This window comes from Mucilaginibacter gynuensis, from assembly GCF_039541195.1.
GTDB classification, from domain to species: domain Bacteria; phylum Bacteroidota; class Bacteroidia; order Sphingobacteriales; family Sphingobacteriaceae; genus Mucilaginibacter; species Mucilaginibacter gynuensis.
The window spans coordinates 1-57671 of the sequence record NZ_BAABFT010000005.1 but is presented as its reverse complement, the minus strand read 5'-3'; the positions used below and the strand labels follow the sequence as shown (position 1 = coordinate 57671).

General features: G+C 45.0%; 43 protein-coding genes (1 of these 43 running past the window's edge). 24 read left to right on the top strand and 19 right to left on the bottom strand.

Features of this window, described 5'->3' with window-relative positions; all coding sequences use genetic code 11:
- The 3 genes from ABD894_RS11385 to ABD894_RS11375 form a co-directional block, all read left to right on the top strand.
- On the top strand, positions 1-6 hold the end of the coding sequence (locus tag ABD894_RS11385; protein ID WP_345211153.1) for a L,D-transpeptidase family protein. 1626 nt of this gene lie to the left of the window's left edge; 6 of the gene's 1632 nt are visible here — the last part of the coding sequence; its start codon lies beyond the left edge, outside the window; its stop codon occupies positions 4-6.
- Between the two features lie 222 nt (positions 7-228).
- Complete coding sequence (locus ABD894_RS11380; protein WP_345211152.1) at positions 229-579, top strand: hypothetical protein; 351 nt, start codon at positions 229-231, stop codon at positions 577-579.
- 68 nt (positions 580-647) lie between these two features.
- Positions 648-2429: a hypothetical protein gene (locus ABD894_RS11375; RefSeq protein WP_345211151.1), complete on the top strand. Its 1782-nt coding sequence runs from the start codon at positions 648-650 to the stop codon at positions 2427-2429.
- Between the two features lie 80 nt (positions 2430-2509).
- Here ABD894_RS11375 and hemN read toward each other — a convergent pair whose 3' ends face one another.
- The 4 genes from hemN to ABD894_RS11355 all read right to left on the bottom strand — a co-directional run bounded on the left by hemN (position 2510) and on the right by ABD894_RS11355 (position 7244).
- On the bottom strand, positions 2510-3883 hold the full coding sequence (gene hemN, locus ABD894_RS11370; RefSeq protein ID WP_345211150.1) for an oxygen-independent coproporphyrinogen III oxidase: 1374 nt from the start codon (positions 3881-3883) through the stop codon (positions 2510-2512).
- Between the two features lie 11 nt (positions 3884-3894).
- Positions 3895-4923: a 2-hydroxyacid dehydrogenase gene (locus ABD894_RS11365; RefSeq protein ID WP_345211149.1), complete on the bottom strand. Its 1029-nt coding sequence runs from the start codon at positions 4921-4923 to the stop codon at positions 3895-3897.
- A gap of 87 nt (positions 4924-5010) precedes the next feature.
- Complete coding sequence (locus ABD894_RS11360; protein ID WP_345211148.1) at positions 5011-6060, bottom strand: response regulator; 1050 nt, start codon at positions 6058-6060, stop codon at positions 5011-5013.
- The gene (locus ABD894_RS11355; RefSeq protein ID WP_345211147.1) at positions 6057-7244 is read right to left on the bottom strand and encodes a PAS domain-containing sensor histidine kinase; all 1188 of its coding nucleotides are present in this window, start codon (positions 7242-7244) and stop codon (positions 6057-6059) included. Before ABD894_RS11355 ends, ABD894_RS11360 begins: the two co-directional genes overlap by 4 nt.
- Before the next feature lie 194 nt (positions 7245-7438).
- Between ABD894_RS11355 and ABD894_RS11350 the strand changes: the two genes are divergently transcribed.
- Entirely contained in the window at positions 7439-8176 is a 738-nt protein-coding gene (locus ABD894_RS11350; protein WP_345211146.1) for a DUF481 domain-containing protein, read from the top strand.
- Positions 8177-8331: 155 nt separating this feature from the next.
- Here ABD894_RS11350 and ABD894_RS11345 read toward each other — a convergent pair whose 3' ends face one another.
- On the bottom strand, positions 8332-8658 hold the full coding sequence (locus ABD894_RS11345; protein WP_345211145.1) for a hypothetical protein: 327 nt from the start codon (positions 8656-8658) through the stop codon (positions 8332-8334).
- 67 nt (positions 8659-8725) lie between these two features.
- On the bottom strand, positions 8726-10549 hold the full coding sequence (locus ABD894_RS11340) for a DNA topoisomerase 3 (RefSeq protein ID WP_345211144.1): 1824 nt from the start codon (positions 10547-10549) through the stop codon (positions 8726-8728).
- Positions 10550-10907: 358 nt separating this feature from the next.
- Here ABD894_RS11340 and ABD894_RS11335 point away from each other — a divergent pair, with 358 nt between their 5' ends.
- The 9 genes from ABD894_RS11335 (at position 10908) to pgl (ending at position 21794) form a co-directional block, all read left to right on the top strand.
- A complete protein-coding gene (locus ABD894_RS11335) occupies positions 10908-11717 on the top strand; it encodes an SDR family oxidoreductase (RefSeq protein ID WP_345211143.1) in 810 nt (269 codons plus the stop codon).
- A 251-nt stretch (positions 11718-11968) separates the two neighbouring features.
- On the top strand, positions 11969-13282 hold the full coding sequence (locus ABD894_RS11330; RefSeq protein WP_345211142.1) for an MFS transporter: 1314 nt from the start codon (positions 11969-11971) through the stop codon (positions 13280-13282).
- A 541-nt stretch (positions 13283-13823) separates the two neighbouring features.
- Positions 13824-15833 (top strand): transketolase, encoded by a 2010-nt coding sequence (tkt, locus tag ABD894_RS11325; protein ID WP_345211141.1) that lies wholly within the window; start codon positions 13824-13826, stop codon positions 15831-15833.
- Between the two features lie 4 nt (positions 15834-15837).
- On the top strand, positions 15838-16287 hold the full coding sequence (locus tag ABD894_RS11320; protein WP_345211140.1) for an RpiB/LacA/LacB family sugar-phosphate isomerase: 450 nt from the start codon (positions 15838-15840) through the stop codon (positions 16285-16287).
- 11 nt (positions 16288-16298) lie between these two features.
- Positions 16299-17426 carry a transaldolase gene (gene tal, locus ABD894_RS11315; protein WP_345211139.1) on the top strand — a complete coding sequence of 376 codons (1128 nt, stop codon included), beginning with the start codon at positions 16299-16301 and terminating at the stop codon, positions 17424-17426.
- Positions 17426-18085: an HAD family hydrolase gene (locus ABD894_RS11310; protein WP_345211138.1), complete on the top strand. Its 660-nt coding sequence runs from the start codon at positions 17426-17428 to the stop codon at positions 18083-18085. The genes tal and ABD894_RS11310 overlap by 1 nt, the downstream gene beginning before the upstream one ends.
- Positions 18086-18095: 10 nt before the next feature.
- Positions 18096-19505, top strand: a complete 1410-nt coding sequence (gene gndA / locus ABD894_RS11305; protein ID WP_345211137.1) for an NADP-dependent phosphogluconate dehydrogenase — start codon at positions 18096-18098, stop codon at positions 19503-19505.
- Positions 19506-19544: 39 nt separating this feature from the next.
- Positions 19545-21065 (top strand): glucose-6-phosphate dehydrogenase, encoded by a 1521-nt coding sequence (gene zwf, locus ABD894_RS11300; protein WP_345211136.1) that lies wholly within the window; start codon positions 19545-19547, stop codon positions 21063-21065.
- A 3-nt stretch (positions 21066-21068) separates the two neighbouring features.
- On the top strand, positions 21069-21794 hold the full coding sequence (gene pgl, locus ABD894_RS11295; protein ID WP_345211135.1) for a 6-phosphogluconolactonase: 726 nt from the start codon (positions 21069-21071) through the stop codon (positions 21792-21794).
- A 518-nt stretch (positions 21795-22312) separates the two neighbouring features.
- Here pgl and ABD894_RS11290 read toward each other — a convergent pair.
- Both ABD894_RS11290 and ABD894_RS11285 read right to left on the bottom strand, forming a co-directional pair.
- Complete coding sequence (locus tag ABD894_RS11290; protein WP_345211134.1) at positions 22313-22717, bottom strand: hypothetical protein; 405 nt, start codon at positions 22715-22717, stop codon at positions 22313-22315.
- Between the two features lie 77 nt (positions 22718-22794).
- A complete protein-coding gene (locus ABD894_RS11285; RefSeq protein ID WP_345211133.1) occupies positions 22795-25935 on the bottom strand; it encodes an AsmA family protein in 3141 nt (1046 codons plus the stop codon).
- Between the two features lie 431 nt (positions 25936-26366).
- Here ABD894_RS11285 and pta point away from each other — a divergent pair, with 431 nt between their 5' ends.
- The gene (pta, locus tag ABD894_RS11280; protein WP_345211132.1) at positions 26367-28457 is read left to right on the top strand and encodes a phosphate acetyltransferase; all 2091 of its coding nucleotides are present in this window, start codon (positions 26367-26369) and stop codon (positions 28455-28457) included.
- A gap of 28 nt (positions 28458-28485) precedes the next feature.
- On the top strand, positions 28486-29685 hold the full coding sequence (locus ABD894_RS11275) for an acetate/propionate family kinase (RefSeq protein WP_345211131.1): 1200 nt from the start codon (positions 28486-28488) through the stop codon (positions 29683-29685).
- A gap of 261 nt (positions 29686-29946) precedes the next feature.
- Here the strand turns inward: ABD894_RS11275 and ABD894_RS11270 are convergent, their stop codons facing one another.
- From ABD894_RS11270 to ABD894_RS11240, 7 genes are all read right to left on the bottom strand, one after another.
- The gene (locus tag ABD894_RS11270; RefSeq protein WP_345211130.1) at positions 29947-30228 is read right to left on the bottom strand and encodes a CHC2 zinc finger domain-containing protein; all 282 of its coding nucleotides are present in this window, start codon (positions 30226-30228) and stop codon (positions 29947-29949) included.
- A gap of 232 nt (positions 30229-30460) precedes the next feature.
- Entirely contained in the window at positions 30461-31567 is a 1107-nt protein-coding gene (locus ABD894_RS11265) for an efflux RND transporter periplasmic adaptor subunit (protein WP_345211129.1), read from the bottom strand.
- A gap of 9 nt (positions 31568-31576) precedes the next feature.
- Positions 31577-34855, bottom strand: a complete 3279-nt coding sequence (locus tag ABD894_RS11260) for an efflux RND transporter permease subunit (RefSeq protein WP_345211128.1) — start codon at positions 34853-34855, stop codon at positions 31577-31579.
- A 9-nt stretch (positions 34856-34864) separates the two neighbouring features.
- Positions 34865-36259 carry a TolC family protein gene (locus tag ABD894_RS11255; RefSeq protein WP_345211127.1) on the bottom strand — a complete coding sequence of 465 codons (1395 nt, stop codon included), beginning with the start codon at positions 36257-36259 and terminating at the stop codon, positions 34865-34867.
- 126 nt (positions 36260-36385) lie between these two features.
- Complete coding sequence (locus ABD894_RS11250; RefSeq protein ID WP_345211126.1) at positions 36386-37711, bottom strand: sensor histidine kinase; 1326 nt, start codon at positions 37709-37711, stop codon at positions 36386-36388.
- Positions 37708-38403 (bottom strand): response regulator transcription factor, encoded by a 696-nt coding sequence (locus tag ABD894_RS11245; protein ID WP_345211125.1) that lies wholly within the window; start codon positions 38401-38403, stop codon positions 37708-37710. The genes ABD894_RS11250 and ABD894_RS11245 overlap by 4 nt, the downstream gene beginning before the upstream one ends.
- A gap of 91 nt (positions 38404-38494) precedes the next feature.
- On the bottom strand, positions 38495-41107 hold the full coding sequence (locus ABD894_RS11240) for an MGH1-like glycoside hydrolase domain-containing protein (RefSeq protein WP_345211124.1): 2613 nt from the start codon (positions 41105-41107) through the stop codon (positions 38495-38497).
- Positions 41108-41359: 252 nt separating this feature from the next.
- Between ABD894_RS11240 and ABD894_RS11235 the strand changes: the two genes are divergently transcribed.
- Positions 41360-42115 carry an SDR family oxidoreductase gene (locus ABD894_RS11235; protein WP_345211123.1) on the top strand — a complete coding sequence of 252 codons (756 nt, stop codon included), beginning with the start codon at positions 41360-41362 and terminating at the stop codon, positions 42113-42115.
- A gap of 138 nt (positions 42116-42253) precedes the next feature.
- Positions 42254-42835, top strand: a complete 582-nt coding sequence (locus ABD894_RS11230) for a TetR/AcrR family transcriptional regulator (protein ID WP_345211122.1) — start codon at positions 42254-42256, stop codon at positions 42833-42835.
- A gap of 377 nt (positions 42836-43212) precedes the next feature.
- On the opposite strand, the gene ABD894_RS11225 is transcribed toward ABD894_RS11230, so the two are convergent.
- Entirely contained in the window at positions 43213-44484 is a 1272-nt protein-coding gene (locus ABD894_RS11225; protein WP_345211121.1) for an NAD(P)/FAD-dependent oxidoreductase, read from the bottom strand.
- Positions 44485-44835: 351 nt separating this feature from the next.
- Here ABD894_RS11225 and ABD894_RS11220 point away from each other — a divergent pair, with 351 nt between their 5' ends.
- The 7 genes from ABD894_RS11220 (at position 44836) to msrB (ending at position 53505) form a co-directional block, all read left to right on the top strand.
- Positions 44836-45870 carry an aldo/keto reductase gene (locus ABD894_RS11220; RefSeq protein WP_345211120.1) on the top strand — a complete coding sequence of 345 codons (1035 nt, stop codon included), beginning with the start codon at positions 44836-44838 and terminating at the stop codon, positions 45868-45870.
- A gap of 126 nt (positions 45871-45996) precedes the next feature.
- Positions 45997-46851: a sterol desaturase family protein gene (locus ABD894_RS11215; RefSeq protein ID WP_345211119.1), complete on the top strand. Its 855-nt coding sequence runs from the start codon at positions 45997-45999 to the stop codon at positions 46849-46851.
- A 31-nt stretch (positions 46852-46882) separates the two neighbouring features.
- A complete protein-coding gene (locus ABD894_RS11210) occupies positions 46883-47485 on the top strand; it encodes a trimeric intracellular cation channel family protein (RefSeq protein WP_345211118.1) in 603 nt (200 codons plus the stop codon).
- Positions 47486-47675: 190 nt separating this feature from the next.
- Complete coding sequence (locus ABD894_RS11205) at positions 47676-50054, top strand: ABC transporter permease (protein ID WP_345211117.1); 2379 nt, start codon at positions 47676-47678, stop codon at positions 50052-50054.
- A gap of 193 nt (positions 50055-50247) precedes the next feature.
- On the top strand, positions 50248-52101 hold the full coding sequence (locus ABD894_RS11200; RefSeq protein WP_345211116.1) for an ATP-binding protein: 1854 nt from the start codon (positions 50248-50250) through the stop codon (positions 52099-52101).
- A gap of 127 nt (positions 52102-52228) precedes the next feature.
- Entirely contained in the window at positions 52229-52867 is a 639-nt protein-coding gene (gene msrA, locus ABD894_RS11195) for a peptide-methionine (S)-S-oxide reductase MsrA (protein ID WP_345211115.1), read from the top strand.
- 116 nt (positions 52868-52983) lie between these two features.
- Positions 52984-53505, top strand: coding sequence for a peptide-methionine (R)-S-oxide reductase MsrB (gene msrB, locus ABD894_RS11190; RefSeq protein ID WP_345211114.1), 522 nt, complete (start codon positions 52984-52986; stop codon positions 53503-53505).
- A gap of 48 nt (positions 53506-53553) precedes the next feature.
- Here the strand turns inward: msrB and ABD894_RS11185 are convergent, their stop codons facing one another.
- The 3 genes from ABD894_RS11185 to ABD894_RS11175 form a co-directional block, all read right to left on the bottom strand.
- Positions 53554-56034: a hybrid sensor histidine kinase/response regulator gene (locus ABD894_RS11185; protein WP_345211113.1), complete on the bottom strand. Its 2481-nt coding sequence runs from the start codon at positions 56032-56034 to the stop codon at positions 53554-53556.
- Between the two features lie 4 nt (positions 56035-56038).
- Positions 56039-56845 (bottom strand): alpha/beta fold hydrolase, encoded by an 807-nt coding sequence (locus tag ABD894_RS11180; protein ID WP_345211112.1) that lies wholly within the window; start codon positions 56843-56845, stop codon positions 56039-56041.
- A 224-nt stretch (positions 56846-57069) separates the two neighbouring features.
- Positions 57070-57369 (bottom strand): hypothetical protein, encoded by a 300-nt coding sequence (locus ABD894_RS11175; protein WP_345211111.1) that lies wholly within the window; start codon positions 57367-57369, stop codon positions 57070-57072.
- Between the last annotated feature and the right edge of the window lie 302 nt (positions 57370-57671).

Genomic DNA, 57671 nt, shown 5'->3' with positions numbered 1-57671 from the left:
TATTAATAGATTAGCTGCTTAGTTAAATCTTCCTGATCCTTCTTAATAGATTGACGTATTTAATGGCGAATGGCTTAGCTATGGCTATTTTTTTATATCGGCGATCAATCAATTTATACCTAATTTCAAAAAGTGCCGAACATCACATTTTACCCTGACGCCCATCATCCCGCAGGCCGTAAAACCATGCCATATTTGTACAACAAAACAATTAAAGGATTTTCAATCATGGCAACTTTAAAAACTATAGCACCCGCAACATTTAATACTGAGCATACTATTGAAATTGGTCATCTTAATTTATGGGCCAGGTTTATGAACTATGCCGATACACAAAAGCCAAACCATACACTTTGGTTCTTTATTACCCTTATGGTACACGGCGTTTTAATACTGCCTATACCTGCTGTTTTAATGTATTACTTTAATGCCCCGGTATGGGTACTCGCCATCACCATGACCTGTTTCTTTACCAATATCATCGCCAATATGGGCGGCGCGGGTATCCGTGCAACATTAAGCTTCTTTGTGGCCAGTGTGTTCATCCACGCGGTATTATTACTGGCTTTTATTTTATAATACCCAATTAATGTTTAACAAGGGAAAGCGGTTAACAGCCGCTTTTTTTATGCAAAATTATTTTCACTATGTTACATACTTTCCATATCCCGGTTTTAGGCCTTGCTTACTCTATTGATACCCCTTTAAAGGTTGCCCGTTATGGCATATCGTCGGTAGTATCTATTGTTGATGACGAACTGGTTGAGCGTATGCGCCAGTACCATTCCCTGCAAAATAACGAACCCTATACACCCATCATCAAAAATGAACCCGACCATCGCGCGCGCCGCATTACCGCTTATTTAAACTTGCTGCATAAGCTGGTGAACGCGCAGTTTGAGGTGATCCGCCATGAGGCGTTTACACCGGGGAGCGATATTTGCCGGTATTTTGAACTACTACCGCCTGCATCGGCAGTAAAAAAACTGTATAACCGCATGCTGCAAATACAGGATGATATAGTGCGCACCTCTCTGCAAAATGTATTGCGCGGGCGTATGCGGGCAGGTGCCATCGATGTAAATATTATGGCCAAGGTAGATAAGATGAATTACAACGCCGCCGGCGAACCTGACGGTGAGCAAAATACCGACGCGCTGGCTGCTTTGCGTGGTTTTGCCATGAGCGATCTTAGCTCGGCGGTAACATTATCTGCCGGCATGAACCCAAGATTGTACAGCTACCTTGAAAGTTTTAACGAATTCTTTCCGGATGAGGCGGCCCGTTTGCATAAGCGGGTGATATTGAAAGTGAGCGATTTCAGGTCGGCATTGATACAGGCTAAGTTTTTGGCCAAAAAGGGGGTATGGGTATCCGAGTTCAGGATAGAATCTGGCTTAAACTGCGGCGGGCACGCTTTTGCTACCGACGGTTTATTGTTAGGCCCCATACTGGAAGACTTTAAACAAAAACGCCAGGAAATGCAGGCCGAACTATGGGCTATGTGCAGCACTGCTTTAAAAAATAAAGGATACCATTTACCCGATGTGCCGCTTTTGCAAAGGGTAAGTGTACAGGGCGGGATAGGTACTGCCGGTGAAAATGATTTTTTGCTGAATTATTACCGCCTTGATGCAACAGGCTGGGGCAGTCCGTTCTTACTGGTGCCCGAAGCCACTAACGTTGATGACGATACACTACAAAGTATCGCCAAGGCAAGTAACGAGGATTATTATGTAAGTGACGCCTCGCCATTAGGGATCTTGTTTAACAATTTCAGGGGGAGTACCGCCGAGGTGCAACGTTTAGAGCGGATAGCCCACAATCGCCCCGGAAGCCCCTGCACCAAAAAGTTTTTGGTAACCAATACCGAATTTACCGAACAGCCTATCTGCACGGCATCGCGCGAGTATCAGCACCTCAAATTGAAGCAATTGCAGGCAGCCAATCTTACAAACGAAGCCTATCAGGAACAGTTTGACCAGGTAACGGCGAAAATATGCCTGTGCGAAGGGCTTTGCACATCGGCCTATATTAAGAACGATATGCTGCGCCCGCGCGAAAACAGGGCGGTAGCTATTTGCCCGGGACCAAACCTGGCTTATTTTTCAAAAGTGTACTCGCTGGATGAGATGGTGAAGCACATTTATGGCAAGCTTGATCTGCTGGAGGGCATCAGCAGGCCCAATATGTTTATTAATGAGCTGAATTTGTATATCGACCACCTTAAAAAAGACATCGGCCAGCAACTCAAAAACTTTACCGATAAGAAAGAAAAATACCTGGTTAAGTTTAAAGACCAACTGCTACAGGGCATCATCTACTACAAACAACTGATCCCTCAAATTAGCGGGCAAACCGAAGATAAGCTGAAAGAAATGCAGCACATGTTACTGGGCTGCGAAGCCAAACTGAACGCCTTGATCTAAACCTTTATACATTATCACTTGCAGCAAAAAGGGAGCGGTTATTTACAACCGCTCCCTTTTGCATAACAAACACTAAAAAATTAACCGGCCATGCTGAAGAGCTGCGCTGCCGGTTGGGCTACCCATAAGCGGGCATCAAGCGCCATGCATATGTTGCGCAGGTAACGTTTGCCCAGCGGCGTTACCTTAAGGCTCCATGAGTTGAGTTCAACCAGTTCATCATCGGCCAAAGCCTGCATGCGCTCTAAGCCGGATAGAAAGGCTTCGCAGCGATGGGTGTGGTGGTTCCAGCTGGTTTCGCCTTTACACATAATATTGAGGATGTGACGACGGATCACCAGATCTTCCTGCGTAAGTAAATGACCTTTAAAAGCCGGGAAATGGTTTTCATTGAGCAGGGTGATATAAGCCTCCACACTCTTTACATTTTGAGCATAAGCGTACCATGTATCGCTAATGGCAGATACGCCAAGCCCGATAAGTAATTGTGTATACTGATGGGTATAGCCCATAAAGTTGCGGTGCAGCAATCCTGCTTGTTCTGCCTTGTAAAGACTGTCGGTTACCAGCGCGAAGTGGTCCATGCCGATCTCCTGGTAGCCGTATTGGGTGAACAGGCTGTAACCCACCTCGTAAAGTTTACGCTTGTTGTGGGCATCGGGCAGGTCGTGCTCGGTAAACATACGCTGACCGGGTTTTATCCAGGGTACATGGGCATAGCTGTAAAAAGCGATACGGTCAGGTGCCAGTTCAGATACCTTTTGAATGGTAGCGGCCAGTCCTTCCAGCGTTTGCAGCGGTAAACCGTATATCAAATCGTAGTTAATAGATGTATAGCCAATGGCGCGGGCATCTTCGGTCACTTTTTTTACCTGCTCAAAGCTTTGCCTGCGGTTAATGATGCGCTGTACTTCAGGGTCGAAATCCTGAATGCCTAAACTAAGCCGGCGAAAGCCCAGATCGTACAGGGCATGTAAATGGGCAGTGCTGGTATTATCCGGATGCGCCTCAAAGCTGAACTCTGCCTGCGGATGTATCACCGATCCCCACAGGAGGCCGTTGATAAGCAATTGCAAATTACCCGGGTTAAAGAACGTGGGCGTACCACCACCTAAATGGATCTCACGAATGATGGGTTTGTCATTAAAAAGCTCGCGGTATAGAGTCCATTCTTTTAATACGGCCTTTATGTAGGGTTGTTCAACATTATGGTTTTTGGTGATGCGGGTATTGCAGCCGCAGTAAGTACATAGGCTTTCGCAATAGGGCAGGTGTATGTACAGGCTGATACCATCTTTATTATTGCTTTGCTTAAACGAAAACTTAACCGATTCTTTCCATCCCTCTATATCAAAATCAAACTTGTTATTATCCCAGTAGGGCACGGTGGGGTAGCTGGTGTACCTTGGCGCGGCGGTGTGGTATTTTTCTACCAAACTTACATGAGCACTCATGATGCGGAAATTTATAAATTAACAATTTTCTTTTCGGCAGTTACACGGCAACTGTTGGCGCAGGCGCAGGCATCACCCACGCATTTGTTCTGCTGCCACATATCAATGTTTTTGATAGTTTGATCGGCAATTTGCTGTATGGCCTCGTGCGTTAAAAATGCCTGGTGCGGCGTAATAATTACGTTAGGGTAGGCCAGCAATTCTTCCAGCAGATGGTCTTTTTTAATATCCTTAGAATGATCGCTGAAGAACAAGCCTTTTTCATATTCATAAACATCTAACCCGAGGTAGCCTATTTTGCCATTACCTAATGCTTCAAGCATGTCTTCGGTATTAATTAAAGCCCCGCGCGAGGTATTGAGCAGCATTACACCGGTCTTCATTTCGGCAATGGTTTGCTTGTTGATGAGGTGCATGGTGTTGGGTGTTAAAGGCGCGTGCAGCGAAATAACATCGGCGGTGCGCAGCAATTCGGCTAATGATACGCTTTCAATACCATCGGCATCGCTAAACGTAACTACGTCATAGGCTATTATCCGGCAGCCCAAACCTTTAAATATGGCGGCTGTAGCCTTGCCAATATGGCCTAAACCTATTAAGCCTACGGTTTTGCCGTAAAAGTTAAAACCTATCAGGTCGTCAAGTTTAAAATCAAAATCGTGGCTGTGCTTGTTGGCTGTGGTAATGCGTCGGCTCAAAGCCAGTGCCAGCGTAACGGTATGTTCGGCAATGGCTTGTGGTGAATATAGCGGAACGTTGGCCAGTTTGATGCCTCTTTTTCCGGCGGCATCCCTGTCTATATGATCGGTACCAACCGAGCGTGTGGCGATGTACCTGATACCCATATCGGCCAGGCGGTTTACTACCGGCGCCGATACATCATCATTGGTAAAAACCACCACCGCGTCTTTCCCTTCGGCGTAACTAACGGTTTCGAGGCTTAGCGGATTTGATATAAGGGTTATATCGTGTTTTTTTTGGTTGGCCTTGGCCAATGATTCTTTTTCGAAGTTTTTTATGCTGTACGCTACCACTTTCATCTTCAGGATGTTTTTGATTCAGTGTCAAAGCTATCCTTAAAAAGTGGCAGCGGGCATGCGTGCGGTCATGCCAAAAAGTGATGCTCGTCAGTTCTTCATTTTTATCAGGCGGTTTATGTCCAGTATGCGGATGTGGCTGCCCTTTTTTTCTATCAGGTTTTCCTCTTTAAAATCGGTTAATGTACGGCTTACGGTTTCGGTGGCCATGCCCGCCATGGCAGCCAGTTCATCGCGCGATATTTTGAACGATTCCGGGTCGGTTAACTGTTTACTCAGGCGTACCAACACCTGCGCCAGCCTTTTGCGTACCGAATGGTAAGCCAGCTCCAGTAACTGCTCTTCTTTTTCGCGAATATTGTCAGACAGTATCCTGATGAATTGACGGCTCACCGAAGGATATTTGTTGATGAGGTTAACGATCATGTCTTTCGGCAAAATACACACTGCCGAATCATCTGCCGCTTCGGCGGTTTCGCTGTAAACATCGTCGGTAAGTACGGCGTTTATGCCCAGGTAATCTTCCGCCTTAAACAAACCGGTCATCAGTTCGCGGCCATCTTCTGCTTGTTTAATGGTGCGGATATTGCCTTCCAGCACAAGGTACAGGCCCTGCGGCTGATCACCCTCGTAATAAAGGATTTGTTTCTTTTTAATTTGACGTACGCGTCTGCTGGCGATCAGGTTCTTTAGTTCTTCTATACCCTGCGCGTTGCCTGCTGCGAGGTCTTCCAAACTGGCCAGCGATTTACTGTAATATGCCTCCTGCTTTTCTTTTTTTTTCAGACGACTTTCAATAGCATTGAGCAGCTCAATTTCGTCAAATGGTTTGGTAAGATAATCGTCGGCACCCATTTCCATCCCTTTCCTGAAATCAACCCGCTCAGCCTTTGCCGTTAAAAATATAAAGGGGATAGAGGCCGTATCATTTACCTTACCCAGCATGTACAACACGCCGTAGCCATCCAGTTCGGGCATCATAATATCACATAGTATCAGGTCGGGCTTGTGTTCCATTGCGGTGTGCACGCCTGCTTTGCCGTTATCGGCCTGTAGTACGGTATAGCCCGAAAGTTCGAGTATTTCGGCGGTGCTTTCGCGGATGTCGTTATTATCTTCAATGATGAGGATGGTGGTCATACAATAGGAAATGTAATAGTAAATGATGTGCCCTGGTTCACCTGGCTTTCAAATTCAATTTTGCCGTTCATTAGCTCTACATAGCGGGTTACAATGTTTAGGCCCAGGCCCGTTCCGGGTATGTTGCCCGTATTATGAGCTCTGAAAAACGCCTCGAACAAGTGCTTCTGATCGCTTTCGGGGATACCGATGCCGTTGTCTTTTATTACTACGATAAGGCTGTCAGCGGTTATTTCGGAGTTGAACTCGATAAAGCTGTCTTCGCCCGAATATTTGATAGCGTTACCGATCAGGTTGATGATGCAATTTTTCAGCAGTACCTGATCCAGCGTAACCATGCTGCCCGTGCCGGTGTGCTGGTAAATAATATTTTGGTTTTGCTTGGCCACCAGTTGCATTTCTTCGGTAATCTCTTCGGCAAATTTTACAATATCAAAGGCGGTATGCTGCGGTTCTACCTTGCCGGCCTCCAAACGTTCGAGCGATAAAAAGTCATTTAAAATAGAAGTAAGGTTATTTACCGAACTCTTGATCTTGCTTACATGTTTAGTAATATTCGGGTTGTTGAACTGCTCGGCATACCGTTCTATCAATATAGCCGATAGCTGTATGGAACTCAATGGTGTACGAAACTCATGCGAGGCCATAGATACGAAACGGCTTTTCAGCTGCCCAAGTTCTTTCTCTTTTTCGAGCGACTGGCTAACCTCTTCCTTGGCTTTTTGCAGGGCGAGTACCGTATCTTTTAACGATTGCGTACGCTCTTCTACCTGGAATTCCAAATTTGCTGCGTAATCTTTCAGGCGTTCTTCGGCTTCTTTTTCGCGGCTCAGGTCATGAATAAAACCGGTATAGATCTTTCGCCCCGAAAATTGCACCTCACTCACACCCAAACGGAACGGAAAGCGTGAACCATCTTTACGTAAACCGGTAACCTCGCGACCTATGCCTATAATGTGGGCGTGCCCGGTGCGTTGGTAGCGGTGTATGTATTCGTCGTGCTGTTCGCGATCGGGTGGGGGCATCAGCATGGCAATATTGTTACCTATTACCTCTTCAGGCTCGTATTGAAAAAGTTTGCAAGCCGATGGGTTGATAGATTCCACCCGGCCGCGTTCGTCAATGGTGATAATACCATCAATGGCGTTTTCAATAATTGCTTTTAATAAGGCAGCGCTTTCCATGCATGAAATATAGAGAAAATGATGATGATCACAAATATCGTAAACCGCATTTTTATCCCGGCTGACTAACATCAGGGCATAAAATGATAAAGATCATTTTTTTTACTACGCTATGTACAAATACGCATTTATATAAACAGGATACCCCAAATGATGTTAATTAAAGAACGTTTACAGCCATTACACCCTCGCTTATGCTTAAATACCGTTACGTTAAATATACTTTTACTACGCTGCTGTTATGTGTAAGCTGCCTGATAGCCAGAGCACAGTTTACAGATTCAACCCATTACCATGCCGTGCTTTCATCATCGGGCGCTATCAATAAAACAAACGACGGACGATCATACCTCCTCAATAATTCACTCAACTTCGGCGTAAAAAAGAAGAGTATCACTTTTAATACCAGCAATACCTGGATCTACGGTAAGCAAAATAAAGAACTTACCAATAACGATTTTTCATCGTCGGTTTATGTGAACCTGTATAAAACGTTCAACCATTTTTATTACTGGGGACTGGTGAATTACAATACCAGTTACTCGTTAAAGGTGAATAACCAGTTACTGGCGGGCGCGGGAGTAGCCTACAGCTTTTTTGATAAGCCGAATGTGTATGTAAATGTAAGCGATGGCGTGTTGTACGATCAGAGCAATTTACTGGTTAACGAAATTTACAATACCTACCGGAACTCATTCAGGCTGCAATTCCATTTTTTAATAAAGGATATGATCACGCTTGATGGCAGCCATTTTCTGCAAAGTTCGTTCTCAAACGGAAACGATTACATCATCCGCTCCAATACCACGCTTGGCATCAGGCTGCGTAAATGGATAAGCCTTACTACCGCGCTCAACTATAACCGCATGAACATTACACGAAGCGACAACCTCAACTTTACGTATGGATTGTCGCTTGATAAGCATTTTTAGGAAGAGGAGCTTGCAGCTAAGTGAGGACTTTTCCAAATCCCTCCTTGGGGAGGGGCGCGCCGGGAATTGCGATGGCAGGGAGGGGTTTATGCATCAAACCCAATGGATACCTACTAAACAACAAAGCCACCGTTTTATCAGTGGCTTTGTTTATTTTATGATGCTTTCGCTATAAAGCGAAGTTTGCTTTGTTCGTTTTCTTCTGGCTTCAGCTCCCTTTCAACAGCCGGTGTGCCGGTGTAACCGTATTTCTCTTTCATCTTTCTGAATATCTCAAAACTGAACGCATCAGCCATTGGTAAATGGTATCTGCCTACTGTTTTGGCATGCAGTTCCAATGAATCGGACGGCACTTTCAAATTGAAATGGTTAATGTGGGTAAGGCCTGTGGCCAAATCAGTGTCGAATACCACAAAGGTATCGATCATCTGCCCCTCCGGACTGGTGTATATTACGGTTTGATTTTCATGGAAGCGTTTCATATAATATCAACAAGGTACAGTGAATAAATGTTTTACAAAAAGTTGAAATAATTAATAAATTATCTTTTTACTTAACCGCGGTGGCAATCCCGGTCTTCAGTAACTCAACTGTGATCTCTCTGGTGTACGATTTTATTTCGCCCAAAAACGCTTCTATCGATGCCCCTCCGCGAATTTCTTCCAATCGCTTTTCCCAGGTCCCGGTAAGTTCGGCCTGTGCTATCTGGCGGTGTTTTACCACCTCGTAAACAGCCAAACCGGTAGTAGTAGGCACCAGGTTTTTCTTCTCGCGGGTGATGTAAGTACGTTTGATCAGGGTTTCAATAATGGCGGCACGGGTGGCGGGAGTGCCTAAACCGCTATCTTTCATGGCGTAGCGCAGTTCTTCGTCGTCAATTTCCTTGCCTGCGGTTTCCAGCGCCTTCAGCAAACTGGCTTCGTTGTAAAGCGGTTTGGGTTTGGTTTGCTTTTCGAGGATTGCTTTTTGCGGCACAGGCAGATTTTCGCCCTGTTGTACTTTTGGCAGCGAAGCGTTTTCCTCGTCCTTTTTTTCCTCGTCGGGTTCGTTAAAAACCGCGCGCCAGCCGGGTGTGTTGATCACGGTTCCGCTGGCGGTAAATTTTGAACCGCTTTGTACGGTTATTTTGGTGATTTCCTTTATACAATCCTGGTGAAAAGCTTCCAACATACGACCCGCAACCATATCGTAGACCGCCTGCTGATCGGGCGTTAAGTGGTTGGGCTTTTCGCCGGTAGGCAAAATAGCGTGGTGATCGGTCACCTTTTTAGCATTCACGCTGCGCTTGCTCAACTTGACTCCGGATAGGGCAGTGGCCTGTTTACCAAAATCGGGATGGTTTTCAAATTTGGTTATCAGCTCGGGCACACCGGCAAATACATCGTCGCCAATATATCGGCTACCCGTACGCGGGTAGGTTACCAGTTTACCTTCGTACAGGTTTTGTAACAGGCCGAGGGTTTGGTCAGCAGTAAAGCCTTTGCGTTTGTTGGCTTCCTGTTGCAGGCTGCTTAAGTCGTGCAGCAGCGGCGGTGGTTCCTTGCGGGGTTTGGCTTCCACGCTTAATATATGGCCACCGTTCGGGAAACCCGCAGCTACATCTTCTACCTTATCTAATATAATTTGCGCGTCTTCACGGGTTTTAAAGTTTTCGGTAGATATCGCCCGGAAAACCTGCCCATCCTTATCTACCTGAATAGCTACCTGGAAATAGATTTGCGGAACAAAGTTCTTGTTCTCTAGATACCGGGCGCAGATCATGGCCAGTGTAGGCGTTTGCACCCGACCGAGTGAAAGCACCCCACGATTACCCGATGCCAGGCTCAATGCCTGCGTAGCATTCATCCCCACCAGCCAGTCCGACTGTGAACGGCAATGCGCCGAGTAAAACAGCGTATCGTAATCGCTGCCCGGTTTAAGGTTACGGAAACCGTCCTTAATGGCTGCGTCAGTTTGCGAGGAGATCCACAAGCGTTTGAAAGGCTTTTTGCATTTGAGGTAGTAATAAATATACCTGAAGATGAGTTCACCCTCGCGCCCGGCATCCGTTGCTACAATAATTTCGGTAGCTTCATCAAACAGGCCTTTAATAATATCCAGTTGTTTTTTTACCGATGGATCGTCGACCACGCCATCCTTGGTTTTTACCTTACGGATGGAGAGCTTGAACTTTTGCGGCAGCATAGGCAGGTTTTGCACGCTCCAGCCGTAAAAGCCATACTCCTGCGGCGGGGCCAGCTGTAACAGGTGACCGAAAGCCCAGGTGAACGTATAACCTTTGCCTTCCATATAGCCATCTTTTTTTGTGGTAGCGCCAAATACCTTGGCTATCTCACGGGCAACAGATGGTTTTTCGGCAATAATAACTTTCATACGCTGACTTTACTCCTGGGTGGTAAATGTTAAAACAGAGGTCGAAATTAGGCATTTGATTGTGGGGCTGCAATGGTTGTTGATAATTGGGAAGGCCGGTATTGGTCTTACTCATCCGGTCTTCGCTTCGCCCGACCACCTTCTCTGCGCAAGCGCAAAGAAGGTTTAGAAAACTTACAGCTTTCTCCTTTCAGCTTTAATCTTTCGTCTTTCTCCTTTCCGCTTTAACCTTTCTCCTTTTATCACGCAAGTAATATTGAATATTGGTAGCTTTGCAGCCGTCTGCAGGTAATATTATTATCACTATTATTGCCAGCGAATGGACCTTTAACAACCAATACGTCATACAATTATATAAATGAAAAAGATAATTTTAGTTACCGGGGCTTCTTCGGGTTTGGGCCTTGCTACAGCTAACGCGCTTGCCGCGCAAGGGCATACGGTTTACGGCACCAGCCGCAGCCTTAGCCGTATAAAAGACGCGTCGTTTAAACCGCTCGAAATGGACGTTACCGACGACGCTTCAGTACAAGCCGCGGTTTCAAAAATTCATGCTGCCGAAGGCCGTATAGATGTATTGGTGAACAACGCGGGTAATGGCATCACCGGGCCACTTTACGCCATGCCGGTTGATGCCGCCAAAAAGCAATTCGAAGTGAACTTTTTTGGTGTGGTGCGTGTGTGCACCGCCGTGCTGCCAGGCATGATAGAAAAGAAAGCCGGGTTGGTAATCAACATAGGCTCGCTGGCAGGATTATTCGGTTTGCCATACCAGGGTTTATACAGCGCGTCGAAATTCGCTATTGAGGGTTACTCGCAAAGCCTGCGTATGGAACTGCAAAATACCGGTATAAAGGTAACGGTGATCAATCCCGGCGATTTTAAAACGGATTTTACCGGCAGTCGCGAAAAACTACCTTTCACCCTGCCAAACGAGCAATTAAAAAAAGAATTTGAAGCCGCTGTTGCCAGCATGGAAAAAGACGAAAGCATAGGAGCAAATCCCGAAAAGCTTGCCGCGCAGATCGTTAAAATTGTGGGTAAAAGCAGTCCGGCACATAACTATCTGGTGGGTGCCATTGGGCAAACCATTGTACCTACGCTAAAAGCCATATTGCCCGGCAATTTGTTTGTTAAGCTAATGAACGACCATTACGGTATAAAATAATTAAGTTCAATAACAGGGAAGGGGAGTGTTCATCATTCCAGTGGAATCGAATTTTTAAATATTGCGCAGCGGAATTGTGCGATTCCCCTCTTGAGAGGGGTGGAGGGGTGTGTTATTTTGAAGAGAATGTTCATATACACATCCCTGCCAACGCTCCATCTCTCGCGCCCCCTCTCAAGAGGGGAGTGAAAATTAAAAGCGATTTCCCCTTTCATCATTCCCCTTTCGGTTTCTGATCAGTATGTGATTTTATGCAAGAAAAAAATAACAAAAAGACCATCTGGGCCTGGGCCATGTTTGATTGGGCCAACCAGGCTTATAACATGGTGATCATCTCTACCATATTCCCGGCGTATTATGTGGCCATTACGGCGGCTAAGCCTTATAACGGGATGGTTACCTTTTTTGGCAAGCAATATGTAAACACGGTGCTGTCGAGCTATGTGCTCGGTGCATCGTACCTTATTATTGTGTTCCTGCTGCCTATACTAACTTCCATTGCCGATTATAAGGGCCATAAAAAAGGTTACCTGCAAGCCTTTACCTGGCTCGGCAGTTTGGCCTGCGCGGTTATGTTTTATTTTACTATGGATAACTTCGAGCTGGGGATGATCTGTTTCGGCCTGGCATCGATAGGGTATTGCGGTGGTTTTGTGTTTTACAACTCGTACCTGCCGCAAATAGCCACGGTTGATCAGCAGGATGCCGTAAGCGCAAAAGGTTTCATCTATGGTTTTATAGGCAGTATTGTGGTGCAGGTAATATGTTTCGTGTTCGTACTATCGCCCCAAACATTTGGTATTACTGATGATGTAGCCGCGCGCTTATCCTTTTTAATAGTAGGCATCTGGTGGATAGGTTTCTCCATGATCGCTTTTTACCTGTTGCCTAAAGGAGTGCCTAACACAGGTTCTCATAATTATAATATACTAACCGGAGGCTTTAAAGAGTTGGCCAAAGTTTGGCGACAGGTTAAGGAGCTGCCCCTGTTGAAGCGTTTCCTCCCGGCATTCTTTTTTTATTCGGTAGGGGTACAAACTATTTTGCTGGTGGCTGCAAACTTCGGTGCTAAAGAGTTAAAAATGCCCGAGGATAGCCTGATCAGTATTATCCTTATTATACAGGTGGTAGCTATTATTGGTGCGACTATTACGGCTAAAATGTCGGCCAAATATGGTAATGTAAAAGTGTTATCGGCCATAGTGGGTATATGGTGCCTGATATGTGGTTCGGTATATTTTGTTACCAGTGCCCAGCAATTTTACGCTGCTGCCGTGATAGTGGGTTTGGTGATGGGCGGGGTGCAATCGCTTTCGCGGTCTACCTTCTCCAAATTCATTCCGCAAAACATCCCTGATACGGCATCATATTTCAGTTTTTATGATGTAACCGAAAAGCTATCTATCGTAGTTGGCTTGTTCACCTTTGGTTATGTTGAGGCCGTTACCCACGAAATGCGCGATTCGGCATTAGTGCTCGATGGCTTTTTCATTATCGGTTTTTTTCTGTTGATCGTATTGTGGATGTTCCAGTCGAAAACGAAACAAAACCTGGAAGTAGCCTGATCACATCTGCAAGGTTTTTATTCCTGAAACAATAAGAAAATATGCAAGAAACAGAACCCGGCTAAGCAAACAGCCGGGTTTTTTATTATACTTGAAAAAGAAGCTGTGACATTAGAAAACAATAAGTGTATTGTTAACACAATGTCTTCGCAGTATAATATTTAAGTAAACATGTAACTTAGGTGGTGAATCATCAAACAAATTCAAAAATGATTTATTAACTCTGTATATGAAAACAAAAACAACTATCACAATACCCAATACAAGCTAATGGTTACCGGTTGTTTTGCCGCTTATTGCCCTTACTGATCAGCCGGGCGATACTTAGTAACGTAATATCGTTTTTAAGTTCATCACTTTACTATATATCGTTACTGGTTTAGGCGGATAAATGACACTTTGTGTTGACCTTCAAGTGTTTGTGCAAATGGCACAGTTGTAGTTTAATACAAAATGTTATTACAGATCAGAAATTTAATTATCACACAGCATAATACCTGCTATTGTTTAACTTAATAGTATCAACTATTCATTTACCATCATGACTGAAAAATCATTCAACTCCCTCGACGAACTTAGCGTTAACACCATCCGTTTTCTGGCAACAGATATGGTACAAAAAGCAAATTCAGGTCACCCGGGCTTACCGCTTGGCGCCGCGCCAATGGCTTATGTATTATGGAGCCGCTTTTTAAGGTTTAATCCTGCCGAACCGCACTGGCCAAACCGCGACCGTTTCGTATTATCGGCCGGCCATGGTTCAGCGTTATTATATAGCTTGCTGCACTTATACGGATACGACCTGCCGTTATCAGAGGTTGAAAAATTCAGACAATTAGGTTCAAAAACTCCGGGTCACCCCGAGTCTACTTTAACCCCGGGTATCGAAGTAACTACCGGTCCGTTGGGCCAGGGCTTTGGTAACGGTGTGGGTATAGCTATTGCCGAGGCATTTTTAGCTACTAAATATAACCGCGACGGTCATAAACTGATCGACAATTATACGTACAGCATTGTAAGCGACGGCGACTTGATGGAAGGCGTAGCTTCTGAAGCTGCTTCATTGGCTGGTCACTTAAAATTAGGCAAACTGATCTACCTGTACGATGATAACAAAATATCGTTAGACGGTCCTACCAGCCTTGCCTTTACTGAAGACGTACAAGCCCGTTTCAAATCTTATGACTGGCAAACACTAACCGTTGAAGACGGTAACGACCTTGCCGCCATTGAGGCAGCTATTAAAGAAGGTCAGGCCGAAACAGAAAGGCCAACCCTTATATCAGTAAAAACCATTATCGGTTACGGTAGCCCGCAACAAGGTACCAATAAGGTACACGGTAGCGCTTTAGGTGTTGATAATCTGAAGAAAACCAAAGAGTTTTTAGGTTTCGATCCTGAAAAGAATTTCTACATACCTGCCGAAGTAAAAGAATACCTTTTAGAGGCGGGTAAAAAAGGCGCCGAACTGCAATCAGCCTGGAAAGAAGGCTTTGAAGAATACCGTAAAGCCTATGCCGAAGAAGCACAGGAATTTGCTACCAGTTTCGACGGTAAATTACCTGAAGGCTGGGATGCCGCTTTGCCAACCTTTAAGGTAGGTGAAAGCTTAGCTACCCGCGAGGCATCAGGTAAAGCACTGGAGGCCTTACGCAGCAGTATTCCGTGGTTAATTGGTGGTTCTGCCGATTTGGCCAGTTCAAACAGTACACCTACTAAAGGCGACGAAAGTTTCCAACCGGGGCGTTACGATCTGCGTAATATATGGTTTGGCGTGCGCGAGCATGGTATGGGTGCTATCCTTAATGGTTTGGCATCTTATGGCGGTACCCGTGTTTATGGCGGTACCTTTCTTACCTTCTCCGATTATATGCGCGGTTCTATCCGCCTCGCGGCCTTAACCAAAGCGCCGGTAACTTATATATTCACCCACGATAGCGTTGCGCTTGGCGAGGATGGCCCAACCCATCAGCCGGTTGAGCATGTATCATCATTACGTATGCTGCCTAATTTAACGGTTCTTCGTCCGGCTGATGCTTACGAAACCGTAGCTGCCTGGAAGATTGCCATGAGCAGGCTGAAAGGCCCGGTTGCGTTGATCTTATCGCGCCAGAAATTACCTGTTATCGATCAGGAAAAATATGCACCTGCCAGCAATGTTGAAAAAGGTGGTTACATCCTAAGCGACTCAAAAGGCGCTCCGGATATCATCCTGATCGCTACCGGTTCTGAAGTGCATTTGATATTGGATGCCCAGGCTAAACTGGCCGAAGACGGTATTGATGCCCGTGTGGTAAGCTTACCATCGTTCGAGTTGTTTAACCAGCAAGATAAAGCCTACCAGGATTCGGTATTGCCGCCAAGCCAGCACAAACGTTTAGCTGTTGAGGCCGGCGTTACCCTGCCATGGTATAAATATGTTACTGCCGAAGGTGCTGTAATAGGTATAGATACTTTTGGTGAATCGGGCGAAGGACTGGCTGTTTTAGAGCACTTCGGTTTCACGGTTGAAAATGTGTATAACAAAGCGAAAGCACTTCTAAACAAATAATAAAATGAAAATAGGTATTGCAGCAGACCACGCCGGTTTCGAGCAAAAAGCAACCCTGATAGGCTTGCTTAAAGATGCCGGTGCTGAGGTTGTAGATTACGGCGCTTTCGCTTACGACGCGGCCGATGATTACCCCGATGTTATTGTTCCGCTTGGCGAAGCCATAGCACGCGGCGAGGTGCAAAAAGGCATTGCCGTTTGCGGCAGTGGCGTAGGCGTATCCGTTGCGGCTAACAAAATACCTGGTGTAAGGGCGGCTTTAATTACAGAAAGCTACTCGGCGCACCAGGGGGTGGAGCATGATGATATGAACCTGCTTTGCCTTGGCGGCAGGGTAATTGGCCCCATGCTGATGTGGGAAATTATACAAGCCTACCTTAAAGCAAATTATGATGGCGGCGAACGTTTTCAACGCCGTTTAGACAAAGTTATCGCCTTAGAAAAAAAAAATTAAAAAGAAAAGACATGAAAAACCCTCTTGCACAAATTCCGGATTATGGCCAAAGTATTTGGCTTGATTATATCAGAAGATCATTCATTCAATCGGGCGAGCTTAAAAAGTTGATCGATGAAGATGGCCTGCGTGGTGTAACCTCAAACCCGGCAATTTTTGAAGAAGCCATTGCCCGCAGCAGTGACTATAATGATACCATTAACGAACTGGCCAAAACCGATCTGACTACGGAAGAGATCTTTTTAAAATTGGCCATTGAAGATGTACAAAGCGCGGCCGACGAGTTTAAAGGCGTATACCAGGATACTGATGCTTTAGATGGCTATGTGAGCCTTGAAGTATCGCCTAATTTAGCGCAGGATACCGAAGGTTCTATCACCGAAGCCCGCTCATCATGGGAAACGCTTGACCGTAAGAACGTGATGATCAAAATTCCGGGAACTAAAGAAGGTTTGCCGGCCATTACCCAGCTCATCAGCGAAGGTATCAACATCAACGTAACCTTGTTGTTCGGTTTAGACAGGTACCGCGCCGTTGCCGAAGCTTACATTGAAGGTTTGGAAAAACGTGCCGCCAATGGCGAATCATTAGAGAATATCGCTTCGGTAGCCAGTTTCTTTTTGAGCCGTATTGATAGCATGGTTGATCCGTTACTGGAAGCCGCCATTAAAAACGATAAAGAAAAAGCCGTAGCAGGTGAAAAATTATTAGGTAAAGTAGCTATAGCCAGCGCTAAAGTAGCTTACCATATTTACAAAGAACTGTTCCATTCGGCACGCTTTAAAGCTTTAGAGGCTAAAGGCGCTAAACCGCAGCGTTTACTTTGGGCCAGTACCAGTACTAAAAACCCGGCTTTTCCCGATGTAATGTATATCGAAGCTTTGATCGGTCCGGATACGGTGAACACGGTACCAAAAGATACACTTGAGGCTTACCGCGATCATGGGCAGCCTGAATCTCGTTTAGAGAGCGGCCTGGAAGAAGCACAATGGGTATTGTACCAGTTAGAAGATGTAGTAGGCATTAAACTTGCCGACGTAACTCAAAAACTGGAAGATGAAGGTATCCAGAAGTTTATTAAACCTTTTGGTAGTTTGATGGATGTATTGGCGCAAAAACGCCAGGAACTGATAGCATAATGTTAAACGGAGGCAAAACAATAAAAGCGCTGTTTTTAGATATTGGCGGCGTAATGCTTACCAACGGTTGGGATACCGCGGCAAGGGTAGAGGCGGCAAATATTTTCTCGCTGGATTTCGCAGAGATGAACGGCCGTCACCGCATCATATTTGATGCTTATGAATCGGGTAAAACCACATTGGATGAATATCTTGATCTGCTGGTGTTTTACGAGCCGCGCGCGTTCAGCAAAGAGGAGTTTAAAACCTTTATGGCCGAAAAATCGCAGCCGTACCCGGATATGTTAAAGCTGATCAGTGATATTAAGCATAAATATAACCTGCGCACTATAGCGGTTAACAACGAGGGGCGCGAGCTTAACGAGTACCGCGTGAAGCAATTTAACCTGCGCAGCTTTATTGATGTATTTGCCTCGTCGTGTTATATCCATGTACGCAAGCCCGATAAGGATATTTACAACATGGCCATTGATTTGGCGCAGGTTGATCCGGATGAAGCTATTTATGTTGATGACAGGCTTGTTTTTATACAGGCCGCACAAAAAATGGGCATAAATACCATCCATCATACAGATATTAGCAACACAATCGAAGCTTTTGCTACATTTGGCATCGAAACAGAGAATTTAACCGAAAACACAAACTCTTTAAGCAATTAAAATAAAAATTATGGAAAATCATGATTTTGGCATTGTAGGCCTTGGCGTAATGGGCAGAAACCTGCTCCTGAATATGGCGGATCATAACTTCGCGGTGGCCGGTCTTGACCTTGATGCCGAAAAAGCAGGCTCTTTAGAAAAAGAAGCTAAAGATGGTCAGCACGTTAAAGCAACAACCTCAGCAGAAGAATTTATAGGATTATTAAGAAAACCACGCGCTTTAATGCTGCTGGTACCTGCCGGTAAACCGGTTGATGCCGCCATAGCAAGCCTGGTGCCTTACTTAGAAAAAGGCGATATTATTATTGATGGCGGTAACTCATATTTCCCTGATACCGACCGTCGTTTTACCGAACTGGCCGAAAAAGGTATCCATTTCTTCGGTATGGGTATTTCGGGTGGTGAAAAAGGCGCGCGTTTCGGCCCGAGCATGATGCCGGGTGGCGATAAAGGCGCTTATGAAAGATTACGCCCTATATTTGAAGCCGTTGCCGCTAAAGTGAATGGCGAACCATGTGTTACCTATTTGGGTAGCGGTTCGGCAGGTAACTATGTTAAAATGGTGCATAACGGTATCGAGTACGGTATTATGCAATTGATATCTGAAGTATACGACCTGCTGAAAAGAGGGTTGGGCATCAGCGATGAAAAGATACAGCAAACGTTTGAGGCCTGGAACAAAAGCGAACTGCAATCATTCCTGGTAGAAATTACCGCCGAGGTGCTGGCTAAGTTTGATGACGAAACCGGCGAAAGGTTGGTTAACCTGATATCAGACCAGGCTCGTTCAAAAGGTACCGGTAAATGGACCTCGCAAAACGCGATGGACCTGCAAGCGCCAATCCCGGTTATTGACGCGGCCGTTACCATGCGCGATCTTTCAAAGTACAAAGAAGAGCGTGTTAAAGCATCTGAAAAATTAACTTACGAGCCATCAACCGAAAGCTTTGGCAGTGATGATGAGGTAATTGCCATAGTAAAGGATGCCTTCAACTTCGCTGTACTTAACATATACGCGCAAGGTTTAGCTCAGTTAACTATCGCGTCTAAAGAATATAACTACGGCCTTAACTTAGAGGAAGTAGCTAAAATTTGGAGAGGTGGTTGTATCATCAGGGCGGTATGTTTAGAGGATTTCCGCAAAGCGTACGCGCGCAATGCCGACCTGCCGAACATTTTGCTTGACGATGAAATTGGCCAAACGTTGGTAAACACACAAGGCAATGCACGTACTGCTATTAAAATAGCCATTGATAAAGGCGTACCTGTACCGGCATTTATGGCCGCTTTAGGTTACTTTGATGCTTACCGCAGCGCTAAACTGGGTACCAATATCGTACAGGCACAACGCGACTACTTTGGCGCGCACACTTACGAGCGTATTGACAAACCGGGCGTTTTCCATACTAACTGGAACTAAGTTTTAACTATTTACCGATACAATTAAATATATATTACCATGAAAACAGGTAAAAGAGCCGAGCCTACCGTAATTGTTATTTTTGGTGGCACAGGCGACCTGGCCAAAAGGAAATTGATCCCCGCATTTTACAACCTGTTTTTAGATGGTTGGATGCCCGAAAAATTTGCCATTATTGGTTTGGGACGTACCGAACTTGACGACGAGCAGTACCGCGAAAGACTGCACGAGGGTTTAGGCGAATTTTCGCGCAGTGGTAAACCTGCTGCCGATAAATGGGAGATATTCAAGCAATCAATTACCTACTTTACCTCCAATATAGACGACCCTAAATCTTATGAAGGGCTTGCAGGTAAAATAAACGCTATTGATAAAGAGTGGAAAGTACGCGGAAACCGCTTGTTCTACATGTCGGTAGCGCCAAGGTTTATTGAGGCGGTTACTGTTAATATTAACAAAGCCGGGTTAGCCAGCAATGCCGATATTGACCGTATCATTATCGAAAAACCTTTCGGCCATGATAAGGCAACCGCTATTTCATTGAATAACCTGCTTACCAACACCTTCCAGGAGCAGCAGATCTACCGTATCGACCATTATTTAGGTAAAGAAACGGTACAGAACATCCTGGCGTTCCGCTTTGCGAATGCCTTGTTTGAGCCGCTTTGGAACCGTAACTACATAGATTATGTACAGGTTACCGTTGCCGAGCAGGTAGGGGTAGAAGACCGTGGCGGATACTACGAAGGTTCGGGCGCGTTGAAGGATATGATCCAGAACCACCTGCTGCAAATACTTTGTATGATAGCCATGGAAGCCCCGGTAAGCTTTAGCGCCGAGGAGATCCGTAACCGTAAGGTTGACGTGCTAAGAGCCGTACGCCGTATTAAAACCGATGAGGTACATAAATATGCCGTACGCGGCCAATACCGCGAAGGCTGGTTGCAAGGCAAAAAAGTACCCGGCTACCGCGAGGAGCCTGAAGTAAGCCCGAAATCGAACACGGAAACGTTTGTTGCTATCAAATTTTATTTGGATAACTGGAGATGGCAGGGCGTGCCTTTTTACCTGCGCACAGGTAAAAGGATGCAGGAGAAAACTTCTTCGATCACGATACAGTTCCGTCCGGTGCCGCATACTACCTTCCAGGGCAGTTCGGGTGATAATTTGATGGCTAACCGTTTAACCATCAACATTCAGCCGCAAATGGATATCAGGTTGAGATTCATCGCTAAAAAGGCCGGTTTGGAAATGGAATTAAATCCTGCCGAAATGGTGTTTGATTACGATACCTGCTCAACCCAAACCCCTGAAGCTTACGAAACACTGTTGCTTGATGCGATGCGTGGCGACGCGACGTTGTTTATGCGTTCAGACCAGGTAGAGGAAGCATGGGATGTAATTACGCCTATCCAAACTGTTTGGGAATCGCGCGAATCGTTAGATTTTCCTAACTACGCGGCAGGTTCATGGGGCCCCGAAGATGCAGAGGCTTTAATAGCCCGCAGCGGACATGTATGGGCGGCTAATTCGCACGCTAAGGATAAACCTCATAAATAAGCTATGATAAGCATATTAAAAGATAAGCACGAAATAAGCGTTGCAGCTGCCGATATTTTTGTAAAGGCCGCTAAAGCGGCTATACAGGAAAAAGACAGTTTTACCGTGGCCTTAACCGGTGGCAGTTCACCTGCCGAGTTATATGCTTTGCTGGCTGCTTCGCCTTATAAAGAACAGGTAGACTGGGAAAAGGTATATATATTTTGGGGCGACGAACGCTGGGTACCGCTTGACGACGAGCGCAGCAATGCCCGTATGGCTGCTGAAACGCTGCTTGATCATGTGCCGATCCCGAAAACGCAGATCCACCCGATGTGGGCAGATGTGGAAGATCCTGAAAAATTTGCCCAGTATTATGAGCAGTTATTAAGGAGGATCTTAGGACCGTCGGCATCGTTTGACTTGATCTTGTTGGGTATGGGCGATGACGGGCACACGGCTTCATTGTTCCCGGGCAAACCGGTATTGTACGAAAAAGATAAATGGGTAACCACCTATTACCTTACCGAACAAAGCATGGTGCGTATCACCCTGACAGCTCCGCTGATCAACCAGGCAAAGAAGATCGTATTCGTGCTTTTCGGTGCCGGCAAAGCCCCGGCCTTGTACGAGGTATTGGAAGGTGAGCGTAACTTTGAAAAATATCCGTCGCAACTGATACAGCCCGCTGTTGGCGAAGCGATATGGTTAGTTGACGAAGCCGCCGCCGCTAAATTATCAAACAAATAAACCCGGTACCGGACTCAGTTCGGCCAAAATATGAAAAGCAGGAAAGCGAAAGTTTTCCTGCTTTTTTGTTGTAGATGAGATTGAGATATTGGATTTTACTAAAGTCAATCTGTCATCCTGAACGAAGTGAAGGATCTTCTTCGCTTTGATAAGTTTTAACCGCTGAGATAACAGAGGTTTGCGCGGAGTTCGGGGAGTTAAATGGTTGTTTTATTACCTCCCTCCGCTGTCATCCTGAACGAAGTGAAGGATCTTCTTCGCTTTGCTAATTTTTAACCGCTGAGATAACAGAGGTTTGCGCGGAGTTCGGGGAGTTAAATGGTTGTTTTATTACCTCCCTCCGCTGTCATCCTGAACGAAGTGAAGGATCTTCTTCGCTTTGCTAATTTTTAACCGCTGAGATAATTGAGGTTTGCGCGGAGTTCGGGGAGGGGGCAGGAGATATAGATAGACTTACAAAGTTTTTTAAAACTTCGTAAGTCTTAAAAGTTTCCGTAAGCTGATGGTGTGCTTAAGAATCACTTTTCGCCTACGATATTTTTAATGTATTTCTGAAAGTTGGTACCAATAACAACTGGTTTTCCATTGTATTCGCCCAAATTTCGTCCATCAAAACATAGCGTATCTTTTATACCATTCTTCCTGAAAATGATGATTTTGGCACGGACATCTGGTCGAATATTATTTTTACTTGGCTTTAATTCTTTTAAAAAGCCGTCGAAGTCTTTTAACTTGTTGGTTACGTTCTTGACTTTTTTCTCGCTAAATGCCTGTCCAAAGTATTCGCAATCCACATTTACATCTATAGTTGTATAAAATGATACAAATTGGATTTGAATGCTCTTAATAGATGTTTGTGCGAAAGTACTATTAGCTATTATGAGGAGTGAAAATATCACGATGCAAAATTTAAGTGTTTTCATGATCCCTTAAGCTTATAAATCCAAATACTGACTATGCATTAATAAAATACACCATGTTTTCATAGAGTGAAGTCAAACTATTCCTCTTCTTTCTCTTCCTGCAATTCATCTTCTTTTTTGCCTCTTCCCAGGCGAACTTTTGGTTTTTCCTGAGTACCGGTGATGGTCATCGGGATGCCGAAAATGCCGAAAGGCGGCAGACCGAGTCTGAATTTCAAATTAAGGTTGCCGCTAAAACTTACCTGCCCCTCAATGCGCGGACGGAAACCCGCCATGCGCATTTTGGTGCGTTCAATGGTGATGATATTGTTGGCGATGCTGGTCTTCATGTCAACCTTTGAAATATCGCCCTTACCTAAGCTATCACGCCCGGTTTCTTTACCCACCGCGTTGAACAGTTTAAAGCCTCTCACTTTTACTTTTTTAACCGATAATACGCCGCCGCCTTTTAACGATGGGTATATCGGCATCATATCGCCGTTGAGTTTGCCGCTTAGCTGGTAATTTAATGATACGTTACCCTGTATGTATTTGGCTGATGATGCCATGTCATGGAACAGCTTTATTTCTTTATATGCCCTTTGTATATCAAATTCTTTGGCATCTATACGGTAATCAAAAAACGCTTTCTGCGGAGTAAGGCTGCCATAGGTTGCATCCATTACCATGGGCGCGCCAATAAGACTGAAGCCGGTTTGTTTCAGTATGATCTGTCCGTTGCTGATGTTCATTTGGCCTTTGGCATCGCTAACATCGAGGCCGTTGTATTTTACCTTTTTTACGTTGGCCTTAAACTGAAGATCAAGGTTTTGTGGAACGAGGATAACACCCGATGCCTTGCTTGGTTTAGCAGGGGCAGGCATACCGGCAAAGGCCATAAAATCATCAGCGATAATCAGGTCGCTGTTTAAACTGAACTCACCTTTTAACGGCGATTTCGGCTGAACCGCGTAAGCGATAACGTTTGATAAAGCCCCGTTCAGTACAATGGTTGATTTGCCGTATTTAGCCCTGAACTGATCGAAGTTCATCTTATCTTGGTTAAAGCTGAATACACCGGTCTTAATCACAAATGGCTTCGGGAATAATTCCGATCTTAAGGTAAGATCTTTCACCTTCATACTGCCCGAGTTAGCCAGTTTATCATAATGCCCGGCTGTGGCATCGCTTTGTTTGCCTTTAAGCGAGAAGTTGGTGCTGATGAAGCCTTTTACATCATAACCTTTCATGGCAAATACACGGTATATCCGGCCTATATCCAGGCTGCCGTTTGAGGCGATTTGATAATCGAGATCATCAAAATTGCGCAGGTTGGCACGCAATACAAATGGTTGTCCTTCAAACTTAAACGATACTGGTTTAATATTTACTTTAAGGCCTTTTAACGAGCCTGTGTTGTTATAAATATCGGTACTCACCTGTATATCGTGTACCGGGTGCGGGTAGTATTTAGTTTGCACATAACCGTTCACCCAGGCAACGTGCGCGTTAGTTACGGGGAATATGCGGCGCGCCGGAATATAACGGCCTTTGGTCTGCACGTCGGCGTTAAGATCGCCGCGGATGTCGATACTATCCAGTGGGTAAAATTTCTTAATATCATCCAGCCTGAATTTGGCCTTAATACCCGCGTTAATAAGCGCGCCGGCTTTGTTGCTCAATTTCAGATAGCCTTTTATGTAGTTGTTTAACGCTTCGGCGTTGAGGTTGCTCACATCCATAGTGGCGTTGGCTATATCATGATCACGACAAGCGGCATTCAGGTCGAAACTGATATTCTTGAGGGCTTCAGGCAGCTTGGTGTATTTGACGTAACCGTTCCGGAATTTTGATCGTAAGGTGAATTTAGGGATGCTGGTGATCACGGTGTCAACTTTTTGCCTTAGTCCGCTTTTGCGTATCCCGGTGGTATACTTGCCATCGGCCAGCATGTGTAAGCTGTAGCGTCCTTTAACCTGGAATGGCTTTATGCCGAATACTTTATACCATTGTTCCAGGTCGATCTCGGTATTGATCTTGGCAAAAATGTACGGCGATTTTGTACCATGTACCTTAATTACCGAACCAAAATAATCTTTACCAATGTTAAAATACACCGAATCGATATTCAGGTTCAGGCTATCCGGGTTTAAGCCGGGGAGCTTAACATCCATATTAAGGTACAGGTTTTTAACCGGAGCCGGTGTGCTCTTGTTAGCCACATAACCGTTGCGAATGTTCATGCTCAGGCTCAGGTCGGGCATAATATTTTTGGCAGCGATATACTTACCTGTAAGGTTTAGTTGGATGATGCCATTACCATTGATATCAATACCGTTGGCAAGTTTGGCGTATTCATCAGGTATGGCGGTAAAAATATCACTCAGGTCGTTTTGGTCAGATCGTACCCTGAAATCCATATCGTAACCATCTTTCAAAAATTCAAACCTGCCTTTAAAGTTAACCGGTAGCTGGTTGATCAACAGGTCGTTCTTTTGAAAAGCGAAAGCCAGCGATTTAGTGTTGATGCTTGTTACCAGATCGGCATTTACCTTTTTATTGACAACGTAAGCCTTGCCACCATAAGAGAAATCTACAGAACTGGCATCAGTATGCGAATACAGGTCGAACACATCTTTACTCAAATCGCCACTGCCTTTGTAATTGAAACCACGCGCGTTAATAAGCATGGGCATCGAGCGGTCGTTATAAACCAGGCGGCTGTTCTCTACCAAAATCTGCTCAATGCCTAACGAGGCGCTGGCGGTATCTGCCGGGTTAGCGGCTTTGGCCCCCGCTGATTTATATACATTATAATTGGCCTTACCACTGCTATCAACCTGTATGTTAAAAAAAGCGTTGCTAAGGTATATTTTGTTAATGTTGATTTTACTTTTAAATACCGACGAAATATCAATAGCCAGCGAAACTTCTTTTGCCGAAACTAAAGTATCATGATCAAATGGCGCACTGCCATTCAACGCGAAATCGTTCAGTGTAAGCGTTAACGAAGGGAACTTTTTAAAGAATGACAGATGGGTTTCGGTGAATGATATTTTACCATTGATACTGTTGCCTGCCCATTGTTTTATTTTTTGCGTAACCGTTTCGGGGAACAGGTATGGCAGCAGAAACATAAGCGCAAACAGGCTTACAATAGTAACAGCGCTTATTTTAAGCGTTTTCAGCAGTATTTTTTTAACAGGCACCGGCATAAATGTAATTGCAAAAAGGTGCATGAAGATACTGATAAAAGCCAATACAAAAATCAATTCCCCGTTGTTTTGCAGCTTTTCATGGCAACTTTACTAAAAAGAAATTACTGTAAGCTTATACTAATACCCGTTTAAACTCATAGGATATATTCAAACAACAGGTTAATCGTTCGCTTTTACTAAAAAGGCTGTTTGAAGTGTATGAAATGTGATTTTTATCATTAAAAAAATAACGCATCTACTTGCAACGAGTGCACTTTATGGGGTAACTTGCGCCCAATTTCACAGCATGCCCTACCGGGCATAAAACGGAGCAGGTTTTACTACATGATCTTCGCGCTGCTTTGCTGCCGGTTTGCAGGCCCTATATACCCAAAAAGGCCGTAATGCAAACACAATTCCGGCAGGCTGTGTTGTTAAACTACCTCATTTAAAAAATAGCGGCAACTCAAAAAATGACCAAAACTGTTTTTATTACCAGCACAGAAGCCAACAGCGGCAAATCCATCATCTCTATAGGCTTGGTTAATATGCTGTTGGGTAAGGCCCAAAAAATAGGTTTCTTTAAGCCTATCATCAGCGAAACCCAACCCGGCACCAAAGATCAGCATATTCAAACCATATTAAAAACCTTTGAGCTGCCCATGGCTTATGAGGATACCCACGCCTTTAACTGGCAGGATGCCATGAACCAGGCCGAAGGCGATAGCCAGGGCGAAATGGTGGATACCATTATACGCAAGTATAAAAACCTGGAGGATAAATACGATTTTACCGTGGTAGAAGGTACCGATTACCTTGGTGATGGCTCTGCTTTTGAGTTTGACGTAAATGTACTGATCGCTAAAAACCTGCGTGCACCGGTTATAGCGGTGGTATCGGGCGCTAATAAAACTACGGCGCAAACCATCAATTCGGTATTAACGGTGATGCGTAATTTCGAATCGCGCGAGATACAGGTATTGGCGGTGGTGGTAAATAAAGTAAAGCCCGAGCAGGTAGAAGATGTGCAGGAGCTATTGGCCGCTCAATTATCTGCCGAAATGATACTGGCCGTAATACCGGCAAGCAAGAGTTTGCAAAGTCCGTCGATAAAAGAAATTTGTGAGAAATTGGATGGCAAACTGCTCTTTGGGCACGATCAGCTTTCAAACCAGGTAGACCATTTTGTTACCGGTGCCATGAACGTGCCTAACTTTTTGGGTTACTTAAAAGAGAACGTATTAATAGTTACGCCCGGCGATCGAGGCGATATCATCATATCGGCTTTACAGGCCAACCTGTCGGTAAATTACCCTAAAGTATCGGGGTTAATACTTACCGCCGGTTACGAGCCGGAAGAGCAAATTCTTAAACTGATAGAAGGTTTGCAAACCGTGATCCCAATAATAGCGGTAAAAACCGGAACGTTTGAAACCAGTAATGCGGTGGGTGCTATCCGCTCAAAAATTACTGCCGATAATACCAAGAAGATTCAGCTCGCTATTGATACGTTTAACAAGTATATCGACATCAATGCCCTGGATGAGCGTATTGTAACCTTTAAACCATCGGGTATTACGCCGCGCATGTTCCAGTACCAGCTGGTAAACTGGGCAAAAAGCCAAAAGAAACACATTGTACTGCCCGAGGGTAACGACGAACGTATTTTACGTGCCGCCGCCCGTTTAGTTAATCAAGAGGTGGTTGACCTTACCTTACTGGGTAACCCCGATGATATACTGGCCAATATAAAAAGGCTGGGACTGAACCTCGATCCCTCAAAGATCAACATATTTAACCCTGCCGATGCCGACCGTTACAATGAGTACGTGAACATACTGTACGAGTTGCGTAAAAGCAAAAACGTGAACATGGAAATGGCGCGCGATTTAATGACCGATGTATCTTACTTCGGTACCATGATGGTGTATTGCGGCCATGCAGATGGTATGGTTTCGGGAGCCGTACATACTACCCAGCATACCATTCGCCCGGCATTGCAGTTTGTAAAAACTAAACCGGGTACATCACTGGTATCGTCGGTATTTTTTATGTGTTTGCCTGATAGGGTATCGGTTTTTGGCGATTGTGCCGTAAATCCTAACCCTACTGCCGAACAACTGGCAGAGATAGCCATTTCATCGGCCGATAGCAGCAGCATGTTCGGTATTGAGCCGCGCGTGGCCATGTTATCTTACTCATCAGGAACATCCGGCGAAGGTGAAGATGTAGAAAAGGTTCGTCGCGCTACTGAAATTGTGAAAGCTAAACGCCCTGATCTGAAGGTTGAAGGACCTATTCAGTACGATGCCGCGGTTGACCCTGTAGTGGGTAACAGCAAGCTGCCGGGATCGGAAGTGGCAGGCCAGGCCAGTGTATTGATCTTCCCCGATCTTAATACCGGGAACAATACTTACAAAGCCGTACAGCGCGAAACAGGCGCATTAGCCATTGGGCCGATGCTACAAGGCCTTAACAAACCGGTAAACGATTTAAGCCGTGGTTGCACGGTTGATGATGTTTTCAACACCGTGGTGATCACCGCAATACAATGTCAGCAATAATTTAAATTTAAAAATCAGCTTCTTTTACATGAACATATTTGTTATCAATTCCGGCAGCAGCTCTATAAAATACCAGTTATTTAAAATGCCGGCAACGCAACCGGTTTGCAGCGGACTGGTAGAGCGTATCGGGCTTGACGATGCCACCATCACCCATAAAATATTTAAGGACGGCGAAGAAAAGGTAATTCAAAAAACCACCGAGATAGACGATCACGAAGCCGGTTTGAAACTGGTGAACGACCTGTTGACTGATGCCGCCATAGGCGTAATACACGACCCTGCCGATATTGAAGTGATTGGTCACCGCATAGTGCATGGCGGCGAGGCTTTTACCACCACAACGGTTATAACTGCCCAAGTAAAGGAAAAGCTAAAAACCACATTTCAGTTAGCGCCATTGCATAACCCGGCCAGCTATTTAGGCGTGGAAGTGGCCGAAAAGATATTTACTAACGCCACACAGATAGCGGTTTTTGATACGGCCTTTCACCAAACCATGCCCGAAAAGGCTTTCCGTTTTGCGTTGCCAAATAGCTATTATACCGATTACAATATCCGCTCGTATGGCTTTCATGGTACCAGCCATAAATATGTTACCGAGCAGGCCGTAGCTTATTTAAACAAGCCCGATGCCAAACTGATCAGCATACACTTGGGTAATGGCTGTAGTATGGCGGCCGTGCAAAATGGCAAATGCTTTGATACCAGTATGGGCTTTGGTCCGCTAAGCGGATTAATTATGGGTACCCGGTCCGGCGATTTGGATCCTACGGTAATATTTTACCTGGTAAACCAGTTAGGATACGATATTGAGCAGGTAAGTAACATGCTGAACAAACGCAGTGGCATGCTGGGCCTAACCGGTTACAGCGATATGCGCGATATTACCGCCGCCATTAACGCAGGCGATGCTAACTCGAAACTTGCTTACGACTTGTATACCTATCGCATCAAGAAATACATCGGCGCGTACGCCTCGGCGTTGAATGGGGTAGATGCCATCATCTTCACCGCAGGCGTAGGCGAAAACGACAGCCTGGTACGCGAACTGGTTTGCGCCGATATGGATTACTTAGGCATCAGCATTGATACCGCGGTGAACAGTACCCGAGCCAAAGGTATAAGAGATATCAGCAGCACAGATGCAAAAGTGAAGACATTGATCATCCCTACTAATGAGGAGTTGGAGATTGCTACACAATGTGTGCAGTTGTTGAAGGGGTAAAAAGAGATGTGGTGCGGTGAAAACACCGACCACAGGCTAAATTTTATGATCAGAAAAGCACTTGTTGTCATTTCGATCGTAGAGAGAAATCTTCTTCGCCTTGTATGTTTACGACTTACCTGAAGCAGAAGATTTCTCCTCGTACCTCGTTCGAAATGACAATACTGTTGTTGGGAAAAGTTTAGCCTGTGGTCGGTGTTTTCACCGCACCACTTTTCTAATTTACAGCAGGGATACAAAGAATTAGAAATTCAACAATTCCTAAAGCATCCCCATGCGTTCCGCCAGGTTTTGTACGGCATCCTGTCTTGATAATCCTTCGTAAAACATTACAAACTCAACCGGGCCGCCGTCTTTACCGCAACCGAAGCATTTGAAACTGTTCTTTTCGGGCGATACCATTAACGACGCGCCGTTATCAGCGTGAAACGGACAGCTGCCCTTTAACATCTTTCGGCTTTCCTGTAATGGAAGATATGAAGTAATTAGTTTGACCAGATCAGCCTTGGCCAATACGATAGGGGTAAGTTGCTCTAAAGACATTTTTATCAATAACACCCAAACATACAAAAACGCCGGTTGCTGCCCATGCTAAACACGCAGGTTGTGGAAAAATAGTGCGTTTAAACACCTTTTGGTGTGGTTATTAACAAAAATGAGGGTATCAAAGGCCCAGGTATATTTAAAATAACTCTTTACATACTAAAAAACATAAAAAAGCCCGCGATCAACAGACCGCAGGCAATATATTAGGGGTATTTATGTGCTTTTTGTTTTAGATAGCCTTGGTTTTAACCGCGCTGCTATCGCGTATCTCTTCGGTAGCGGCCTTAATAATATGATCGCCTTCTGTAAGCGGACCAAATACCTCGGTTTGATTATCTGCCTGGCGACCTGTTTTCACAGGCACCCAATATGCTTTGTTATCGGCTACTTTAATAAGGTACACACCTTGGGTAGAGTTCAACACCGCTTTTGATGGCACCACAAAGGCATCGTTACCGCTAACCGGGATATGCACTTCGGCCACCATGCCGGGTAACAATCTTTTGTTGGTATTGGTCACGTCCATCTCTGTACGTTGCGATCTTAAACGTTGATCTAAAGCACCCGCCAAACGGGTTACTTTGGCTGTAAAGTTTTCACCCGGGAAAGCTTTAACTGTAAAGCTGATCTCGTTTTTGTTGTTCAGCACACCGGTATAACTTTCGGGTACGCTAACGGCAAGACGCAGTTTCTTTTGTTCCTGCAAGGTGAAAACCGGCAATTCCGATCCCTTACCCGACGGACCAACGTAAGCACCCGCGCTAACATTACGCGCGGTAATTACACCATCAAAAGGAGCACGTATCTGCAAGTAATTCTTGTTATCGCCCACCTCGCGGTAAGCCGCACGGGCCGACTCTAACTGTGCCAGGTCTGAATTTTGTTTGGCTTGCGCCAGGTCTAATTCGTTAGGCGATACCGTGCCCGGTGTTTTGCTGGTTTCAAGCAAGCGTTTGTAAGTAGCCTTGCTGGCCATGTATACCGCTTCCTGCGATTGCAACCTCGATTGCGCGCCCAATAGCTGCGAACTGTACTCCGGCGCTTCCATAACGGCAAGTAACTGGCCTGCTTTAACTTCCGAACCTATATCAACATACAGCTTTTTTATAAAGCTGCTCACTTTGGCGTAAAGGTCAACCTGTTGGTAGGCTACCAGTTCGCCGGGCATATCAATGGAGGTTTTTAAAACGCCTTTTTTGAGGGCTACAACTTCCTGGGCAGGCGCTTCTTCGGCTTCTGCTTTTTTCTCTTCTTTACCTTGCGACGAACCACAGGCTTGCAGCGTGGCCGCGATAGCTAATAGCTTTAAGAAATTTATTGCTGATGACTTATTCATAAACATTTTTTATGACAGGTTACTTGTGTTAACATAATATTTGCTCTCTTCATCTTCCGGGTCTAACGAAACGCTTTGTGTAGTGGCTTTGCCTTGTCCCCATGCAAATGCAAGAGGGAGTATAAATAAGGCGGCAAAGGTAGAGGCGATCAATCCGCCTACTACGGCGCGGCCCAATGGCGATGATTGATCACCGGCTTCGCCCAGTCCGCTTGCCATCGGTATCATCCCTACCACCATGGCCAGCGCGGTCATTACAATCGGGCGCATCCGCAAGGCGGCAGCTTCTTTGGCCGATAGGGTAGCGTTACCGTTAACCTTGCGCAATTGCTCGGCGTTGGTAATTAACAATACCGCGTTGGATATGGATACACCTACCGACATGATCATACCCATGTACGATTGCAGGTTAAGCGTTGATCCGCAGATCATCAACAGTGCCAGCGAGCCTAAAATTACCGCTGGTACTGTTGCCAGTACCACCGCCGATACTTTGAACGACTGGAAGTTGGCCGCCAGCATCAGGAAGATCACAATGATGGCTACAATTAATCCGCTCTCTAAACTGCTCATGGTTTCGGTTAATGTTTGGCTTAGGCCTATCATCTCAATGTTAAGTCCCCTTGGCAATTCGCCTACTGCGGCTATGGCTTTTTGTACATCTTTAGCAGCCGCGCCTAAATCTTTATTGTTAAGGTTGGCCGTAACAGATAATACCGGCATGGCACCCAGGTTATCATTTTCACCATAAGTAGTTCCGGGAGTGATGGTGGCCACGTCGCTCAATACCGGGCGATCTTTGTTTTTGAGCAGCGGCGTTTCGCCGATGTTGTTAATACTGGCCATTTTGCTTTCAGGCACTTGTATCTGCACATTGTAGCTGTAGCCAGATTTTTCATCCACCCAAATATTTTTCTCCGTAAGGCGCGATGATGAGGTAGTTGCGGTTAACGAACGTGATATATCATTCATATCCACGCCCAGTTGCGCCGCGCGTACCCTGTCAATCTCCACATTAATTGAAGGATATTTGGTTGATTGGCCCAACTGTATGTCGCGAAGGTAACTGATCTTGTTCAGTTCGGCTATCAGCTTTTGCGCGTAAGCTTCGTTCAATTTTTTGTTTCTACCGGATAACCTTACCTCAACCGGGGTAGGTGATCCCTGGCTTAATATTTTGTCGGTTAGTTCTATCGGCTCAAAAGATAGTTTTAAATCGGGCATCTCTTTGCCTATTTCATGCCTTATTTTATCTTTCAGTTCATCCAGGTTGGTATGATAATCTTCATTAAGCGCTACCTGTATAACGGCTTCGTGCGGCTGCGCCATCCATAAAAATATCGGACTGATAGAGAACGTGGAAGGGTGAGTACCTACATAAGCCGATGTAATAGCAACGTTTTCTTTACCGGTAATGCCTTTTATGGCCTCAATAGCACGCAGTGTTCTTGCTTCGGTACGTTCAATACGGGTGCCTTCAGGGGCACGCAAACGCACCTGGAACTGGCTGCCGTTCACTTTTGGCAATACATCGCGGCCAATGCTGGCCATCATTAAACCGGCTGCCAAAATAGTAATGAGCAGGTAGCCGATAACGATAGGCTTGCGCATAGGTATCAAACGGTCAATAAAGCGCATATAGCTGGCACGTACACGTTCAAAAAAGCTCACTTTGCCATCGCGGTTGCTGTCGGCACGTTCTACCAGTTCTTTCTTTTGCGCCCAGGTATCATGTTCGCCCTCGGCGGTTAGCCCGGCGGCTTTAAACTCTTCGGCATCGGTCATATCCTCGCCGTTTGGCTTTTTATGATGCTTGATCTTCATCAGCCAGTTAGCCATAACCGGTACAAAGGTTTGTGCCAAAAAGTACGATATCACCATACTAAACCCGATAGCCAAAGCCAGCGGCAGGAACAGTGAGCCCGGTATACCGCCCATGCTGAACGCCGGCGCGAACACCGCCAGTATACAGAACAGGATCAACAATTTCGGAAAAGCGATCTCCTTACAGGCATCCCAAATGGCCAGGGCCTTGGGCTTACCCATATCAAAGTGCTGGTGTATGTTTTCTATAGTTACCGTACTTTCATCCACCAAAATACCAATGGCGAGCGCGAGTCCGCTAAGTGTCATGATGTTGATGGTTTGCCCGAACAGGCTCAGGAAAAGTACCGCCGATATAATAGCGATGGGAATGGTCAGGATTACGATACAGGCACCTCTTACGTCGCCCAAAAAGAGCAATACCATTAGCCCGGTAAGCAGCGCGCCGATGGCACCCTCGGTAAGTAGGCTTTTTACGGAGTTGATCACGTAGGTAGATTGGTCAAACTCGTAGCTGATCTTTACGTCATCGGGCAGCTGGCTTTGTATCTTAGGGATGGCTTTCTTCAGGTTTTGTACCACCTCCCAGGTACTGGCATCAGCGCTTTTGGCTACGTTAAGGTAAACCGAACGCTTGCCGTTCACCAGTCCATAACCAACGCTAACGTCGGCGCCATCTTCAACAGTGGCCACATCTTTAAGGTACACGTTTTGTACGCCGCCTTTAAACAGCGGGATGTTCTCAAAATCTTTTATAGTATGCTCGGTAGTATTTACCGGGGTAATGTAGTTTTTATCGCCGATGCGTACGTTGCCCGATGGCGCGGTAAGGTTGTTCACGCGCAGGGCTTCCACCAGTTGGTCGGTGGTCATGTTATGCGAACGCAGCATTTCGGGGTCGGCTTTAATTACCACGGTACGCACGTTACCACCAAATGGCGGAGGCGCAACCAAACCCGGTATAGTGGTGAAGGATGCCCGCACGTAAACGTTAGCCAAATCGAGCAGTTCGTTATTGTTACGCTGGTTACTGCTTAATATCAGCTGCCCAACCGGCAGGGTAGAGGCATCAAACCTGATGATGAACGGCGGGTTAGAGCCGGGAGGGAAGATAGCCTGGATACGGTTAGCGAACGCGCTTACCTCGGCTGCGGCCTGCGCCATGTTGGTGCCGGGGTAAAAGTTGATCTTCATGAGGGTTAAGCCCTGTATGTTTTTGGTTTCGATACTTTTAACACCGTTTACAAACAGTAATATGTTAATGTATTGCTTACCAAACATGGCCTCCATTTGCGATGGAGTATAACCCGAAAACGGGTGCGACAAGTAAATTACCGGCAGATCAAGCTTCGGAAAAATATCAACCTTAATGGTAGTTGCCGATTTGATACCGAAAAACAGCAGGCCGGCCACCAGCACCATAATGGTTATAGGTTTACGAAGCGCGAAACGAATTAAATTCATTATTGTAGATTAAAGTTCATTGATAAATAGGTTGAAATCGCCTGCGGCGGCGGCTTTTAGCAACAGGGCCTGCCATACGTTATTGTAGGCTATATCCCTGTCGGTTTCGGCACGGATCAGCGCGTAGCGGGCCTGGGTAACATCAACAAGGTTTGATAACCCGTTTTTGTACAGTACCGATTTTTGCACCCATGCATCTGAAGCCGCTTTTATTTGCACCGGCACCTCGCGGTAGTTGGCCAAAGCATTCTTTATCTTTTGTTCGGATAGGTTCAGCTGCGCGTTCAGTTCCTGTTTGGTAAGGTTATACTCATCCTGCAAGCCTTGGCTAATATAGCGTTGTGCCTTTACCTGCTGCGATATGCGCAGCGGCTGTGTGATGTTCCAGGTTACGCCAACGCCTATCAGGTAGTTGGAGCGGGTGGGCTTAATCCCATCAGAATAGCTGGTGGTATAAGCGCTTTGATCTTGCGCGTAAGAACTGCTGAAGCCCGAACCCCTGGTTTGAAATACACCTACCAACGAAAATACCGGGTAGTTAAATGTTTTATAGTATGCAGCCTGCCTGTCGCTTACATCAATGCGGCTTTTGTACCAGCTAAGTAAGGGATGGTTGCTCACTACATCGGGCGAGTTTACCGCGCTGATGCCTGTGGGTACTTTGGTAATGAACAGGCTATCGAGTACAAAATTGTTGTTATCGGCACCTATCAGTACGGCCAGTCGTTTGGCTTGTTCCTGTTCGGCATCAAGCGCCTGGGTAAGTAATATCTTGGCGCCCGATATTTCAGCATTGGCCTGTGATGAATCAACCCCGGCTATCAAACCACCTTTAGCCCTTGATAGTACAACCCGCCTTGAAGTATCGGCGCGGTTAAGGTTTTTGCGGTACGATGCCGTAAGGCGCTGCGCGGCCAGCAGGTTAAGATAAGCTGCCGTTACCCTTACCTTTTGTTGGAAAAGTTCCTGTTGAAAATCGTTGTTGTCACGGTCGGCTACTGTCTGGGCAGTTTTGATCTTTTCCTTGAATCTGCCGAAGGCAAAAAAATCCCAGTTAACGTTGGTTAAATAGAGGGCGCCAAAAGCGGCGTTCCAGTTTTGATGATCGAGCGGTAAGCCCGATGAGGCTACCGATAATCCACCGAAACCATACAGCGGACCATTCTGGCCGTTAACCGTTCCGTAATCTTGTTGCGCGCCTATGTTTAAGTTGGGCAGGTAATCGCGCTTGGCCTGTACCACGCCGGCCTTTGAGGCATTAGCGTAATTGGCTTTCGCTTTTACGGTACCGTAATTATCAACGGCTTGTTGAATGGCATCTTTTAAACTTAGTTTTTGTTGTGCCGATGTACTGTCTGCAATCAATAAAACAGACAGTAGTAGTAAAGGTTGTAGTATCTTCATGTAAAACCCCAAAATTTGCGGGTCACTGTGGGTAGTAATCCTTGTGCAAGAGTACTATACCATTTTGAAGCAAACTTGAAGTTTTAATACAGAATTGGTGGTTTTATTGAAGTAGTGACAAAAATATTACACAAGTGCTATGTTTTTCTCAAAGTTGAGGTCTTCGCCGGGTAGCGGGCAGTCCGTAAATACCTGATGATCAGAAAAACTCACCTGTAACACATGGTAACCATCGCAATAAGTATAACTCACATTAAACTTATTAACGGTGCATATTTGTTTAACAATAGCCAGGCCCAAACCAATGCTATCGGCCGAGTGGCTACTCTTTTTAAACCTGCGGAAATACAATTCAGGATCGGCATCGGGTGGCAGTCCGGTATTTTTTACGGTTAGCGACTGCGCCGTAAGGCATACATCGATATGCCCGTCCTCTACATTATACCTTATGGCGTTGCTTAACAGGTTGGTAACCAGTATTTCGGCCAGTACAGGGTGTATTTGCAAGGAAATGTTTTTATCTACATTGGTATTAACAGCAATGTTTTTAAGCTGGATCCAATGATCGAACGAACTGATAACGCTGTTGGTGATCTTACAAAAGCGGATATTCTCATTGGTTTCAAACTCCAAATTATCAAGCTTGGTAAGCAACAGGAGCGAGCGATTGATCTTAGCCAGTTTATCAATGGCGTTCTGCATATCCTCAATCAGTACCGATTGGTTTTCACTGATGCCGGTTTCGGCCAGTAATTCCAGTTTACTGCGGATGATAGCCAGAGGCGTTTGCACTTCGTGCGAGGCGTTCTCGCTAAATTCCTTTACACGCGAATAATCTTCAATGGCCTTATCGGTCATCTTCTTTAAAAAGAAGTTGAGCTCTTTAAATTCGGTAGTAGTGGTGGCGGGGAATTCAATCTTTTCGCGCTGGCGCAGGTTGAAGTTTTGGATGGTTTTTAAAGTCTGCTGAAAAGATGACAGCACATACCGGGAGATGAGCCTGCCCGAAACCGCCACAAATACGGTGATCAGCACCATTTTCCAGAACAGGGCACGCATCATTCCCGCTATAATTTGTTCGCCACGGGTAATGTAGTTGTAGGTAGCTATGCTGTAGGCCGTGTTATTGATGCGGTAATAGGAGGTTACATCCAGCCGGCATTCATCACGTTTAAGGTCTTTATTGTAAACCGCGCGCGTAGCCGAAACCATTTTTGTTGCAGGCAGACTGCCAATTTTCTTTATATCGATAGGCCTGTCGAGCATATAACGGTGCGGGGGAATGCCCGCCCTTAACTGCGTGGCTACCTTGTCGTTTATTTCTTGCAAGCGCCCTACTTCCGACTCGTTTATTTTATCTTTAATGCTGTGGTATGATATAACCATACTGATAGGTGTTACCAAAAACACCACACCCACCAGCCATAAAGTAAGTTTATCAACTAATTTCATGCTTCTGTTTCTGCTGCTGTAAACCTGTATCCTAAACCATAAACGGTATCAATATAATCGGCCCCGTTTAGCAGGCTTATTTTTTTACGTAAATTTTTAACGTGCTGATACACAAAATCTAAGTTAGCTAAATTATCGGTATAATCGCCCCAGAGGTGAGCTGCTATGGCTTGTTTTGACAGCACGCGGTTTTTGTTCACCACAAAATACATCAGCAATTCAAACTCTTTGCGGGTAATATCAAGCAGTTGGTTATTGATGAAAGCTTGAATGGTATCGGTATTCAGGCTGATCTCGTTGAAGGAGATGATATTGCTGTTATTTCCGTTGGAATGCTTACGGCGGTAAATAGCACGCAAGCGGGCATGCAGTTCCGACAGGTGGAAGGGTTTGGTGAGATAATCATCGGCACCGCTTTCCAACCCTTTTATCTTATCGTCGAGGGCTTCTTTGGCCGATATGATGAGCACACCGCTTTGTATCTTTTCGGCCTTGATGAACTTTAACAGATCGAGCCCGCTGCCATCGGGTAACATAATGTCGAGCAAAATACAATCGTACGCGAAGGAGAGCAGTTTGTTTTTAGCCTGCGCCACGTTTTCGGCCAGTTCGCATATATAACCGGCCATTGAAAGAAAATCGTGTATGCTGCCCGCCAGTTCTTTATTATCCTCTAACGCAAGTACTTTCATTTTTCAAATATAGAACGCAATTCTGTATCAATTTTGAAATGGACAAAAAGCTTACGCTAACATGATGTTTTTCAGGGCGATACTCCATCCGCTAAACATAATCAGAAAACAAGGCTACCAATCCCGTCCATCCGGTTTGATGGTCTGCGCCGAGGCCACGACCTGTATCGCCGTTGAAAAACTCGTAGAACAGGATATAGTCTTTAAAGTGCGGATCGTGGTTGTATTTGGGATTGCCGCCAAATATGGCACGTTCGCCTTTTTCATCTTTCAGGAACAGGCATTTCAGCCTTTCGCTTAACTTATTGGCTATCTGCGCGAGCGTAAGGTAGTCGCCGGATCCCGCCGGGAATTCTACCTTAAAATCATCGGTATAATACTCGTGGAAACGGTACAGCGCACGGATGATGAGGTAATTGATAGGCATCCATATAGGGCCGCGCCAGTTGCTATTGCCGCCAAACATGTAAGAATCGCTATCTCCCGGAACGTATTTAACCGAAAAATCCTCACCATTGAGCTTGTAATGATAAGGCTCTTTATCGTAATGTTTTGATAAAGAACGGATGCCAAAGCGGGAAAGAAACTCGTCGCTATTGAGCATACGGCGCAGCAATAACTTCATGCGGTGCCCGCGCAGCAGCGAGAAAAGGTGTTTCTGATCGCCATTTGTATCTTCCCAGCGGCTTACCAGTTCTACCAGGTCGGGGCGTTGGTGCATAAACCAATCGAGCCGGTTGGTTAGGCCGGGCAGGGTTTTCCAGCGGGCTTCGTCAAATACGTTGGTAGCAAACATTGGGATCAGGCCAACAAGCGTACGCAGGCGCAAGCGGTCCCAACTACCGTCGGGTTTACGCAGCAGGTCGTAATAAAAACCATCCTGATCGTCCCACAAACCAATAGCATCTAACCCCATATTGGCAATAGAGCCCGCTATGTATAAAAAGTGTTCGGCAAATTTGATCGACATGCTTTCATAAGCCTTGTTCCTCACAGCCAGTTCCATGGAGATACGCATCATGTTGAGTGCATACATGGCCATCCAACTGGTGCCATCGGCCTGCTCTAAAAAGCCGCCGCCGGGTACAGGGGCGCTTCGGTTAAACACGCCTATATTATCCAGCCCTAAAAAGCCGCCTTCAAAAATGTTGTTGTCTTTACTATCCTTACGGTTTACCCACCAGGTAAAATTAATGAGCAGTTTTTGAAAGATCTCTTCTAAAAACTTAATGTCCTTATTGCCGGTAGCTTTACAGTCGGCCTCGTATACGTGCCACGCAGCCAGTGCATGCACGGGTGGATTAACATCACTAAAATCCCACTCGTAAGCAGGCAACTGCCCGTTAGGGTGCATGTAATTGGCGCTTACCAGTAGCAGTAACTGCCTTTTGGCAAACTCCACATCAATAGGGGCGAAGGCGATACAATGAAAGGCGAGATCCCAGGCGGCAAACCACGGGTATTCCCATTTATCGGGCATGGATAGGATATCCTCGGCCACAAAATGTTTCCAATGGCTGTTACGCGCGTGCTTGCGATTAGCCGGAGGTGTTGGCTGACCGGGATCGCCGTCGAGCCATTTTTTGATATTGTAGTTATAGTATTGCTTGTTCCACAGCATACCTGCCCAGGCCTGGCGTTGTACCAAACGCTCGTCGGCATTGGTCACCTTTGCCTGTTTGGCGGCGTAAAATCCATCTGCCTCGTTACGGCGAACCGTAAACGATCTGTCAAAATCTTCAAAGGGGCGTTTATGTTCCGTTTTGGTAAGGCGAAGGCGTATGGTAGCACTGCTCTTAGCCGGAATATTCAATTTATACCAGGCCGCTGCCTTTGTGCCTGTTTTGTTAGGATTAACCGCTTCCTTATCGCCGTTTACCACGCGGTTATTAATACCATCTTTAAGGTAGGCCGAACGGTTATCGGCATTGTAAAGCCTGCGGTTATTGGTTTCGTTATCGGTAAACAAAAACTCGGCATCGCCCTCGGCATAAAAATAATACCGGCCAAGGCAATCGCATTTAGTTACAATTTCGTGCGAGGTGTGCTCAAATAGCAAGGGTTTTGAACCGCCATCCTGCCAGGTATTACGAAACCATAGCTGCGGCAACACATGCAAAGGTGCATCGGCAACGCCGCGGTTATGGATAGTGTATTGTATCAATATATCCTCTTCGTTGTGTTTGGCGTATTCCGTAAACACATCAAAGTACGCATCTTCATTAAAAATGCAGGTGTCGATAATTTCAAATTCAGGCTGCGTTTTATCGCGGCGGCGGTTCTCTTCAATTATACGACTATAGGGATAGGCCCGCTGCGGGTATTTGTACAGCATTTTCATGTAGCTGTGTGTAGGCGTATTATCAAGGTAGTAATAAATCTCCTTAACATCTTCACCATGGTTGCCTTCGCTGTTAGTGAGGCCGAACAATCTTTCCTTTAAAATTGGATCGTTGCCGTTCCATAAACCCAGCGCCAGGCATAGCTGCTGCTGATCGTCGCAAATGCCCGATAAACCTTCTTCGCCCCAGCGATAGGCCTTACTGCGGGCCATATCGTGTGTAGTGTAGTTCCATGCATCGCCGTTGCTGCTGTAATCTTCGCGAACGGTTCCCCATTGCCTTTCAGATACGTAAGGCCCCCATTTGAGCCAGTTTTGTTTGCCTTCGTAATGATCTTTTAACCTCTTTTTTTCTGCATCCATAGTTTTTACCGGTAGAAGTATTTCGGGGGGACGATTTTGCTAAGGTATTAAACATAAAAATGCGCTGCTATATTAAATGTTTAAAAATTACCTAACACTTACTTAGCCGGTGAAATAGTGCGCGATAGGGGTATTTGTCATCCTAATGTTGAGAAATATATAAATCGTATTTTTTATTTGAAACGATCGTTTCAAAATTATTACATTTGTCCTGTCAATAATTAGAAACAACAATCTTTAAAAAATAAAACAATGAAAAATCTAACAAACAAAGTGGCCGTAGTTACAGGTGGTAACAGTGGCATTGGTTATGCAGCAGCAAAAGAACTTGCAGCACAAGGCGCTAAAGTGGTAATTACCGGTCGTAAAGCCGAAGCGGTAAAAAACGCGGCAGCCGAACTGAATGTAATCGGCATAGTATCTGACCAGGGCAAGCTTGATCAAATTGATAACCTTGTTGCCGAAGTAAAAGCCACTTACGGCAGTGTTGACGTGCTGTTTTTAAATGCAGGCGTTGCCAGCTTTAGCCCGGTAGAATCGGCCACTGAAGATCACTATGATACTATCATGAACCTGAATGTGAAAGGTGTTTACTTTACCGTTCAAAAATTTCTGCCAATTATTAATGATGGCGGTTCTATCATCTTCAATACATCGGTAAATGCGGTATTAGGTATGCCAAGCAGCAGTGTTTATGCAGCAAGTAAAGCAGCTGTGCTATCTATTAACAAAGTATTGGCAGGTGAACTTGCTCCTCGAAAAATTAGGGTTAACGCCATATCTCCCGGTCCGGTTGAAACTCCTTTATATGGTAAAGTTGGTTTAAGCGAAGAAGAAGTGAACGGTTTTGGTGCCATATTAGGCCAAAAAATATTACTGAACCGTTTTGCGCAAGCCGAAGAAATTGCCAACGTGGTAAGGTTCCTGGCATCTGACGACGCGTCATTTGTGAATGGTACCGAAATTACTGTTGATGGCGGTTTAACTGTAAACAAAATAGTTTATTAATTTTTAGCACTTAATTTGGAACGATTGTTTCAAATTGGTATGGATTTTGTAGTATTAAAAACCAAAAGCAGGCGCAGGCAGGCTTTTGGTTTTTGCCATTAACAGGCAGAAGTAAAAAGGGTTAAAGTATTTAAGATCATGGCACGTAAAAAAGATTTCGACGAAGAGGCTATACTGGATAAGGCGGTAACATTATTTTGGCGTAAAGGTTACCATGCCACCTCCGCGCAGGATTTGGTGGATGAATTGAAGATAAACCGTTCAAGCCTGTATAATACTTATACAGATAAGCGGACGCTGTTTACCAAATCATTAAAGCAATACCAGGATAAGCAAACCAATGCCATGCTCACCATGCTTAAAAATGCCGGTGATGCCGAAGTGGCGGTAAAAAAGATCTTTGATGGATTGATAAAGGAAAGCATAGAAGATCAACTGGCTAAAGGTTGCTTTATGGTGAATACAGCTGTTGAACTTGCCGGGCAAGATAAAGAAATAAACGATATGGTTGCGCAAAACAACCTGAGTGTGGAGGATGCCCTAACCGATATGATAGCGAAAGGGCAGGAGGCGGGTCAGTTCTCGACCAAACATTCGGCACGTACTTTTGCCCGCTTTGTATTCGCGGCCATTACTTCTATAAAAGTTGCCGCCCGTTCGGGTAGTGATGCCCAAATCTTGCATGATATTGCTAATGTGGCGGTGTCGTCGTTAAAGTAAGAGAGTGCGTGTGATAATAAGCACATTAAAAAACGCGTCATTGAGGTACGAAGCAATCTCTACTTAGGTTGAGCTTGTGCTGTTATTAAAGCCAGTCTGCTCATTGCCGCAGGGGCTACTACTTTTGGCTATGCCCCAAAAGTAGCAAAAACGCAAGTCCAGCAAAAGGCTTCTTTGCCGCACATGGCCGTACCCTGCAAAACGGTCAGAACTTAGGGCTGGAACTTTTGCCCAGCCGCGCTATCCCGCCCCACATGCAACAAGTTCCTATGCCCGCCTTTGCGCTCGTGCCCACCAAAGTTCTGCCCGTTTTCGCCCGAAGCTATTTGCTGACGGGGAGCACTGTACAATTGTTAACTGTACCTTACCCGCTCAACTCAATCCTTAAGCCTGAATATCATCCTTAACGACCTGTCGCGTGAGATGTAGGCAGTTGCCCAGCTGATGAGCGTGCGGAATTTGTTGCGGTAATTTACCAGTGAAATGAGGTGTACGAACAGCCACATAAACAAGGCTAAAAAGCCACCGAAGTGGAGCTTGTTCTTAAACAGGTCAACCACTGCTTTATTACGGCCAATTATGGCCATATCGCCTTTGTCGAAGTATTTGAATGGTACAAGGGCTTTGCCTGTTGCCATGGCTGTAAAATTTTTAGCCAGGGTACGGCCTTGTTGTATAGCCACTTGCGCCAGTTGCGGGTGTCCCTTTGGATATAGCGGATCGGTAATTTGTACGCTTGAGTCGCCAATGGCGTAGATATCATCCAGGCCGGTTACTTTGTTATGTTCATCGGTCACCATACGTTTGCCAATACCCAGGCTGGTTTCGGGGATACCCTCGAAGGTGTTGGCGGTAATACCGGCCGTCCATATCAGGGTTTTCGCTTCAATTGTTTCACCTGTTGAGAGGGTGATCACGCTGCCGTCGTAATCCCTTACCTGAATGCCCGATTTTACAATAACACCCAGATCGGTCAATATTTTACGGGCCGCGGCATGGGTTTTCTCACTCATGGGGGCCAGCAGGTTAGGGCCGCCATCTACAATATAGATCTGGCTTGGTGAGCCTGCCAGCTCGGGGTACTCCCTGCGAATCACCCGTTTGCGTAATTCGGCAAGCATGCCCGCTACTTCAACACCGGTAGGGCCACCGCCGGCAATTACGATGGTAAGCAGTTTTCTTTTTTCTTCGGCATCAGTAACCAGGGTTGCTTTTTCGAGCGTGTTTAGCAAAGTGTTACGCATTTTCAGCGCATCATCAATGGTCTTCATCGGGATGGCGTATTTCTGCACGTTCTCGTTACCAAAAAAGTTTGATTTGGCGCCGCTTGCAAATACCAGGTAATCATATTCAATGCTGCCGTTGCTCAGGTAGGCTACCTTGTTTTGTGTATCAACCTTTTGCAGTTCGGCCATGCGGAAGCGCAGGCTTTTATTCCTGAATAATTTACGGAAAGGGTAGCTGATGTTTGATGGTTCCAGGAAACTGGTAGCTACCTGGTACAGCAGGGGAGGAAAGTAATTATAGTTGTGCCTGTCTACCAGTGTAATGTCATAGTTGTTGTTTTTTAGCAGTTCCTGTGCAAGGTTTACGCCTGCAAATCCACCGCCTATAATTACAATTTTTTTTGGCACTAATTGAGTTTTCATTTTATTAACTATTTAAAGTTCGCATACAGTACATCATGTTTCCGTTGCCCTTATCAATTGTTGCTGATGATATGCCGTATCGAAATTGAATTATCTATGTATTAAATACAAATTGTTATTTGTGCTAAGTTTATATTTTGTTTTCTTTTAGTTGATTAACAGTATGTTATGTTTATGTGCGACTAATAGAATTAAATCGATTTAGTATACAAATTGACATAATTTTAATGGTGTATTTGTAACACTAACGTCAATAAATAAGGGCAGTTCTGCTTAATGCCTTTTATGAATTTTGGCTGACAAAAAAGTGATTTGTCAACCCTTTTTTTGGAATTAACTAAACAACTATTTATGGAACACAGATTTTTAGGTGCATCGGGCTTACAAGTGCCTGTGCTTAGCTTTGGTACTGCTACCTTTGGCGGTGGTAACGAATTTTTTAAAGCCTGGGGCGATACACAGCTCGACGAAGCAAAAAGATTGGTAAACCTTTGTATCGATGCAGGCGTTAACTTTTTTGATACTGCCGATGTGTACTCACACGGCGTATCTGAAGAAATATTAGGCAAAGCATTGGAAGGTATCCGCAACGAAGTGATCATTTCAACAAAAGCTACCTTTAAAATGGGCGGCGGCCCCAATGATGTAAGTTCATCGCGCTACCACCTTATCAAATCGGCCGAGGATAGTTTGCGCCGCTTAAAAACCGATCATATTGATGTTTACCACATGCATGGCTTTGATGGTAACACCCCCGTTGAAGAAACCCTGCGTTCCCTTGACGACCTTATTTCTGCTGGCAAGGTTCGCTACATTGCCTGCTCTAACTTTTCGGGTTGGCATTTGCTGAAATCGCTGTCAACATCAGAAAAATATGGCTGGGCTAAATATATAGCGCACCAGGCTTACTATTCACTGCTCGACCGTGAGTTTGAATGGGAACTGATGCCTGCCGGTATAGATCAAAAGGTAAGTACCATAGTTTGGAGCCCGTTATCGTCGGGCCGTTTAGGCGGCAAGTTCCGTCGCGGCGTGCCTGTACCCGATGATAACAGGATCAGCCAGGGAGGTTCGCATGGCCCGGCAACAAACTTTGAGCGTTTATATGATATTGTTGACGCGCTTGACGAAGTGGCCGAAGAAGTTGGCAAAACCGTACCGCAGGTGGCACTTAATTGGTTATTGCAACGCCCTACGGTGGCTAACATAGTGGTAGGTGCCCGTAACGAGGAACAACTGAAACAAAACTTAGGCGCCATAGGCTGGAACTTAACCGCAGACCAGGTGAAGAAACTGGACGCCGCCAGCTATACCGACCCAATATACCCGTACTGGCACCAGCGCCAGGATACCAAACTGAACCCGCTGCCAAATTTTTATAAGTAGTAAGGTCCTTATTTTAAGACTATATAAAAAATGCAGTTCCGCCTAACCGGGACTGCATTTTTTGTTCGCGGATAAAAATATAAGATGAATTAACCGGTTTTATATGCTAACTTAGGTTAAGTAATTATGCAACAGGTTATTGAAATTTTTGTAAGGCTATTCAGCATATCAACCGTAAGGTATTTTGTACTGGCGGGGATACCTTTTTTGCTGTACTATAAATTGCTTAACCGCTGGTACAGTCAATCAAAAATACAAAAGCGGGAAGCTGCCGGGAGCGATTTTTTTCGGGATATACTGCATTCTATACAAACTACAGCGGTATTCACGGTTATTGGTTTCGCTATTTTATACACGCCTTTTAAAAGCTTTACACGAATTTACGAGGGCATAACTGATTACCCTTTATGGTGGATCCCGGTCAGTTTGTTTTTAAGCCTTGTGGTGCACGATACCTATTTTTACTGGATGCACCGTTTGCTGCACAACAAAAGTCTGTTTAAGTACGCGCACGTATTACACCATAAATCAACCAACCCATCACCGTGGACGTCCTACTCGTTTCACATTCTTGAAGCGGTTGCCGAAGGTTTGGTATTGCTGGTGATCACGCTGCTTATTCCGATGCATTTCATTACGCTGATCTTATTTGTGCTGACGGGCTTTGTTATTAATGTTTACGGGCACCTTGGTTATGAGATTGCGCCTAAATGGCTGCGTAAAACTTTCCTGTTCGAAATTTTTAATACATCGGTTCATCATAACTTGCATCATAGTAAGTTTAAGGGTAACTACGGGTTGTATTTCAGGCTGTGGGACAGGCTGCTTAAAACCGAAAATCCCGACTACGTAAAAGAGTACGACCGCATACAGGAACAGCGTTTAAGTAGAAAACGCGCCAAAACCTATCAATCATCAGCACCTGCCGAATTTGAGCAAAACGTAAATCTTTCTGCCTTGAACGAGAATAGCCGGGGATAAGCTAAATTTACAGCAGTTTTAACACCTGCTTATGCCAAACAGCCTTTCTGCCATTATCGAGATACTCGGTACTATTGCCTTCACTATCTCGGGCGTATACTCGGCTATGCAAAAAAAGCTGGATATACTGGGTGTTATCATCATCGGTTTTGTTACTGCTATTGGCGGCGGTACCATCCGCGATGTGCTCATTGGCCACACCCCGGTTACCTGGATGCAGGATCTTACCGGCCCGGTAGTCATATTAGCCACGGCCATTATCACCATATTGTTTAAAAAGCGGATAGGCAATTTCAAAGTAACACTCTTTTTGTTCGACGCGCTTGGCCTGGGTTTGTTTACCGTTATTGGTTTGCAAAAAGGGCTGGCGGCAGGTTTGCACCCGGGTGTTTGTGTAGCGTTGGGTACCATAACCGGTTGCTTTGGCGGCGTATGCCGCGATATTTTGCTGAATCATATTCCTGTATTGTTTCATAAGGAGATCTACGCCACGGCCTGTATCATTGGCGGTGTGGTATATTTTATGCTCATCAATACCTGCGGCAAATCAATAACCGAAATGGTTGCCGTAATAGTTATTTGCAGCATCCGCATCATCGCCTATCGTAAAAACTGGAAGCTGCCGGCCCTGTAAATCTTAGTGGTTTTATCGCTTTAATGTGAATGCGCAACGTACAAATCCGAACGTTGTACTGTTCGGTTACGATACAGTTTTACAGGCTTTATTTTTATTAACGTATTGATTTTTAATTAATTGTATTTAAGGCAAGATATTGGTTTGGGTTACAGTGGTTTAGCTAAATATCCATAACCTTAACATACTTATGATCAGGAACTATATAAAAATGGCCTGGCGTAACCTTGTAAAAAACAAAGTATACGCTTTCATTAACATTGCAGGTTTATCAGTAGGCATGGTAGTAGCCATATTAATTGGCCTCTGGATGTGGGATGAATTGTCTTTTGATAAATACCATCAAAATTATTCGCGCATTGCGCAGGTAAAGCAACACCAAAGCTTTGATGGTACCATACGTACCAGTTCGGCTATTCCGTTCCCCTTGGGTGATGAGATGCGCAAAAGTTACGGCAGCGATTTTAAATATATGGTCATGTCATCGTGGACATGGAAACACATGCTATCGGTTGATGATAAAAAGATCTCGCAATCGGGCACCTATATGCAGCCCGACGCGCCCCAAATGCTTACCCTTAACATGCTGAAAGGTACCCGCAACGGCCTTAGCGATATGTCATCGGTATTGATCAGCCAATCGGTATCAAAAGCATTATTTGGCGATGCCGACCCAATGGGTAAAACGCTTAGGATAGATAACAATTTCCCGGTGAAAGTTACCGGAGTTTACGAGGACCTACCTTACAATACAGAATTTTACGACACCAAATTTTTAGCACCATGGGATCTCTACATCACCACCGAACCCTGGATAAAACGCTCAACAACCAACTGGTTCAATAACTCTTTTCAACTGTTTGTACAGATTGCCGATAATGCCGATATGGCCAGGCTATCGGCAAAAATAAAAGATGTAAAACTACGCAAGATAGGCAAGCGGGATATGAGGTTCAATCCGCAGATCTTTCTGCATGGTATGGATAAGTGGCACCTGTGGTCGGAGTTTAAAGGGGGCGTAAATACCGGCGGCCGGATACAATATATATATATGTTTGGCGCTATCGGCATATTTGTACTGCTGCTGGCTTGCATCAACTTCATGAATTTGAGTACCGCGCGATCAGAGAAGCGGGCCAAAGAGGTAGGCATCCTTAAATCGATAGGTTCAAACCGGGCGCAACTGATCGGGCAGTTCTTCGGCGAATCGCTGATGATCACGGCGCTGGCATTTGTGGTTTGTTTACTGATGGTACAATTATGCCTGCCTTTCTTTAATACCGTGGCCGATAAAAAGATCACCATTTTGTGGACCAACCCCACATTTTGGGCCTGCTGCCTGTCGTTTTCATTGATTACGGGTTTAATAGCAGGCAGTTACCCCGCATTGTACCTGTCATCATTTAAACCGGTGAGCGTGCTTAAAGGTACTTTCAGAATGGGCCGTTTTGCTGCCATACCAAGGCAGGTACTGGTAGTATTACAATTTACTGTTTCGGTAGTGCTTATTATTGGTACGGTGATCGTTTTCAGGCAAATACAGCACACAAAAGATCGCCCGGTAGGGTATGATCGTGATGGTTTGTTGTCCATCGATATGGCTACTGCCGATCTGCATACGCACTTCGCCGTATTAAGGCAAAAGCTCATTAGTTCGGGCGCTGTGCTTGACGTGGCCGAATCATCAAGCCCCGTAACCAGTGTAAACAGCAACAGCAGCGGTCTGGAATGGAAAGGCAAAGACCCCAACATGACCGACGATTTCGGTACCATCGGTATCACACAAAGTTATGGCAGCACCCTGGGCTGGCAGTTTATTGATGGTCGCGATTTTTCAAAAGATTTTCTTACCGATTCGAGCGGTATCGTTATTAACGAGTCGGCAGCCAAATACATGGGTATGAAGCACCCGGTAGGCGAAACCGTAAAATGGGGTAAAAATTATAAGATACTCGGTGTTATAAAAGATATGGTAATGCAATCGCCTTACGAACCGGCCAAGCAAACTATATTTTATCCAGATACCAGCATTGGCGGCGTGTTAAACATCAGGGTAAACCCTAAAATGAGCATGACAGCCGCGTTGCGTACCATTGAAGATGTGCATAAGCGCTACACGCAAGAACCTTTCAGCTATAAATTTGCCGATAACGAGTACGCAGCCAAATTTTCGGCCGAGAGCCGCATTGGTAAACTGGCGGCTTTCTTTACCATTGTGGCCATATTTATCAGCTGCCTGGGTTTATTTGGTATGGCCTCCTTTATGGCCGAAAAACGTACCAAGGAGATAGGGATCCGCAAGGTGCTGGGGGCTACCATATTTACATTATGGCGCCTGCTATCAAAAGATTTTGTGGTGCTGGCTATAATAGCGTTGGTAATAGCTATGCCTCTATCGTATTATTTTATGCATAGCTGGCTGCAAAACTACCAGTACCGTACGGAAATTGCCTGGTGGATATTCGCGCTGGCAGCGGTTGGCGCGGTAGTAATTACCCTGTTAACAGTTAGTTATCAAAGTATTAAAGCCGCGCTGGCCAACCCCGTGCGCAGCATAAAGGCCGAATAACCTATACGTCATCATAATAAAAACAAGACTGCCGTTTTAATCACTGTTTACAGGATTATTGCGGTAGTTTTTTACTTTAATATGCATTGTGTTCAACAAAATCGCTTTTTGTTCATTTTAAGATAAATAATGATCAAATTACATCTTGCTAATTAATTTATATATCTTTAATTAAGCACGGCGCGACTAACCAATGAAGAAAATATCCGTAGTTTTTGTATTTATATTATTTTGTGTTACTGTTTGTTACGGCCAGGCAGAAAAAGTTCGGCACTTAAAACGGCAGCTGCCGCTTATAAAAGATAGCCTGCGTTATGTTGACGCGCTGAACCGGCTGGCCATGCTGATGTATGAAGATGATATTGACAGTACCTTTATTTATACCGCCCAGGCACGTAATATAGCCGGAAGGCAGCAATATGCCAAAGGCATGGCCGATGCCACCAATAACCTGGGCATTTTTTACGATATTAAGGGAAACCTGCAACTCGCCCTCCGTTATTACAACGATGCCTATAACCGGTATAAGATACTTCATGATACCTCCAATATGGTGCAGGGACACATGAACATTGCCCAGGTATTTAATGAAATTGGTAAGGATCAAAAATCTATAAAGGGTTTCAAAGAAGCCGTAAGTCTTGGCCGCAAGTTGGGTCATGATTCTATAATGGCACTGGTATGGTACAATTATGTACTAATGTATTCGGATAGATTACCGAAAGATTCTGTTAATCTGTATATTGATAAAGCGAAAACAATAGCCGCCAAATATAAAGATGAGCGTGTAATGCTGGCTATTGAGCAGTTGGTTGCTGATAATTATGTAAATAATGGTGAGCGCGACAAGGGCGTTGCCATGTTACAAAAAACGGTTAACGATGTATTGAAAAGAAATCTTTATTACCTGAGTTTGGATATGCTGATAGATCTTGGCGATATATTTGCCAAAACAGATTCGGCAAGGGCGGTAGGCTATTATCAGCAGGCACTAAAGATAAGCGACGATAAAGAATATCGCATTTACACCCAATCTATCACTAAAAAACTTTACGATTTTTATAACGGTAAAAAAGATACCGCGACAGCATTTTATTACAGCCAAAAACTACTTACCATCCGCGAAGAACAGGAGAAGGTTGATAACAGTTCGGGGATTGATTACATTGAATATGCCATAAAAGATCAGCAACTGGATTCGGCAAGGGTACAGGCCGATTATCAGCAAAAGTTTTTGGTACTGGCCATACTCATTTGTGTAATGACCATTGTTATCATCATTGTACTATGGCGCAACTGGAAACAATCGCGCCGTACCACCGAGGTGTTACGTACCCAGTTTCAGCAAACCGAAACTACCATGGAAGCGCTGGATGTGATGAACAAGAACTACGCGCGTGTGATCAAAATTGTAGCGCATGATCTTCGTAACCCAATTGGGGCTATTTACACCATCACCACCATGATTGATGATGATACCACGCCCGAAGAAACCAGCGAGTACGTTAACCTGATAAAGGTATCTACCAAAAATTGCCTCGAACTGATCAACGAATTGCAAAAAACAGATTTCGACAGCCAGCAGGAACTGAATATTGAGGAAATAGATTTTGATGAACTGTTAAGTCAGTCGATACAATTACTTAGCCTGCGTGCTAAAGAAAAAAGCCAGGAATTGCTGCTCAATACCAATTTAGGGGTGAAGATACATGGCGATAATGAGAAGTTGTGGCGGGTGATCAACAACTTGGTAGTGAACGCCATTAAGTTTAGCCCTGAGGGGAGCGAGATATTGATAGATACCCGCCTGCTACAAAAGGATATATTGATAGTGATAAAAGATAAGGGTATAGGCATCCCGATAGCGATGCAGAGTAAGATCTTTGATCCGTTTACTACAGCCCGCCGTTCGGGTACGCAGGGTGAGCAGCCTTTTGGTTTGGGCCTGTACATCAGCAAGCAGATCATCGAGGCGCATCACGGTAAAATATGGGTAGAAAGCGAACCGGGCAAGGGTACTTCGTTTTATATAGAGTTGCCGGTTTAACAAACCGTTATTAAAATCAGATTGTCAGCCCTAAATCAGTTTTTTTCTCCGTGGCATCCAAGCGCTATTAAATTTCGTTACTAAGCTAAATCTGCCATAACCCGGCAGGGATACTACTTAAAAAAATATGAAGAAAATAGTTTGTTCAGTGATCCTGCTTTTATCAGTAGGGTACGCGGCGCTTGCATCATCGCCGCAAAAAATAACATCGCCGGTAAATGGTAAAGCCGCCAAGGTTGATACCGCTACTTTTGCTACTGGTTGCTTTTGGTGTACCGAAGCCAAGTTTCAGCAATTAAAAGGAGTGAAGAAGGTGTATTCAGGCTTTACAGGAGGCACCGCCGTTAACCCAAGTTACGAAGAGGTTTGCACCGGCAAAACCGGCCATGCCGAAGCTTGTAATATTATTTACGATCCGCAGCAAATTACTTATGATGAATTGCTGGAAGCCTTTTTTGTAGCGCACGATCCAACGCAGCTTAACCGCCAGGGCAACGATGTAGGTACGCAGTACCGTTCGGCCATATTTTACCACAATGCGGATCAGAAAACAAAAGCCGTTTATTATATTGATAAACTGAATGCTGCTAAGGCCTATAAAAATAAGATAGTTACACAGGTAGCGCCGTACAAGGTGTTTTATAAGGCCGAAGATTATCACCAGAATTTTTATAACCTTAACCCCGATCAGCAGTATTGTAAATACGTAATACAGCCTGAATTGGAAAAATTCAGGAAGGTGTTTAAAAATAAACTGAAGAACTAAGTATAAAAATCATGTCATTGCGAGGTACGAAGCAACCTCGTCGTATACAGAGCTGATTTGAACAGCTACGGGATTGCTTCGTACCTCGCAATAACATATAGTAAAATGGATAACCAATGAGATCAATACTAAGTATAGCCACCATCATACTACTGCTGTTCGGCAAAAGCTACGCGCAGCAAGCTAAAACCGTGGCAGGGCACGAAAACAACCCTTATTACTCCAATACCGATACCAAACATTTAAAGGTATCAAACAAGGAGTGGAAGAAGATTTTACCAGCCGACCTGTACGCCGTAGCCCGCGAACAAAATACCGAACGCGCATTTACCGGTAAATACTGGAAACAGGATACCAAGGGTACTTACTATTGCGCGGTATGCGGTAATAAACTTTTTAAATCGGATGCTAAGTTTGCAAGCACCTGCGGTTGGCCGAGCTTTTTTGAGCCGGTGCGCAAAAACAGTGTAAACTATAACGAAGATAATTCATTGGGCATTCAGCGTATTGAGGTTACCTGTGCCCGCTGCGATTCGCACTTAGGGCACATATTTGACGATGGCCCTCCGCCAACCCATAAAAGATATTGCATGAACTCTGTTTCGCTTGATTTTGAACCGGATGGTTTAACCAAATAAGGGAATAAACAAAAAAGACCTTTAGCAATCGGCTAAAGGTCTTTTTTGTTATTTATTGATCTTGCCTTTCCAAAAGTTGATCTTCTGGTAAAAATCTTCAAAGTCGAATGGTTTGATAATGTAATCGTCCATACCGGCTTCAAAACATTCTTCGCGGTCTTTTTCGTAAGCACCAGCTGTCATGGCTATAATTACCGGTCTGTTGTCGCCGTATTCTTCAATAATTTTGCGGGTGGCCTGTAAGCCGTCCATTTCGGGCATTTGCACATCCATCATCACTATATCGTAATGCTGCCTTTGCAACGACGACAGCACTTCCAGTCCGTTAGCTACTACATCGCAGGTTTGCCCTATATTTTGGAGCGCCTTAATTACTATTTTTTGGTTGATGATATTATCCTCGGCAACCAGCACACTTAAGGTAGTATCCGGAACGGTTACGTTGGCAGCAATTACAGGCGTGCCTGGTTCTACTTTTTGTACCGGTGCCTGTGCCAGTTTATCCATCAGCATTTTTTGAAAGTACGATTGCTTTATGGGCTTATCAACCACAGCGGTGAACAGGTTAAGGTCTTTTTTATGTTCGGGAGGAAAGTGCCCCACCGAACTGAACAGTACCAGCGGCATCTTATTGCCGTATTTGTTTACAATTTGTTTGGCTACTTCAATGCCGTTAAGATCAGGCATCAGCATATCAATAATGGCGATATCGTAGTGTTGGTGTTCAATGGCCTTTATGCCATCGGCACCGTGCTCAAATATATCGGCATGCATGCCCCAGTGTTCGCAATGGCCTTGCAAAATGCGCAGGTTGGTTAGGTTATCATCAATAATGAGCGCACGCTTGCCTGCAAGGTCTTTAGGTATTTTTACAGGCTTATACTCCTTAACGCCGGTGCTGGCCTTTATGTGGATGGTGAATTTAAAGGTGGTACCAACGTTAACCTCACTTTCAACCCAAATGCGGCCTTCCATTTTTTCAACCAAACGGGCGCTGATGGCCAACCCAAGCCCCGTGCCGCCATATTTGCGCGTGGTAGATGAATCAACTTGCGAGAAGGAATTGAACAGTTTATGCATCTTATCTTCGGGGATACCGATGCCGCTGTCTTTTACCGAAAATTCCAGTTCGTATATATCATCAATTTTGTTGGCCAGTTTAATGCTGGTGAGTATTTCGCCGTGGTCGGTAAACTTAATGGCGTTGCCTACCAGGTTCACTACAATTTGCCGCAGGCGGGTCATGTCGCCGATAACTTCTAACGGCACATCGGGTTCTATTACGTATAATAGATCGAGCCCTTTATCATGTGCCCTTAGCGCCAGCAGGTCGTAAGTTTCTTCAACTATTTTATGGATGAAGAAAGGGTGCTCTTCCAGTTCGAGCTTGCCCGATTCAATTTTTGAGAAATCGAGAATCTCGTTAATGATCTCCAGCAGGGAGTCGGCACTGATGCGGATAGATTCTACAAAGTCGAACTGTTCTTCGTTCAATTGCGTATTACGCAGCAAACTCGTCATACCAATCACACCGTTCATCGGCGTGCGGATCTCGTGACTCATGTTGGCTAAAAACTCCGACTTAGCCTGATTTTGAGCATCGGCCAGGCGGCTTTTTTCTTCCAGCTGTACGTTAAGGTCTTTAAGGTGCTGGTCGAAAAGGTATTGCTGGGTAATATCGTCAAACGTCCACAACATGCCGCTGATGTGTTTGGATAGGGTAGGCGTGCAGCAAACATTCAGCACAAACAGGTCGGGTTCGGTAAAGATCCATTGCCAATCCTTCACCCGTTTATCTTTCGATTGAAAGAGCTGCATACCGCGCTTAAAAATATCTTCTTTATTACTGGCTTTGGCGCGCAACTGCTGCATAGCTGCCGAAAGACGGGCGGGCTCTACATTGCCGCCATCTATATTAAACAGTTTGGCAGCTTCTTCGTTCACCCAGCTGTTATTGCCGGTATCGTCAATAAAAACAATGCTTTGCGGTACGGTTTGCAAAATGGCGTTAAAACGTACCTTCAACTCTTCGAGCGAGTAATAGGTGCGTGCCAGTTTAGCGGTTTCGTTGATCTTGCTGAAACAGGCGTTGATAAACTCCACAAAATCTTCGCTGAAATCAATATCGTTTTGCCATACCAGCAGCATATAACTGGTAAAATCCAGCTGTTTTACAGGCAGCATCACCAGCGCGGCCGGCGAATTGAACAGCAAGAGCAATTCGGGCTTAAATGCCCCGACAGGTAGATGATAAAACTTGGGTTGATGCCCATCGTTAAATACTTCCAGAATTTCGGGGCTTATGTATACAGAATCACCATCGGCACTGTCTTTTTCTATCACGCGGGCGGTAAGCGCGTCTTCGTACTTGATCAGCATAACCTGATCGGCGCCTGATGCCTCCTGCAAATAAGCCATGTTACGCTGCATTATGGCTGTCCAATGCTCGTAACTATCGTTTATACCTAAACGGGCGATAAAATTTAAAGCCCGTTTAGCCCAGTTGATATTGGTATATTGTTGTTGCAAAGCGTTATATAAATGATTTTATGGCCGCTATCACCTGATTGGGAGCGCTAATGTGCGGAAAGTGCCCTTCGGCATCAACATATAATAATTTACTGTTGCTGATGTGTTGGTTAAGGTATTCGGCAACCTCCTGCGGTACGGCTATATCGTGCTGTGTTTGCAGCAACAGGGTTTCTTTTTGCAGCTTGCCAAGCTCTTTACGCACGTCCGATTCAAATATCACCTTCGCTACTGATAAAGCCACATCCGGCCTGATCTCGCCCAGTGTACGGGCAAAGCTTTCGCCCAGTTCGGGCTGATCGGGATTGCCCATTGCAGCTGCTGAAAAGCCGCTTACCCACGCATAGTAATTGGTGGTCATGGTTTCGTACATGCTATCCAAAGCGGGCTGGGTGAAGCCGCCGGTGTAGTTCTCGCTCTCATCGTTCAAATACCTTGGCGACGCGCCAACAAAAAACACTTTCTTAAAAATAGCTGGATTTTTAACGTTGGCCAGCAGGGTGATCATGGAACTTACAGAATGCGCAATTACAATGGCATCTTCCAGTTGCAGGTCGTTTACTATCGCCAGCAGGTCATCCGCGTAGCTGTTCAGCTTATTATATTTTATAGGACTGTAAGCTGCCGGATCGGCATGGCCGCCACCTACATTATCATATAGCACGAGGCGGTAATCATCTTTAAAAGCCTGTTTAACGGCGTCCCATGCGGTTTGGTCGGTACCGAAACCGTGGGCGAAAATGATGGTTTGTGCGGCATCAAGATTGCCCTCAATATTTATGTTATTCTTCTTTTTCAGATGTGAGGTCATAGCACAAAAATTAACCGTATTCGGGGTTTACGTAAAAAAACGAATATAGGTTTCCTCCTGTACAAAACATTAGCGCTAATGCCCTTAAATGAAAATAATATTCGAAATATAGCTGGAAACGAAGGTTTTAATTTTAGGTTAGCCGGAAGTTAAACTTTGTGTAATGTATTTTATTGGGGCGAAACCGCGAATGAATTGATTTTTATGAAGTGAGTATGGTTTGCCTAATAAACACTGTCGGGTACCTGATAATCCATTATAAAATCGGCAATTTCCTTTTGTTCTTCGCTGCTTAAGTGTTTGCCGGAGTATGCCCAGGTGGCATTTTCTTTATTAAGATTGATAGTGCCTAAAAAATCGGGATTGTTTTCATCTGTGGGCTCGGGTTTCTTATCTGTACCATCCTCGGGCAGGAAACCGCTGTTGAATAGTTTGTATACGCCACTATCCCAAATGCCGCGTTCGGTAACTATTTCTATTTGCCTTGCCTGCATAGTGCCTTCGCCTATTTTTACAATTACCATATCCTTTTATGTTTATTATTAATAGTACAATGCAGGAGCATAGTTGTTTGTATTTGGTTTATTCAGTTTGTGTCGATTTGGATATTTTTTAATTTCTTTTTGAGGCTGTAACCGTCAACTAAAGTGTTAAACAAAGCGCATAGTCAACTCACCCGGTCTACGCTTCGCTGGACCTCCCTCTCATATCTTTGTAATATAATAGATCAGAAGAAAAGGAGAAACATAGAGGGCCCTCATGACACGTATTTAAAACGATGTTGACGAAAGAGGCTAATACTCCTTTTTTACTTTTGAAAGTCCGG

Bases quoted from the DNA above. Each gene is read 5' to 3' on its own strand.
- ABD894_RS11205 (WP_345211117.1), top strand. From the start codon at position 47,676: ATGATCAGGAACTATATAAAAATGGCCTGGCGTAACCTTGTAAAAAAC.
- ABD894_RS11215 (WP_345211119.1), top strand. From the start codon at position 45,997: ATGCAACAGGTTATTGAAATTTTTGTAAGGCTATTCAGCATATCAACC.
- gndA (WP_345211137.1), top strand. From the start codon at position 18,096: ATGGAAAATCATGATTTTGGCATTGTAGGCCTTGGCGTAATGGGCAGA.
- ABD894_RS11335 (WP_345211143.1), top strand. From the start codon at position 10,908: ATGAAAAAGATAATTTTAGTTACCGGGGCTTCTTCGGGTTTGGGCCTT.
- pta (WP_345211132.1), top strand. From the start codon at position 26,367: ATGACCAAAACTGTTTTTATTACCAGCACAGAAGCCAACAGCGGCAAA.
- ABD894_RS11365 (WP_345211149.1), bottom strand. From the start codon at position 4,923: ATGAAAGTGGTAGCGTACAGCATAAAAAACTTCGAAAAAGAATCATTG.
- ABD894_RS11240 (WP_345211124.1), bottom strand. From the start codon at position 41,107: ATGGATGCAGAAAAAAAGAGGTTAAAAGATCATTACGAAGGCAAACAA.
- ABD894_RS11350 (WP_345211146.1), top strand. From the start codon at position 7,439: ATGCTTAAATACCGTTACGTTAAATATACTTTTACTACGCTGCTGTTA.
- ABD894_RS11345 (WP_345211145.1), bottom strand. From the start codon at position 8,658: ATGAAACGCTTCCATGAAAATCAAACCGTAATATACACCAGTCCGGAG.
- ABD894_RS11210 (WP_345211118.1), top strand. From the start codon at position 46,883: ATGCCAAACAGCCTTTCTGCCATTATCGAGATACTCGGTACTATTGCC.
- ABD894_RS11270 (WP_345211130.1), bottom strand. From the start codon at position 30,228: ATGTCTTTAGAGCAACTTACCCCTATCGTATTGGCCAAGGCTGATCTG.
- ABD894_RS11265 (WP_345211129.1), bottom strand. From the start codon at position 31,567: ATGAATAAGTCATCAGCAATAAATTTCTTAAAGCTATTAGCTATCGCG.
- msrA (WP_345211115.1), top strand. From the start codon at position 52,229: ATGAAGAAAATAGTTTGTTCAGTGATCCTGCTTTTATCAGTAGGGTAC.
- ABD894_RS11200 (WP_345211116.1), top strand. From the start codon at position 50,248: ATGAAGAAAATATCCGTAGTTTTTGTATTTATATTATTTTGTGTTACT.
- ABD894_RS11225 (WP_345211121.1), bottom strand. From the start codon at position 44,484: ATGAAAACTCAATTAGTGCCAAAAAAAATTGTAATTATAGGCGGTGGA.
- ABD894_RS11255 (WP_345211127.1), bottom strand. From the start codon at position 36,259: ATGAAGATACTACAACCTTTACTACTACTGTCTGTTTTATTGATTGCA.
- pgl (WP_345211135.1), top strand. From the start codon at position 21,069: ATGATAAGCATATTAAAAGATAAGCACGAAATAAGCGTTGCAGCTGCC.
- ABD894_RS11230 (WP_345211122.1), top strand. From the start codon at position 42,254: ATGGCACGTAAAAAAGATTTCGACGAAGAGGCTATACTGGATAAGGCG.
- tkt (WP_345211141.1), top strand. From the start codon at position 13,824: ATGACTGAAAAATCATTCAACTCCCTCGACGAACTTAGCGTTAACACC.
- ABD894_RS11310 (WP_345211138.1), top strand. From the start codon at position 17,426: ATGTTAAACGGAGGCAAAACAATAAAAGCGCTGTTTTTAGATATTGGC.
- hemN (WP_345211150.1), bottom strand. From the start codon at position 3,883: ATGAGTGCTCATGTAAGTTTGGTAGAAAAATACCACACCGCCGCGCCA.
- ABD894_RS11330 (WP_345211142.1), top strand. From the start codon at position 11,969: ATGCAAGAAAAAAATAACAAAAAGACCATCTGGGCCTGGGCCATGTTT.
- ABD894_RS11250 (WP_345211126.1), bottom strand. From the start codon at position 37,711: ATGAAATTAGTTGATAAACTTACTTTATGGCTGGTGGGTGTGGTGTTT.
- ABD894_RS11285 (WP_345211133.1), bottom strand. From the start codon at position 25,935: ATGCACCTTTTTGCAATTACATTTATGCCGGTGCCTGTTAAAAAAATA.
- ABD894_RS11320 (WP_345211140.1), top strand. From the start codon at position 15,838: ATGAAAATAGGTATTGCAGCAGACCACGCCGGTTTCGAGCAAAAAGCA.
- ABD894_RS11180 (WP_345211112.1), bottom strand. From the start codon at position 56,845: ATGACCTCACATCTGAAAAAGAAGAATAACATAAATATTGAGGGCAAT.
- ABD894_RS11220 (WP_345211120.1), top strand. From the start codon at position 44,836: ATGGAACACAGATTTTTAGGTGCATCGGGCTTACAAGTGCCTGTGCTT.
- ABD894_RS11260 (WP_345211128.1), bottom strand. From the start codon at position 34,855: ATGAATTTAATTCGTTTCGCGCTTCGTAAACCTATAACCATTATGGTG.
- ABD894_RS11380 (WP_345211152.1), top strand. From the start codon at position 229: ATGGCAACTTTAAAAACTATAGCACCCGCAACATTTAATACTGAGCAT.
- ABD894_RS11175 (WP_345211111.1), bottom strand. From the start codon at position 57,369: ATGGTAATTGTAAAAATAGGCGAAGGCACTATGCAGGCAAGGCAAATA.
- ABD894_RS11245 (WP_345211125.1), bottom strand. From the start codon at position 38,403: ATGAAAGTACTTGCGTTAGAGGATAATAAAGAACTGGCGGGCAGCATA.
- ABD894_RS11290 (WP_345211134.1), bottom strand. From the start codon at position 22,717: ATGAAAACACTTAAATTTTGCATCGTGATATTTTCACTCCTCATAATA.
- ABD894_RS11235 (WP_345211123.1), top strand. From the start codon at position 41,360: ATGAAAAATCTAACAAACAAAGTGGCCGTAGTTACAGGTGGTAACAGT.
- ABD894_RS11360 (WP_345211148.1), bottom strand. From the start codon at position 6,060: ATGACCACCATCCTCATCATTGAAGATAATAACGACATCCGCGAAAGC.
- tal (WP_345211139.1), top strand. From the start codon at position 16,299: ATGAAAAACCCTCTTGCACAAATTCCGGATTATGGCCAAAGTATTTGG.
- ABD894_RS11355 (WP_345211147.1), bottom strand. From the start codon at position 7,244: ATGGAAAGCGCTGCCTTATTAAAAGCAATTATTGAAAACGCCATTGAT.
- msrB (WP_345211114.1), top strand. From the start codon at position 52,984: ATGAGATCAATACTAAGTATAGCCACCATCATACTACTGCTGTTCGGC.
- ABD894_RS11340 (WP_345211144.1), bottom strand. From the start codon at position 10,549: ATGAAAGTTATTATTGCCGAAAAACCATCTGTTGCCCGTGAGATAGCC.
- ABD894_RS11375 (WP_345211151.1), top strand. From the start codon at position 648: ATGTTACATACTTTCCATATCCCGGTTTTAGGCCTTGCTTACTCTATT.
- ABD894_RS11275 (WP_345211131.1), top strand. From the start codon at position 28,486: ATGAACATATTTGTTATCAATTCCGGCAGCAGCTCTATAAAATACCAG.
- zwf (WP_345211136.1), top strand. From the start codon at position 19,545: ATGAAAACAGGTAAAAGAGCCGAGCCTACCGTAATTGTTATTTTTGGT.